Origin of the sequence: Pseudoalteromonas sp. SG45-5, from assembly GCF_014164085.1 — a bacterium.
Lineage (GTDB): Bacteria > Pseudomonadota > Gammaproteobacteria > Enterobacterales > Alteromonadaceae > Pseudoalteromonas > Pseudoalteromonas aliena.
The window spans coordinates 57,672-102,605 of sequence record NZ_JACJEM010000007.1; the positions used below are offsets into that span (position 1 = coordinate 57,672).

Consider the following 44,934-nt stretch of genomic DNA (forward strand, 5'->3'; position numbering starts at 1 on the left):
CGGAGCAAAGAAAAAATAAACTGGATGGAAGATAGGTTAACAACATTTGGTTTTACAAGCTTTTGGCCTTAATTAAACTGGATGGAGTGCTAAGGAATGCAAGAGCTTTTATATCTGCAATCATCACAGTTTGAATTATCTATCTGGACGAACGATATTTTTAAACGAAAACAGGTTTACCAAACGTGGCTTGGTAAACGCAATATCGCTTGTTCAGATCTTGAAACACTCGCCAAAGAATCGACTTATGCAATTAAGCTGTCCCCTTCTTTAGATGTTGATACGTTAGTAGTAGATAAAAAAGAGTATGAAGCGACTAATCACGCTAATAGCATAGGTATTGCCGAGCCTATTTTTTTTGAAAATACACAATATCAATTTGAATGGGAGTTTAGCTCTGAAGTTGAAAGTGCTTATTTAACCCACCGTAGCCAAAGCATTAATGATAGCTTTCGCTTTAAAAGAGCGAGCTTAACTTCTTCAGCACGATTAACAGGTACATTAAATACGGGGAATGATGTTGGTTGGATGCGTTTGCCGCTTGAGTTTATTGCAGGTGAAAAGGTATTTAAAAGTAATATTTCCTTTGAAGTACTGCCAACAAAAATGGATATGCATAGCGACTTACCTGCCATGTATAAAATGATTGATAAAGAATTTCCACTATGGCGCTTTAGCTTACTTGAAAAAACAGAACAGAATGCTTCTAAGGGGCAGCAAAGAGGTCACTTTCCTCTGCTGTGGCTTGCTAACTTTAATAATTTACGCAAACGGTTTGAAGATGGCCTTAAGGTTATTACTCAAGCTCCGCACAGTCGCTTACAGTCATATGTTTCATATTCAAAAGCGGATAGGTTGAAAGGGCGTTTACCTCAACGTTTAAGTGAAAAGGTTAAAGAAGATATAAAAAGTAAGCAGTTCGCTAAGCGGTATAAAGTTGAAAAAAGACAGCTTAGTGTAAATACACCTGAAAACCGTTTTATAAAAATGGTGGTTACAAATAGTAAAAAGTGTATTGCCAAATTTGAAAATAAACTAAGGGAAGCAAATAAAGCACCAGATAAGCAACGCCTTTCAAATAGCTTTTTAAATGAATTACAAGAGTGGCAAAAACCTTTACAAAAAACACTAAATCAGAGCTTTTTTAAAGAGGTAAGCACGTATACAGGGCTTAATAGCGAATCTTTAGTTTTGCAGCAAAAAACGGGCTATAGCGCTGTATATCGCGTGTGGCAAGAATTAAAATACTATTTGGATGTGTTTGAAGAACAATCAAGCGTATCAATGAAGTCTGTCGCTGAAATATATGAAGTGTGGTGCTTTTTAGAGATTCGAAATATTTTAATAAATGAACTGCGCTTTGAAGATAAAACAAAAAAGCTAAATAATTTACAGTTAAACGACTTTTTAGAGTATAAATTAGAAGGCGGCTTAGCAGGCGCGTTTGAATTTGAGCGTGAGGATGGTCTAAAAGCAAAACTATTGCACGAGCCATGGTTTAGTAAAAGTGGTAATCCTATTAAGTCATATTTAGTTAGCCAAAACCCAGACATTGTACTTGAAGTAACGTTACCCAAGCCCAACTCTAAGCGATTTATTTGGATATTTGATGCCAAGTACCGTATCAAAACGAAGCAAGGCCGCTATGATGAAGACAATATTGATACAACAGACTTTGTGCCTGATGATGCTATAAATCAGATGCACCGCTACAGGGATGCGTTAATTCATATAAATAAAGAAAGCCAATCAGACAGCATAAACAAGAGCAGACCCATATTTGGTGCGTTTGCTTTATATCCAGGTTACTTTAAACAAGAGACTAACCCACAAAGTAACCCTTATAACGAGGCTATTCATGAAATAGGTATAGGTGCATTTGCATTGTTGCCAAGTGCTGGTGGGAAAAGTGGTAGTTATTGGCTTGCTGAATTTTTACGTAAACAGTTGGGTGATGGGAATAAAGACTATGCTAAGAACTCTCAGGAGATAGAAGAGAGTTTATATGTTCAAGAAGCAGCCCGAATTCCATATGCAGGTATGAAGCAGATGCTATATCCTGATTTGGTTTTTACAGCTGCTTTAGGTGGGTTGGCAGGGCGAGATAAAAGCTATTTTGAACGCTTCGAAAATGGCTTAGCATCTTGGTATCACACCCCATTAGCTACTTTCAATTCAGCAACAAAAAAATCAAAACTCAATGTGTTAAAGGAAATTAGGTATTTAGCCATTGCCTCTACGAGTGCTATTAACTCTCGAACTAAATCTATAAAAAAAGTATGGCCAGTAATTGACTGCCAAATAGTAGCGCGAAGTAGTTTAACTATTGAGCAGGCGGGTAAATTGAATCCTAGTGCCGAAGAATGCGTTTTGTTTAAGCTTGGAAAACCCCTTACTCTTAGCTCTCTGGTTGAGTCTGTACCGCATCGGCCACTAGTTAAAACAATGAAGCTCACTACGTTGTCTAATCTTGAAAAGGCATCTGTATTTAAAGAGGTTGAGAAAGTTTATTCTCAAACGCTAAGCTGATTTTAGTGGCTTTGGTTTTTACTTAGTAGGCTGTCTAAAAAGAGCTTTAAACCAGCATAATTTTCACACTCAAAAGTGATTGCCCCATCACCAGCATAGATCTCTGGCTCTTCATTATTTCCTTCATTGATTGCTTCAACTATTACATATCTAGGCGTCTCTTCTTCTCTTTGCTCTATGTCAGCATAATCTACCCATAGTACATAATACTGTTCGTCTACTTTTAAGTAGAAGCTAGGGCATTGATCATTGTGCCAGCTTTTATCTATTAGATAAGGGTGATCTTTTAAGTCACAGCCGAGGCCAAAGTTTTGACCAAATTCTTGTTTATAAAGTGACATATTGTTTCCTTCTTAAAAACTAATTTAGCCAGTGTTACACGCACTGGCTCTATGCCGTACTTGCGTTATAAGGCGTTTAAATGCTCTATAGCCACCTTCCAAGGAAGCCTTCGGCCTGATAGCTTCATTTTTTCATAGGCTTTTAATGCAGTTTCTTTCGTTACTATTTGTTGCCTAACAAGCTGCGTTATTAATGAAATAGTACCTTGCACAACAATGCCTTCTTTTTCAGCAGCTTTTCTTAAAGCCATATCGCCAGTTACAAGAGGGCAGTTTTTTTGCTTAGCTAAACACAAAGCAAATATATCGTTACGGCTGGCGTTTAAATACAGCGGAATTAACTCCATTGCATGCATCATCGAATCAGGTGATAGCTCTTCTAAAGTTAAACCCATAGCAGGTAAATGTGCGTGTTCTTCTTCAAGTTCTTCAACAAATAAGATGTCAGGTATGGCGAATTGGTAAGGTAGCTGAAAAAGTTGGGTTAGTAGCTCCCCTTCTTCCATGTCTATTAATATATTGGCATCACTAATTAGTAGCTGCTGTATTAAGCACCTCTAACTTTCGTTCTTTGTGAAAGCTTGAAAGTGATACCCCTAATAGCTCTGCTGCTTTAGATATACCAATGTATTCTTCACTTAGCGCACGATATACTAGCTGCTTGTATAGGTAAGTAGCTTCATGCGGATAAGGTTCGCCAGGTTCCTGAGTACGCCAGCCCTGCTTACCAAACCAAATGAACATATTCTTTTGGGTTTGATATGAAATTACGCCAGACTGTGAAGCACGATACAAAGAGGCAAGCATGCTTATACCGTACTCATGCTTGAGCATATATAGCTCCTGTGCTTCTAGTTGTGTTCGGCTTTTACCTAAGTGTTGTATTAAGCTAGTGCTTGGTAATAAAAAAGCCCCTGCAAAGTGATTACACGCCTTTTCTTCGTCTAAGTTTTCAGAAAGTCGGTTATGTAATACTAAGTGACCTAATTCATGAGCAAGTGTAAACCGTTGGCGATCGCCACTTTGTGCCGTAGAGATAACAACAACAGGTAGCCCATTAATGTTACCCGCTAGACCATCAAACTTTTTACTGGTTTCTACATCAGTACAAATGATCATTACACCTTTCGATTCCAGCGTATCAATCATGTCATGAATAGGATTTAAGCCTAAACCCCATTCATTGCGCATTGTGGTGGCTACACCTTCTAGTTGCTCATATGAATCAATCACGTCAGGTAATGTACTTGGTAGTGAAAATGGCGTGATAGGTTTAATAGAATCTGGATAAAAGTTTAAAAGCTCTTGCCAGCGCTCAGCCTGATCTAAAATATCACCATTTATACGATCTAAAATCTTCTGTGGCGTGCTTGCACGCTTACGATATTCCACACCTCCTAATTTTACTTTTATAGGACGGAAAAAGTATTCAGTGCGCACTTCAAGTGCGCTTGCAAGCTTTAATAAATTAGAAGAAGAGGGCATAGCAGTACCATGCTCATATTTTTTTATAGCATTAGCAGATATACCAACTGCGGTAGCTAGCGCTTGCATTGATAGGCCTGAGGCTTTTCGGGCACGAGTAAATCGTTCAGCAAACATGTATATATACCTCTTGGTTTATAAAATTAAGTTATTTGTCGTAAATATAAACCATGGGTGTATTTTTGTCTATGAACATAAATTACACTTATATAGTTGCGATATACTACTGGTTTTATTTATACGAGAAGTTTAATGGCATTATGTAGTAAACTACTCACTATTAGTTGAGGTGATAAATCGAAATTATTCACCCAGTACCCCGCATAGCACTTAATTAGGTAAAGCATGGTGTTATGGGTTGAAATAAAAGGTTTATAAATCAAATGAGTAGAGCAGGAATACAGTGGTTCCCTGGGCATATGAATAAAGCCCGCAATGAAATTAAAGAAATAATGCCGCAAATGGATGTGATTATTGAAGTGCTTGATGCGCGCATTCCTTATAGTAGCGAAAACCCGATGGTGGCAACCTTGCGTGAAGGTAAGCCGGTCATCAAAATTTTGAACAAAGCTGATTTAGCTGATCCTAAAATGACGCAGATCTGGAAAGACTATTTTGAGCAAGAAAACGGTGTTAAAGCGATTTCTTTTGGTCATGATAAAGCAGCTGAAGTACATCGTATCAATGAGCTGTGTAAAAAGTTAGTGCCGCATAAAGTGGGTGCCGATAAACAGATTAAAGCCATGATAATGGGTATTCCTAACGTGGGTAAATCTACGTTAATTAATGTACTGGCTGGACGTATAGTTGCAAAAACAGGTAATGAACCTGCGGTAACTAAAGCGCAGCAACGTATTAAGCTTGAAGACGGTATTATGCTTTACGATACGCCAGGTATGCTTTGGCCAAAAGTAGAAAACGAAAACTCAGGTTATCGCTTAGGCGCTACAGGTGCCATTCGTGATACCGCACTTGAGTATGAAGAGGTAGCAAGTTATACCGCTGAATATTTATTACGTGCTTATCCTGAGCTTTTAAAAGCGCGCTATAAAATCGCTGAGCTTCCTGAGAATGATTGGGAATTTGTTGAAATGGCAGGCAAAAAGCGTGGTTGCATTCGTGGTGGAAACCAAATCGACACGTACAAAATGTCTGAAATCCTAATTAACGAACTGCGCGACGGTATTATTGGCCGTATTACTATGGAAACTCCGCAAATGCGTGAGGAAGAAGAGGTAATGGTTGCAGGTTTACGTGCGGCAGCAGAGGCTAAAAAACAAGCTAAAGAAGAAGAGAAACTCCAACGCCGAGCACGAGCGCGTAAAAATCGTCGTTAATTGATTTAGTTTAGGGTCTGTTGATCTTTGCGGATTAAAATTTGTTCAGACTAGGGGCTATTTAATCGCGGCGCGAGGTTTGTAACCTAGTGGGCTAAGTAAAAACCGAGCAACAAAGAGTAAATAGCCCCTAGGAAGAACCCTTTGGGCAGCGCCTGTTTGTCATTAATGCTACGTTATCGCCCATTTATGGGGAATAACCACACTACATAGGCTCTGCCTTGCCTAAATACCAAACAGACTGCTGCAAATTTAACCTTGAAAGATCAACAGACCCTAATTTAACCAACTAAATTACAGACATAAAAAAAGCCCGTAAGGGCTTTTTTAGTTTCATATCTACCGTCACCGATATGAGCAATGTAGCAAGTAAAATAGTAGGGCGGTTACTTATTATCAACATCAAGGGGCGTTGCGGTTCATAACAAGTAACCATAGCTGTTAACGTGCGCCACACGTTGTTTCAGGGTCGAGAAACAAATCAATTCATTCCGTTACAAGCCAGTATGTTTGCCGTCTTGTTGATAGTGATTATCAGTTAGATTCAATTAACTGTCAACACCTAAATGCAAATAATTCTTATTATCTATTTGTTTGTTTTATAAGCTGATGTTAAACATAAAAAAATTGCGACTATTTGGTTTTTCTTAGTGTTGGGTGACATAGGCTGTGATTAAATTGCTCTTAGTTTAAACAAGTATTAGTTTTCAAAGATTAGTAATTTCTGAGTATAGATTAAAATTTTAGCTGTTTAAGCTATGGTAGTGTGTTGTTACAAAATAACGAAATAACTTTATGTACCTAAAGTTAGGGCGACAAAAAATAGTGTTTTCATTATGTTACATGTGATTTTTAACTTAAAATGCAAAATAGATCTTGCGCATAAAAAAAATATCTTGAATTGATTGCATTTTAAGCGGCTTGCATGGTGATGTTCGCTTTAAGTGATGTTATACTCCTGCCGAATAATTTATCGACTTTATTAAGAGTAAAATTAATGGCAGATTTATCGAAGTACAGAAACATTGGTATTTTCGCGCACGTAGATGCGGGTAAAACCACGACTACTGAGCGTATCCTAAAGCTTACTGGTCAAATCCATAAAACAGGTGAGGTTCATGATGGTGAATCTACTACTGACTTCATGGAACAAGAAGCTGAGCGCGGTATTACTATCCAGTCTGCGGCAGTAAGCTGTTTCTGGAAAGATCACCGTTTTAACGTTATCGATACACCAGGACACGTTGACTTCACAGTTGAAGTTTACCGTTCACTTAAAGTACTTGATGGCGGTGTTGGTGTTTTCTGTGGTTCTGGTGGTGTTGAACCACAATCAGAAACTAACTGGCGTTATGCTAATGACTCAGAAGTTGCACGTATTATCTTCGTTAACAAATTAGACCGTATGGGTGCTGATTTTTACCGTGTAACTGAGCAAGTACGTAAAGTACTTGGTGCTGTACCACTAATCATGACTCTACCAATTGGTATTGAAGATGAGTTTATTGGTGTTGTAGACGTTTTAACTAAAAAAGCATATGTTTGGGATGACACTGGTCTTCCTGAAAACTACGAAATCACAGATGTTCCTGCAGACATGGTAGAAAAAACTGACGAGTATTATGAAATGCTTGTTGAAACTGCCCTTGAGCAAGACGATGAACTACTTGAAGCTTACATGGAAGGTGAAGCACCTTCTGTAGAAGATATCAAACGTTGTATCCGTAAAGGTACTCGTGACCTTGCTTTCTTCCCTACATACTGTGGTTCTGCGTTTAAGAACAAAGGTATGCAGCTTATTCTTGATGCTGTTATTGACTACTTACCGTCTCCTACAGAAGTTGATCCTCAACCTCTTATGGATGAAGAAGGTAACGAAAATGGCGAATTTGCAATCGTATCTGCAGATGAACCTTTCAAAGCGTTAGCATTCAAAATAATGGATGACCGTTTTGGTGCATTAACATTCGTACGTATTTACTCAGGTAAACTAAACAAGGGTGACACTATCCTTAACGCGTTTACTGGTAAAACTGAACGTGTTGGCCGTATGGTTGAGATGCAAGCAGATGACCGTAACGAATTAACTAGCGCACAAGCTGGTGACATCATTGCTATCGTAGGCATGAAAAACGTGCAAACTGGTCATACTTTATGTGATCCTAAGCACCCAGTAACACTTGAGCCAATGGTATTCCCAACTCCAGTAATCTCGATTGCTGTACAGCCTAAAGATAAAGGCGGTAATGAGAAAATGGGTGTTGCTATCGGTAAAATGGTTGCAGAAGATCCATCTTTCCAAGTTGAGACTGATGAAGATTCAGGCGAAACTATCCTTAAAGGTATGGGTGAGCTTCACTTAGATATCAAAGTAGATATCCTTAAGCGTACTTACGGCGTAGACCTTATTGTTGGTCAACCACAAGTTGCTTACCGTGAAACTATCACTCGTGAAATCGAAGATAGCTACACGCATAAGAAACAATCTGGTGGTTCTGGTCAGTTTGGTAAAATCGACTACCGCATCAAGCCAGGTGAAGTTGCTTCAGGCTTTACGTTTAAATCATCAGTTGTTGGTGGTAACGTACCTAAAGAATTCTGGCCTGCAGTTGAGAAAGGCTTTAAGTCAATGATGGGCGAAGGTGTTTTAGCTGGCTTCCCTGTACTTGACGTTGAAGTTGAACTTTTCGACGGTGGTTTCCATGCCGTGGATTCATCTGCAATCGCGTTCGAAATCGCTGCTAAAGGCGCTTTCCGTCAATCGATTCCTAAAGCGGGCGCACAACTTCTTGAACCAATCATGAAAGTTGACGTGTTCACTCCAGAAGATCACGTTGGTGATGTTATTGGTGACCTTAACCGTCGTCGTGGCATGATGAAAGACCAAGAAGCTGGTTTAACAGGCATCCGTATTAAAGCAGATGTTCCGTTATCAGAAATGTTCGGTTACATTGGTACACTACGTACAATGACATCGGGTCGTGGTCAGTTCTCTATGGAGTTCTCACACTACGCTGCATGTCCAGCTAACGTAGCTGAAACTGTAATCGCTGCAGAAAAAGAGAAGAAAGCTGCTAAGTAATTAGCACTTTAACTCTTTAAAAAACCCGCACATGTTGCGGGTTTTTTATTGCCTGCAATTAATAGTGATTTTATTAATACTAATTCACAATAATACTTAACCTGAACTCTGGTTAAGAGATTTACTGACACATTGAATTATGGTGATATTTAAATTTATTTTCTCTAGCCAGAGGTTTTCAGTGAAAACAAGGCGAATTTACGCGTCAATAGCTGCTCGAGATAGATTTATTATCCAGAGTTCAGGTTACTTAATCAATTTGAGGGATTAAATTTGGCGCTAACTGCGCTAAAAGTTTCTGCTATTGAGTCACTAAATAACGAAATGTTTTCCTTGTTATCGAGGCCATTTTTTTTACCTCAAAATAGCTCTCTTAATTAATCGAATTGGTGTTATTTTATCGTGCATTAAAAAAGGAGCAATACGTTGCCCCTTTTTTGTTTATTGGGTAGTGTTAGTTAAACTTTTTTATTACCTTTGCTTTTAGCGCTTTCATCTTTAGTTTACGCGGCTTGCTAAAGCACTGAATAGGCATTGTTACCAAGTGCTCTTTTGGCAGCACAGGCACAATTGCTGGGTATTGGCCTTCTTTCGGAACTGAGATTTCTTTCAGGTGTACCTTCAGCGCTGCTAGTGTTGAATCGTTATCTACTTCACTAGGGCAAATAAATATACCTATTTTTCTGAGGAATACGCCTAGTTTGATACTGCTTGAATAGCGCACAATCGGAGCCGCCAATACCAAGCCTAGTAAAATAGGTGAGAGCCACCAAAAGAATACGGGAGTGAAGTAATAAGCAGTGCTGCCCCATACTATAGCCACAATGGTTGAAAATAACGTATAACTAAACGCTTCTTTCCATGGAACCATTCGACCTTCGCGTGGCTGGGCATCCCACTTCACTTTTTTCCCTAAAAATACGCAAACAACAAAGTAGGCATGAAATACCATCATAAGCGGCGCAACGATAATTGCGAATATAGTTTCTATTAAAGAGCCTAATATAAGCTTAATAGAACCACCAAAACGCTTTTTCCTGTGTATAAGAGTTACGATCACACCCATTAGTTTAGGGAGTAACAATATGATAATGGTTAAATATAATAACGAATCTATTAAGTCGGTTTTTGCGATTTGCCACGTAGGAAATAATTGGTATGCGCGATTAAAATACACATCACTATTTAGCGCACGAGTGACTGCATCTATGGTGCTTAGCGCTAACATCGATAACCAAATTAATGATGAAATATAAGCGGTTGCGCCCAATAGAAAGTGAAATTTACTCATTAGCTTTAACTTTGGCGAAGACAATAAGCCAAGATGCTGAATATTGCCTTGTACCCAACGTCTGTCGCGTACAGCATAATCTAAAATGTTACTTGGAACTTCTTCATAACTTCCTTCAATGTCTGATAGGAGCAATACGTCCCAATTAGCACTGTGCAGCAAAGACGCTTCAACAAAATCATGGCTGAGTATTTCACCACCAAATGGGGCGTTACCTTTTAAAGTAGGTAAGCCACAGCAGGCAATAAATGCATCAACTCTAATTATTGCGTTATGGCCCCAGTAATTTGCTTTATCGGTTTGCCAAAACGCAGAGCCTGTCGCCAGCATTGGGCTGTAAAGCACGGAGGCAAATTGTAAAAATCGCCCAAAAAAGGTGTCTTGGCGAACGGGGATCGGAATTGTTTGAATAAGACCGACGTTAGGGTTGTTTAACATACTAGTAGTGAGCTCTAGCATGCATTTTCCGGTCATTACGCTATCAGCATCAAGTACAATCATATGGTCGTACTGGCTTCCCCAGCGCTCACAAAAGTCGGTTAGGTTACCAACTTTGCGGTGTTTGTTATTTTCGCGACGACGATAGAATACGTGTTTTGCTGTATCACCTACGCGTTCACACAATGCATGCCATGCACTTAGTTCGTTTTTAGCTATTTGTGGATCTTGCGTATCGCTTAGCAAATAAAAGTCAAAATGATTAAGTTGCCCCGTCTCCTTTAGCGATTGTAAGCTTACTTCAAAGCCAGCAATAACACGATGAGTATCCTCGTTATAAATTGGCATCACAACGGCTGTTCTTTGCTGCGCTAGCGCTTGGCTATTAGGCTCAATTGGCTTCACACGCCTAAGAGTGAGTGGATCAATGCGTAAAAGCTGTAATATAAAGCCAATTGTACCACTGCAAAATGCGGTTACAATCCACGCAAACGTAATTGAAAATAAAGCCAGTAGTGCATATTCGAGTAAAGTCATCCCGTTGGAATTTAAAATTTCAAACATGATTGACATACCGTAACCCGATATACCAATAGCAGCGATGGCAAATAACCATACGCGAAGTGTTTTAAAAGGCATTGATGTTCCTTGGTTTTGCTTACTTGATGTCATTTGGATACCAAACATAACTCCATACCTCACTAATTTCTTTATCACGTAGTTTTAGCGATAAACGCATATCTACTGGCTTACCGTCCTGTGGTGCAATTTTAAAAGCCACACGCCAGCCAAAAGTATCGGGTAGTTTTTGTACCGTTACATCGCTTACTTCGCCAGTTGTTAGTTGAATGTCGGCTATTACGTTTAGCTTTTCAGATAATTGATTAAGCTCGGATCCTGAAAAATCGACAGTGAATTGACGATGACTTTTTGGCGGTGGATTGTCTTCGCCTGGTAGTGCAGCACTACCAATTCGAGTACGAACGACGCGTGCTTTTTCATGCTGATTTAATTGAGCGTTAAACGTTGTCATTTTATAGCTGAGCTTTAATGAATCACCCGCCTTAAATGATTTTTCAGGCACCCAATAACTTACTATATTGTCGTTAGTTTCGGTATCTGTAGGTATTTCTACCAGCTCTACTCGGCCATTGCCCCATTCACCTTCAGGTTCAATCCAAAGGCTAGGGCGGTCGTGGTAATGGGCTTCGGTATCAAAATAGTTATTAAAGTCTCGATCGCGTTGGGCTAAACCAAAGCCTTTAGGGTTGTTGTATGAAAAAGAAGTCACACTGAGTTGGGCTGGGTTATTAAGAGGGCGCCATATCCATTTGTTATCTTGAGACTGTGTTAATAAGCCGTCAGAGTCGTGAACTTCAGGGCGGTAGTCATCAAAAAACTTAGTGCTGTTTTCACCGTGATAAAACATGCTTGTTAGAGGTGCTACACCCAGTTTTTTAACGTCTTTACGTGCAAATATTTGCATATCAACTTTTACAGCTGTGTTAGTGCTAGGGTCTATATCAAATCGATATGCGCCAGATACTGTTGGGCTATCAAGTAATGCAAACATAACAATATTTGTTTGCTGTGGTTTTGGCTTAACTAACCAAAACTCTTTAAACACAGGAAATTCTTCGCCTGAGGCTTCTGCGGTATCAATAGCTAAACCGCGAGCGGATAACCCGTAAACTTGATTGGGGCCGACAACACGAAAGTATGAAGCGCCCTGAAATACCATGACCTCATCTTTGTACTCATTGGTATTTAGAGGGTAATGGAGTCTAAAACCGGCATGGCCTAATTGCATGTTAGCGACGCTTTTATCTATTTCGTCTTTTAAAGGCGCTGCTGTTGAGTCGTACTGATAAAAATTAGTGCTAAAAGGTAAGCGGTTGCGCTTAGAATCACTATCAACGGTATTTATAGTTACAGGTGTTTTATATAAAAAGCCTGGGTGAAATAGCTGTACTTCATATAGACTTTCGTCTTTCCATACCGATTTATCTTTTTTAAAGCGAATAGATCGATAGTCTTGGTAATCAATATTATTGAGTGCATCAAGCTCAATATTTTTAGGCGCAATGTATTCTTCAGCGGCTAGCTTTTTTGCACGTGCGCTTATTACATCAAATAAACTGCTTTGTGGAATTGCAGCATCAACAGTTGCAGCAAATGCTTGATGAGTGTTTCCCAAAGTCGAAAACATAATAAGTAGACCCAAAAGTGGCTTTGAGCATAGTGGCCAGGTTGGTATTAAATGGGTTAATTGTTTCATTTTCGTTCCTTTATAAAAACAACTTATTTTTATGGTTAGGTTGATATTGATTTACCTGCTTTAAACTGACTAGATCTACAACTGAATGCAAAAACCTTCTATATCAATAGTTAATACCAAACTGCATAGATCTTTGAGCAATTTAACGAATTAAATTGCACTCTAACGTCGTTAAAATTTTTTATTTAGAACAACTAGATAAAAATTTTTTTGCCTAGTTCTAGCGTAATTTTCTTAACGTTAAATAGACCCCAGATATAAGCAGATTGGTATAACCTAATCTAGAATGAGTTAGGTATACCACTTGGATAAAATTAATTTGGTTTCGTGTAATGATTTATTGGTTAAGCAGATGATTGTGAAATCGTATGAGGATATTACGGGCTGTTTACTGAAGCTTGTCTGAATTACATTTGTATATGGATAGAAAAATAATTTATGGGGGGCGATATATAATATCAATCTATAGAAGTCGACTATGAGTAGTTCAAAGTATTTACTAATAAGTCTTAGTAAATACTTTGAACCGAGTGTCAGCTAGTCTGCGTATTTTGTTGCTTTGTAGCTTAATTTAACGTTCCAGAACGGTGCCAGTCCATTTATACGAACTTTCCACTTACCGCCTTTTGGATTGGTAAATGTGCAGCTTTCAGTGTTTCCTCTATTTATTGAAGCACAATCATTTCTAAAGTAAGTTGGCTTTTTATTGTGTCGCGCAAATAAGTTGGCGTCGCCCCAGCCACCGTTAAGGTTAATTGTAAGCTCGTCGTATCCTTCTGGGATTTCAACGGTATAGCTCTTCCACCAAAACCAGCCGCTAATATTATTAATTTCACCCGTTATTACCTCAGGCTCAGGAGTTGTAACAGAGGTAGAGCGAATATCAATAATTACAGGGTCATGATCTGACGCGCGATAAGCACTTTCTGAGTAAAGACTAGATTGTTGAGCATCACTTTTAAATTCAACATTATAATCAAGCGAAATTGGCTCATCAGCATTAATATGCCAGTCTTTAGCCGATACAACTTTACTAAGTAATGATGCACTTGCTACAGCATGGTCAAGGCTACCAGCACGACCAGAAAAGCTATAAGAATAGCCAAGCGTATTGCCATCTAATTCAGAAATAACATTTTTATAGCCTTTATCTGCAAACGCACGTATAGGGTCTTCCATCGCATAAGCATTCATGTCGCCGACTAAAATAATATCTTCGTCGTCAATACCAGTCGGTTTGCTGTTTAACCAATCAGCGTATGCATTAGCGCCTTGCGTACGTATTTCATTCCAACAAGCTTGGCCATCATTTTGATCTTCGTTAGCACCACTGGCACTGCCGCAACCACCTTTAGATTTTAAGTGTGCTACAGCCACTGTAAATACTTCGTCGGTTGCTAAAGATTTAAAGCTTTGCGCAATCGGAGCACGATTACTAAAATCAAATGGTGTATCAGTTGTAATAGCGGCGGTACCGACTTCTTCTACTTTATTGGTGCGGTAAATCAATGCGGTAGTAATTGCATCAGTGCCAATTTTATCAAGATTAAAGTTAACAAATGCGTATTGATTGGCCGTATCAGCGTCGTTCAACGCATTTACTAGGCTCGCAATAGCGCTAAATTCACCAAAGCCATCATTTTCTATTTCCATCAAGCCAACAACATCGGCCTGCATTGCACTAATCGCACTGACAATTTTAGCTTCTTGGCGAATAAATTCTGCTTCTGAATCTGCCCCGCGACTAGTAGGGAAGCCTTGGCCTTCACCGTCGCCATTAAAGTAATTAAGCACATTAAAGCTTGCTACACGTAGATCTGCTTCAGTGCTTAGCTCTGGTGCATCTTTACGCGCATTTGTTGCAATAAACTGAGGTGTTACAGTTGGATGAATACGATAAAGATTAAAGCTATAAGCCAGCGCACCGGTAATGGTATTTACCGTGTCACCAGTACGTAATGTATTTTCTGCCGATAAACCCGGCGCAGGGTAGGCGGTAGGATCTAGGTTTTGAGCCGTTGAACCGTCATCAATTAAGATTTTTTTAGTTAAATTTGCGGCTTCAATTGTATTGGCCGCTTCACCCGGTAATGCGATTTGCGTACCTTGGTATAAGCGCTCTGTTGCTACTTCTACTTCACCATATCGCCCAAGAGCATAGTTATTGGTAACCACCAATGGTTGTTCTAATGTAACTAGCATGCCTTCAAATGGTTCTAAATCATCTGTATTGGCTAAAGGTAAAGTGATTTTTGTCGCAGCTACAGTTAAACCAGTATCACAAACAGACACTTGGCTTACGCTGCCAATTTGTGTTGCATTGAAATACTCTTCAACAGTACCTTGCACGCGCACATGGTCTCCAACACTTACGTCAGTATTTGCAAAGTATACAAATACACCTTCGGAAGTTAGCGGGTTAGCATCTATATCATCAGCAAGTGAGCTTACAAAAAAGCCTTTCAATTGACCGTCACCTTGGAAGTCTGCGGTTACAACACCTTCTAGTTCAACAAGAGTACCCATAAGTGGACTTGCAGCACCATTGCCTTGAATGACATTAATTTGTGTTTTATCTGCCCCACACACTAATGGTTCAAGCGGTTCTGGCTCTGGATCTACAGGGGTTGTGCTACCAAAAATACCTAGGCCATCAAAGTCATCTTGGCTGAACTGAATCCATTCTTCACTTGGATCAAAGGTCGAATCGGGTAAGGTACGACCAATTAATATACTCTCTTTGCGACGAAGTGTTTTATTTTGTGTTTTTACTCCGCCTCCAGACCAAAATGAACCTGGATCAACACCGCGTTGACCAAAGCTATCAATAACAGTCGCGCCTTGAGTAAGTACTAATGCATCATCACCATTAAAATTAGCAACGGCACTACTAATGTTTGCTTTGTCTTTAAGTGCAGTTACAGAGGATGCATTGGCGATAACATAAGTGCTGTTAGCTGCAAGGTTGCCGGTTAAGCTGATTTTATTGCTTAGCGTTGTTTTACCATTTGAATATAAGCTGAGCGTATAATCATCAAGTGAAATTTCGCTTGATGATGTGTTATAAAGCTCTATTGCTTTGTTGTTACTGCTACCTTCAATGTACTCAGATATTATTAGATTAGCAGAGGCAGGTGCGCTTAGGCTTGCGATGACGAGTGCCAGCGGTGTTATTTTTGTTTTAAACATATTTAGTTTTTCCCGTGTATTAATATCCCAAATGGGACACCAGTCTAGGGAAAAAAAGTGACAGAAATAATACTTTAATGTTAATAAATGTAAACAAGGCGGTTTCCCGCCTTTTGATTATTTATTTTTTAGCTAGATACTGTGCAGCTTGCTTTGCAAAGTAAGTCAAAATACCGTCAGCTCCAGCACGTTTGAATGCAAGTAAAGACTCCATTATGGTTGCTTCTTCAGCGAGCCAGCCGTTATCAATCGCGGCTTTATGCATGGCATATTCTCCGCTCACTTGATATGCAAAAGTAGGCACACCAAACTCATCTTTAACGCGGCGTACAATATCTAAATAAGGCATACCTGGCTTAACCATAACCATGTCTGCACCTTCTTGTAAGTCTAGAGCTACTTCACGAATGGCTTCGTCGGAGTTTGCAGGATCCATTTGGTAGGTTTTTTTATCGGCTCCTTTAAGGTTACCTGCCGAGCCAACAGCATCTCTAAACGGCCCATAGTAGCTTGACGCGTATTTTGCTGAATAAGCCATAATACGAGTATGAATAAACCCGTCTGCTTCAAGTGCTTCGCGAATAGCTGCAATGCGACCGTCCATCATATCTGAAGGAGCAATAACATCGGCCCCAGCTTCGGCATGGGATAGTGCTTGTTTAACTAAAATCTCAGTGGTTACGTCATTCATTACGTAACCTGTGTCATCAATAATGCCGTCCTGACCATGTGTTGTAAATGGATCAAGCGCTACATCGGTGATCACACCTAACTCTGGGAACGCTTCTTTTAATGCGCGAACGGTGCGTTGTGCCAAACCATCATCGTTGTATGCTTCTTCGGCCATAAGCGATTTTTTATCTGCTGGCGTAACCGGAAAAATTGCAACCGCAGGTACGCCAAGCTCAACCAGCTCTTTAGCTTCTATTAGTAATAAATCAATAGATAAGCGTTCTATGCCTGGCATTGATTCAATTGCTTCACGACGATTTTTGCCCTCTAGCACAAATACCGGGTAAATAAGATCATTAACACTAAGTTGGTTTTCGGCCATTAGGCGGCGCGAAAAATCACTACGGCGCATTCTGCGCATGCGAGTGTACGGAAAAAGGTCGAGTCCTGATTGGGCCATATTAATATGCTCCTACTGTGGGATTGGAAAGGTAACTACTTGATCGCGGCCGTTTTGTTTAGCGTAATAAAGCGCTTTATCGGCGCATTCAGTAAAAATTTCAGGTTTGTTAATATCATCGGCAACACAGGTATAAATACCTGCGCTAATTGTAAATTTAATTTCAGTACTCGCAACCGTTACGGCACTTTTTGCGATTGCTTTGCGCATTTGCTCTGCAATATCAAATGCTCCATTTTGTGGTGTGTTTGGTAAAAGCACTACAAACTCTTCACCGCCATAACGTGCGACCTCATCAAGTGGGCGTTTTAAATTGTTCTTAATAATACCAGACACTGCTTTAATTACTTGATCGCCAGTTAAATGCCCGTATGTATCATTGACTAATTTAAAGTGATCGATATCAAGCATAATTATACTCAACGGGGTTTGTTCACGGCGAGAGCGACGCAATTCCATTATTAATTTTTTATCAAAGAATCGACGATTTTTTACACCGGTTAAAGCATCTTCAGTATTGAGTTGTTCAAGCTCTCTATTTTTTTCTTCAAGTTCTCTTAAGGTTACTTGTAGTTCAAAGGTGCGTTCATCAACTTGTGCTTCAAGTTCTTGGCTTGCTTCTTCTTGTAAGGCAAGGCGCTCTTTTAGTAACGCATCTTGAGCTGCACTCTCAGCAATTAAGGTTTGTTGCGTTACTACCTGTTTGTCGTGTTCTAAAATAGATTGTTTCATTGCGGCGTAACACAGGCTAAAAGCACAACCTAAAAAGCAAATAAAAACAAACGTAAGGCTACTTCGATTAAACGCATATAAGTCAAAAACAACAACGCTAAAGTACAGCATAACCACTAAAAATGAGCTGAGTGAAAATAGCAGTGCTTTACTTGGTTTAGAAGGGTTAGTTCGTATACATATTAGTGTAGTCAAAAGGTAAAGGCTCAATACAATAGGCGTAATAGCTAAACAAAGAAGCGTGGCCATTGAGCTTGGTAGCAACCAAATAAATAACAGTAAAATCGCAAATAAACTGCTTGTTATATTTTGTGTATGCAATAAAAAAGAGGATTTAAGTTGGCAAATTTGTTGCTGCAAAGGCAAAAACAATAATGTAATTATCATAATTAAAATAGGAATTATTATTTGCTGGATTGCGGGAAAGTTAGGATGAAAGTAGCGCACACCAAACCCACAAAAATATGAAAGCAGTAAGCCCAAGGTAAGCGTTATTATACTCACGTAAGCAAAGTAGGGCTTCTTTGAAAAACCATACAAAACAAGACAACTTAAGGCCAACGAAAAAACAAAACCAATAATCAAACCGTATATTAGATTAATTTTACTTTTATGGGCTAAGTAGGCATCTTGTTGCCATAAAGTAAGTGGTATACGCAATCCTCCATCGTTAGTCACTTTGAGTATAACAGTCGTTATGCTATTTGCGGGCAACGTTAACTTAACTAATAATGATTCACTTTTTATAGGGCGCTCGGCGAGTTTAAACGTATCACCAACTTGGCTATGGGAAAGTAGTTCTGAATTATTTAAGTGAAATACCTGAGCTTCATTTAATAGCGGATTATCAAGTGAGAGCAAAGGAGCTACATCGTAGTTTAATGTATTTTTCAATGTAAAATAAAGCCATACAGGTCGTTTTTCAAAGCCTAAGTTAAGTGGTTTATTTGTTATTTTTTGCCATTTTTTAAAATCGCTTTGTGTTGCGTTTAATAGCGATGTGGGGGCAAAAGAGTAGTGTAAACTATTGATGTTTTGTTGCTTGAAATCTTGGTTTATTATTATAGGGTTTGCAAAAGAAAAAAATGCGCAAAGTAACATTAATAGGCTAAATAATGTTTTTGCGTATGCCATTAACGTGTCTCTAGACTAAAAAGTTGATAGAAGTTTTCTGTAGTTTGCTTTGCTATTATCTTTTCATCTATTTGGTAAAGTTGAGCCAGTGTTTGGCAAATATAAGGTAGTAATGAAGGTTCATTTTTACGTGATTTGGGCTTAGGTTTAACTGTGCGTGGAATTAAAAATGGCGCATCAGTTTCAATTAATAAACGCTCTATTGGAATGCTTGGTATTAGCTTTTGCAGTTCTTTACCGCGCCTTTCGTCGCACACCCAGCCCGTAATGCCTATATAAAGTCCTAAATCTAAATAGCTTTGCAATGCATTAGCATCGCCGGTAAAACAGTGTAATATTCCTCGCACGTTAAACTCTTTGAGAATAGCAAGCATATCTTCAAAAGCATCACGCTCATGCAAATAAACAGGCAAGTTTAAACTTTCAGCAAGCGCAAGTTGGCGCCTAAAGACGCTGCGTTGAGTATCTCTAGGTGAAAAGTCACGGTTATAATCTAATCCACATTCACCAATCGCAATAACATGATTATGGCTTGCGAGGCTGGTTAGCTGATTTTCTAGTTCTTCGGTCGCTGATTTTGCATCGTGAGGGTGTATACCCGCTGTAGAATATTGTTGAAACTTTATAGCAAGTTCAAGCGATTGCTCGCTACTAGCTATATCACAGCCAATAATTAGCATATGACGAACACCAGCATCTTTTGCGCGATGCACAATATCGTAATGCTGATTATCAAATTGATGGTTGGTTAAATTAACCCCAGAATCAATTAAGGTATATAGCATTATTTAGTTCGTTTAACGCGAATAGAGCGGTTTTGACCATCTTTTTTTAATAAAAATGAGTTAAATACGCCACGACTGATTACGATAGTATCTGCTGTTTTTAAACGCATACTATCTGAACCAATTTGACGCCATTGTTGATCGTTATCTAGCGTAATAATCAGCTCGCCATAAGCCGCTTCTTCAATAGTTGCAACGATTGCTTTAATGGCTGTATCTTTTTCTTGATGGGTTTCTTTATGTTCTAAACCAAAATCGCTCATCTTTATTGTCGATGAAGCTTGCGCTGCTACTGACGTTTTTATTAATGGTTTGCCAGCAATTAAGTTGTCGTAGCAATTTAAGCGACTTAAATCATTTTTAATTACACTACACGCTTGCAGCGTCTGTTCATTTATGGCTGTTTCTGCTTGCGTTGTAAAAGTCGAAGCGCTTAATAGAATCAACAGTAAGAATAGGTGTTTTTTCATTTTATTCCTCAGATTCTTGTTGTGGTTTAACGGTATAAAATTTCGCTAGAATTAAACCTAGTTCAAACAAAATCAGCATGGGTATCGCTAATAAGGTTTGTGATAACACATCGGGCGGCGTTAAAAACATAGCCAATACAAAAACGCCTACAATAATATAAGGGCGCTTTTCTTTTAAGCTTTGCGTTGTTGTTGCGCCGCTCCAGCATAAAAGCATAATGGCTACCGGTATTTCAAAGGCAATGCCAAACGCAAAAAATAATTTCAATACAAAACTCAAGTAGCTACTTATATCGGGCGCAAGAGTCATCATCTCAGGGCCTGTACTTGTAAAAAAGCCTAAAATAATAGGTAACACTGCGAAGTAGCAAAATGCAATGCCACTATAAAATAAAATAATACTAGAGGCGAGTATGGGCATGAGCATACGTTTTTCGTGCTGGTATAAACCAGGTGCTATAAATCCCCAAATTTGATGCAGTATCCACGGAATAGATCCAAATAACGCCACAAATAATGTCAGTTTAAAGGGAGCAAAAAACGGTGCTGTTACATCGGTTGCAATCATAGTCGCGGTACTTGGTAAGTGCGAAACCAATGGTGCTGCGACAAATGTATAGATATCGTTTGAAAAATACGCAATGGCGATAAAAATAGCTAAAATACTTAATAGCGATTTAATGAGCCGATCGCGCAGCTCAATTAAATGAGCAACAAACCCTGATTTTACTTCCTCAGCCATTACTTTTTATACCATATAAATAAGTTGACCAAATTGAGAGTGGTTAGTTTCACTTTTTTTCATCAACTTGGTGGTTATTGGGTTTTTCTATGTGATCTTTTTTATAACTGTGGGTTACTGATTGTGCGGCCTGCTGTAGCTCACTTAACGAACTTTGTAGTTCAGGGCTTAGATCTTTTAAATTTTGTTGCTCAGCTTTTTTAAGATTTTCGTGTAATTCGTGCACACGCAATTCTTCACTTACTTCGGCTTTCACTGAGTTTGCTAAAGATTTAGCTGTTTTTATCCAGCGACTCACCGTTCTAATAGCGACAGGTAAACGCTCGGGGCCTAATACGACTAAGCCAACAATTAAAACAATAACAAGCTCCCACATACCCATGCTAATTAAGCCTTATTATTATCTTTGGTTTTGTCAGTGTTGGTAGGCTCAGTAGGTGTTGCGTTTTCTGATTTTTGAATTTGCTCAGCCATATCTTTATCTACGTCTTTATCATCAGATATAGCTTTTTTAAACCCTTTAACTGCACCGCCTAAATCACTACCCATGCCGCGTAATTTCTTTGTGCCAAAAAGTACAACGATTATCGCTAAAACAATCAGTAATTGCCAAATACCCATATTGCCCATGGTTTTCTCCAATATATAAAACGGTTAAATGTATATTTTAAATACTAATTATACGCCGACTAGCGTAAATAGCACTTAGTTTATTCGCTGCGCCATGCTGCTATAAAACCTACTATTGAGCAAGAAATTGCAATACTTGCAGCAACTAAATCATGCTGTAAATAACAAAGCGCCGACATGATCATCGTCGCACTCGCAAACAAACTTAACACTAACGGTTTATGGGATGCCTTTTGAATATGTATTTGAGCTTGAGGTGTTCGTTTTAAATTTTGATAAATTAAATCAGGTAATTCAGGCATTTTTTCTGCCCAAAAAGGTAAATTAGCATACATCTTTTTTAGTACTGATAACGGACCAACTTGCTGCTTTACCCAATCTTCTAAAAAGGGCTTAGCTGTTTTCCATAAGTCGAGTTGAGGGTAAAGCTGACGCCCTAATCCTTCAACGTATAATAAGGTTTTTTGTAGTAATACTAATTGCGGTTGTACCTGCATATTAAAACGGCGAGCAGTATTGAATAAATTAACAAGTACGTGACCAAACGAAATTTCGGCTAAAGGCTTATTAAATATAGGTTCGCAGACGGTACGAATCGCAAATTCAAATTCTTCAATGCTGGTGTCGGCTGGCACCCAGCCTGAATCGACATGCAGCTGTGCAACTTGGCGATAATCTCGATTAAAAAAGGCGATAAAGTTTTCAGCTAAATAGCGTTTGTCTTCTTTATTCAGTGTGCCAACAATGCCGCAGTCGATGCCAATATATTTTGGGTTTTCAGGATGCTCACGAGATACAAAAATATTGCCAGGATGCATGTCAGCGTGAAAAAAGCTGTCTCTAAATACTTGTGTAAAAAATACTTCTACGCCACGTTCAGCAAGTAATTTCATATTAGTGTTTTGTGCTAATAATGCATCGGTATCTGATACGGGAATACCGTAAATGCGCTCCATCACCAATATATTATGACGACTGTAATCACTATACACAGCAGGGATATAAAGCGAGTCAGAGTCTTCAAAGTTACGCTTAAGCTGAATACCATTAGCTCCTTCGCGCATTAAGTCGAGCTCATCGAGCAGCGTTTTCTTATATTCTTTAACAACCTCTACTGGGCGTAGACGTTTTGACTCATTGTGTACAGTGGCAAGTACCTTGGCGAGCTTTTCCATTAACGCTAAATCGGCATTAATTTGCTCATGAATATTAGGTCGGATAACTTTAATGACGACATCTTGTGCAATGCTTTGATCGTCAATTAATTTAGCTGTATGTACTTGTGCTATTGATGCTGAGGCCAGTGGTGTTTGCGAAAACTCACTAAATAACTCGCTAATATCATTTATACCAAGGGATTTTTCTATAATTTTTTGTGCAAGTTCACCTTCAAAAGGTTGTACTTGATCTTGTAAAAATGCGAGCTCTAGAGCGATATCGTGCGGTAGTAAATCGCGCCGAGTAGAAAGCATTTGACCAAATTTAATCCACACAGGCCCAAGTTCTTGTAATGCTAAGCGTAAACGCAAACCTGCTGGTTTTTCTTTATGTTGATTGCGCAACCAAAATAAGCTGCCTCGTGCAATTTTGGCAAACCAAGGCGTTTTATGTTTAGGAACTAACTCATCCAACCCGTAGCTAAGCAGTGTTTTAGTGATGTAATACAATCGTGCAGTCGACACAAAAAATCCTTAGCGAGTTTTAATGTTTAGGAGGGCGTTTATACGCTGTTCAACAACAGCAACTTGACTTTTAAGTACTCGGTTTTGTTGTTTAAATTGCTCAAGTTCTAATGGATGAATCGTAATAGCAAGCTCATCCTGACATAAACTAGTCAGTGTTGTGCTTAACTGTTTTTTTACTTTACTGCCTTGCTGCTTAAGCGAGGTTAATTGTAAATACAGTTGCTGAGCTGGCGCATCGCCAATATGCTTTGATAGCTGTTCTGGCCAATCAATATCTAAACTAGAGAATGCATTACTGTAGGTTTGAGCAATATGTAAATCGCCTTGCAAATCGAGTTTGTCTTGGCGTATAAGCTGCGTAAGCATCGCTGGATTTTTGAGTGCAATGAGCGTATCAATATCAGCGCTAATCATACAATCAGCATTGTCGCTGTTTTGCGCCGAATATAAATGCAGTTTATCATCAGCGAAAACAAGTTGAATTGTTTGTTGCCAATCTCTCACTTCAACAACTAAGCGCTGTTGCTTAACAGCGTTTAGTTTTGGCAAAAGCTGTGGGTCGAGTTTGAGTGCTTGATTCAGTACGCGCTCAATAAGCGAAAGTACAAAGTTTGGTAGCATAAAAAAAGTAGATGTATCAAGTGCATCATTATTTTTTTCAGTTGCTTGTTCAAGCACCATATCACTCTCTGCCTTAGTATTTAAAACCACGGTGAAGTGCAACAATACCACCTGTTAGGTTTTGATAAGTTGTTTGTTCAAAGCCAGCTTCATTCATCATTTCTTTTAATGTATCTTGATCTGGGTGCATACGAATCGATTCCGCTAAATATTTATAAGACTCGCTGTCATTAGCCACTATTTTGCCCATTGTTGGCAACAAATTGAATGAGTAAAAATCGTAAGCTTTACTGAGTATTTCATGCTCAGGTTTTGAAAACTCGAGGACCAACAAACGGCCGCCTGGCTTTAAAATTCGGTACATAGAACGAAGAGCTTTGTCTTTATCGGTTACATTACGTAAACCAAAAGCGATAGTGATCACATCAAAGCTATTATCTGGGAATGGCAGCATTTCAGCATTCATTTGCACGTAGTCGATATTACCTACTAAACCGAGGTTATGCAGTTTCTCACGACCAACTTTTAGCATAGAAGAGTTAATGTCGCCTAAAACAACTTGGCCTGTTTCACCTACTAGTTGGCTAAATTTAGCGGTTAAATCACCTGTGCCACCAGCTAAATCAAGAACATGGTGGCCTTTACGTACACCAGAGCTCGCAATGGTTTGGCGTTTCCATAAGCGATGCACACCAAAAGACATCAGATCGTTCATTACATCATATTTTGCTGCTACTGAGTGAAATACATCTGCAACCAATGATGCTTTATCGTCTTCAGCTACTGTTTTATAGCCAAAATGCGTGGTCTTTTCTGGTGTCTCGTTCATGATTAATCCTATCGTGGCAATAGAGCTTAGTGTACTTTATTGTGCTGTATGGGTGCAATTTGAATATGATCTACCAGGTGATTTAATGCCCAGCTGTAAAACAGCTTTGTCCAAGTGAACGGGCTTTAAAGGCTGCTTGAGATGCTTTTTTTGCAAGTTGATTAAAGTTGTCTACCAAGTCATGTTGTGCAATACCTAAAGATAAATTAATAGCTGGGAATTTAATGCCGCTTTTTGAGCTTACAAAACGTAATTTCTCTACCCCATTACGTACTTTCTCGGCAATTAGTGTCGCTGTTTCAGGATCGATATCAGTAAGTAATACGGTAAATTGATCTTTTGCTGTTCGCCCTGCTAAGCCACTTTGAAATACATATTTTTGCACTTGTTTAGCTACTTTATTTAAAATAACCTCACTGATCATGTCACCATAATTATCGGTAAAATGGTCAAGGTTATCTATTTGTATTGCAATGGCGCAAATAGATTTTTCTTGATTAGTCCATAGTTGCGTTTGCTGTGTTAAATAGTGGCGTTTATAAAGCCCTGTTTGACTATCAACAATATGCTCTTTGCGAAGTTGGGTAAGCTGTTTTTGGGTTTTATTATGTAACTGTTTAGCCTTACTCAATTCTTGTTGAAACTTTTTTTGCTGCTTAAGCAAAGCGTTTGTCTGCTCGCTGAGTGTTTTTAGTGCAAGGCGGCTTTGTTCTACATTATTTTCATCAAAACTATGTACGCATTCATTTACGTGGTCAGCAAAACGAACAATTTGCTTTTCTGTATTGTGTGCACTTAACGAGAGGGAATTTATTACAACATCAACATTTTGAATTATTGATGCTTGTTTTGTATGTCCTAAATTTAAAAATTCAAAGTATAAATGCTCGATTAAAATACTATCTATGCATTCATCTTCAGCAATCTTACGATCTACTTCATTATTCAGCGCACTATTTATTTGGCTAATATAGGTATAAACAACCTGAAAATTAAGTGGTGTAGGGGGTAGAGCATAACGCTCTAAAAACATACACACTTTAGTCATTTTTTCTTGTGCTACAGCCATGGAGTCATGGAACATCATTTGTAAATACCAACTAAGTACATGCAAGTGCCAATTAAAATAACTCAATCCTTGAGGTGGTTTTGCATCCAAGCTTTTATTCTTTTTTACTACAGTAATCGTTATGGTTACTATTTAAAAGTAAAAACGGATACTTAGGAACTTAAATATTCATTTTGGCAACTTGATAGCTGATTTTACCATCAACTTTAGCTTTTTTAAGCTAAAAATTAATCAGCCGAGGTTAATTGGCTAATAGGCATTAGTTACATTGTAATACTGAACTTGGTCTCATTTACTTGCTATTTATTTGACCTTCGATATTTTTGTAAAATATATTATATCCTGAAGTTAATTATAATGAGCCATTCTGTACTGCGACCACTACGCCAATCTCTTTTTTGTGGGGTGCTTTTATGCACGCTAAGTGCGTGTCAAATAACAACGTTCAATGCAGACCAACAGTTTACAAAAGTAGCGGAAAATATTGTTGATTACAGGCAAAGCATCAGCCCATACAGTAATTTAGAAGGGGTAGATGGTTACTTGTTGGCAAATTTGTCACCCGAGTTTTTAGCACGAGAATATAACAATAAAATACAGTTACTTGCTGAACTAGATGCCATAAACGTTGAAAAATTAAGTGATGAGAATCAAATAAATTTCAGTATTATTAGAGCGCAAATACAAAATAGCGTTGATGAATATGTATTTAATGCGCACTATATGCCGCTGACATCCGAGTATGGTTTTCATTCGGGCTTATCGTACATCGTAAATAGCTCGCAGTATAAAACACAGCAAAATTATCAAACTTATTTAGCACAACTAGCGCAAGTGCCTCGTTTTTTTGAACAAAATATCTATTGGATGAAAAAAGGTCTCGAGACGGGTCTTACTCAGCCCCAAGCTGTATTAAAAGGTTATGAAGAGTCAATTAGCGCCTACATAGTCGATGATGTGACGACGTCTGAGTTTTATAAACCCTTTTTAACGAATACAGCAGGTTTAAGCGACAGTGAATTTAAAGCGCTACAGAAAAAAGCTGAAGTCATTATAAAAGAAAAAGTTATACAGTCTTATAAACACTATTTAGCATTTTTTACGCAGCAGTACCGACCAGGCGCACGCACAAGTATTGGTATATCAGAAACACCCAACGGGGAAGCTTTTTATAAAAATAGAGCTAAGCACTACACTACGACTCAAATGACACCTAAAGAGATTCATGAGCTAGGCCTAAAAGAGGTCGCTCGTATTCGTAGTGAAATGGAAGATGTCATAAAAGAAGTGGGTTTTAAAGGCACGTTTGCCGAATTTATTCACTTTTTACGTACGGATCCACAGTTTTATGCCACCACAGCAGAGCAGCTTTTAAAAGAGGCCGCTTACATTGCAAAAAAAATGGATGCTCAGCTTCCTAAGTTATTCAATACTTTGCCACGTAAACCTTATGGGGTAGCGCCAGTACCAGCAAACATTGCGCCTAAATACACAACAGGTCGCTATTCTGGTTCCAATCGAGACGATGAGGCTGGTTATTATTGGGTTAACACTTATGCACTCGACAAGCGGCCTTTGTATGTTTTAGAAGCGCTTACTTTACATGAGGCGGTACCTGGGCATCATTTACAAATTTCACTCAATGCAGAACTAGAAAACTTACCGAGCTATCGTCGCGATGCTTATTTATCAGCATTTGGTGAGGGTTGGGGGCTTTACTCTGAATATTTAGGGATCGAAGCTGGCTTTTATCAAAATCCCTATAGTCAATTTGGGCGCTTAACGTATGAAATGTGGCGAGCCGCGCGTCTAGTCGTTGATACGGGAATGCATATGTATGGCTGGAGCAAAGAGCGAGCAATGAATTTTATGAGCGAAAACACTGCGCTTTCGCTGCATAATGTAGAAACCGAAACAGACCGGTATATTTCGTGGCCTGCGCAAGCGCTATCATATAAAATTGGTGAATTAACAATTAAGGGTTTACGGGCTGAGGCAGAACAAGCACTAGGGAAAAACTTTGACATACGTGAGTTTCATAATCAAGTTTTACGCCATGGTTCAGTGCCATTATCAGTACTGGAGACACAGGTGCGTTTGTATATAAAAGCTGAGTTGGCAAAGCAGCAGAGTTAACCACAAAACGGTTAAAGTCTTGAACAAATAAAAGTGTTATGTCATTTTGGTGGGCATAGCACTTTTTTATTTTAGAAACAGCCATCAAGGGGCCTTCGATGAGCAATTTTATAATGTTTAGTATTGATGTATTTGCGAGTATGTTTATTGTTTTTTTAGGGTTATTAGTGTTAACAGTCATTATTTTTTATATTCGTGATGTGACACAAACTAAGCATGCGATCAGGCGTAATTACCCTGTAATTGGTCGCTTTCGATATTTTTTTGAGCGCCAAGGTGAGTTTTTTAGACAGTATTTTTTTGCTCAAGACCGAGAAGAAATGCCATTTAACCGTGCAGAACGCAGTTGGGTTTATCGTGCTGCAAAAGATGTTGATCGCACCGCTGCATTTGGCTCTACACAAAGCTTAGAAGTAACAGGCACCGTCATGTTTATGAACTGTGCATTCCCCACGCTTGACGAAGAAGCGCTTGATCCTAGTAATGTGACTTTAGGGCCTTATTGCAAGAAGCCTTACACCACAAATTCACTCTTTAATGTTTCGGGTATGAGCTTTGGTGCACTTTCAAAACCTGCTGTACGTGCTTTATCAAAAGGGGCAAAGTTAGCAGGTTGTTGGATGAACACAGGCGAAGGCGGCTTGAGCCCTTATCATTTAGAAGGTGGGGCTGATTTAGTCTTTCAAATTGGTACCGCTAAATACGGTGTGCGCGATGAACACGGAAATTTAAGTACTGAAAAACTCAAAGAAGTAGCCGCTCATGAACAAGTAAAAATGTTTGAGTTAAAAATGAGTCAAGGGGCTAAACCAGGAAAAGGCGGTATGTTACCTGGGAGAAAAGTTAACGCCGAAATAGCAAATATCAGAGGTATACCAGAAGGGCAAGACTCTATCAGTCCTAACGGTCATCCCGAAATTAAAAACCCAGGCGATATTCTCGATATGATTGCTATGGTGCGTAACGCGACTGGAAAGCCAACAGGTTTTAAAGCGGTCATTGGTGCTTACGGGTGGTTAGAAACTTTGTTTGCTGAAATTAATCACCGAGGTATAGAGTCAGCACCTGACTTTATTACCATTGATAGTGCTGATGGAGGGACTGGCGCAGCTCCGCAACCTCTTATGGATTCGGTGGGTTTACCACTGCGTGAAAGTTTACCGTTAGTTGTCAGTATGCTTAAAAAACACGGGCTTCGAGATCGTATTAAAATTATTACTTCAGGCAAACTAATAGTCCCTTCAAAGGTTGCTTGGGCGCTAGCACTTGGCGCTGATTTTGTAGTATCAGCACGGGGTCATATGTTTGCTCTTGGCTGTATTCAGGCTATGCAGTGTAATAAAGATACCTGTCCTACGGGGATCACTACACATAATGAGCGGTTACAACGAGGTTTAAATGTGGCAGATAAAGCGCAGCGAGTAGCTAACTATAATAAGTATGTTCATTATGGTGCAGGACTCATTGCACACTCTTGTGGTGTTAGTAGTGCTCGCGAATTAAAGCGTGAGCATGTACGTATAGTGCAAGAAAGCGGCCTTTCAGAACCGCTAGATAAAATGTACGAAAACTATAAGTGAACAGTAAAATATAAAAGGCGTTGTAGTACTTTTTTGCCTTTTTATTTATTGAAAGTAAGATGTTTTAGTACGCTATAGTTTCAATAGAGTGGTATTGCTTGCAAAATAAACGCCTATGATCTTTCAGCCTGTGGGGAAGCCGCTTGTGTTCTACCATTGTTTATATAGGCAATGGCAGAACGCTAAACATTTTACATTAGAGGCTAAAAAAAGATACAGGTCGTTCGATTTCAGGCATATCTTTTGCTGCTTCTTTATAAAGCTCAATGTAGTTTTTATTTTGTGCTGTTAAAACTGAGATATGTAGAGTGTTGTCTTGAATGTTACTACCAAGTATAAGGCTCATTACTTTATTTGAGGGGGTAAATACAGTTTCAACCTTTGTAAGCTTATCGAGAGGTGCTCTGTAAATATCAGTTTCGGTAGTAAAGTATAAGAATCCGCTATCGTAGTTGAGTTGCCGTAATGATTGTTTTATTTTTTGTAGCTCTTTCGATAGAGATAGCTTTTTTAATTGATGGCTTACCATGTCATATTGGATGAGTTGTTGGGTTCTATTGTTTACTATGAGTTCAGTGCTGTTGATCCAGTCAAATGAAAATGGCATTAAGATATTAACTTTATCCCATGTAGATTGTTGACGGTCGTAAATATTCAATGTGCTATTCATCTGCTTGTCGGTGCTTAATAGGGCGATGTATTGGCCGTTAATTTTTGCAGTTGTTATGCTTCCTCTAGCTGGCCATTGTTCGATGACAGAAAAGTCATTCGTGTTTAAAAGTGTTAGTAATAATTTTTCTTTATTGTATATAAGTAATGCATTCTGGCTTAAATCAGCATCCAATACCCTATTATTTTTACCAATAATAGAGGTAATGTCTTTATATTGACTATTATGTTTTAGCCAATGGCTAACCCCATGAAAGTTTCTTACTTGAAAATAAGTGTTTTGCTTTTCTAATTTGAAGCCATTCGCTTCATTTTTAGCTGGATTAGCAATTTCTGTTTGAGTATTTTTATCTAAATCCAAAATTAATAAATCATGATCATGTAGATCTGTACTATTTAAAATACTATTTTTGCTTAGCGAAAAAGCGTAGTTAGATCTTGCTATAGGGGCATGTATAGCTGGCAACATTTGCATTTCGTCTAAAGAATATGATTCTATCGTGCTTGTATGGCGGTCATACCATAGTAGTTCATTATTTTTTCTATCATAAGTTATAACCCATATTCTATATGGCTGAACGATAAGCTTTATAGGAGAGCTTCCATCTAAGTTAGACATATATATTTCAGAGTGGGTAATTTGATGGCGTTCATATATAATTCGGCTTGGATTTGGTATGACGGCTAATAATAAATCTCCGGTACCATTAATATTGGGGTTGGTAATTCGAATTTCTTCTTTAGTGTCTAAATCTAATGAATACAGGGCTGTTAAATGAGCAATATTACGATAATTATTGCGTGAAAATATGGCCGTGTTGTCTATTTCAGTGTAATCAAATATATATTTTAGATTTGCATCTAAAAGTGGGTTATTTAGATGTTGAAGTTTGGGCTGCGCACTCAATAAATCGCTTGCTTGAATTATCTCACATTCTGCCTTGGTAGAGTTTTTACATTGGGTATAAAATAGTCTTTCACTGTCATGAGACCAGCCATTAACCACAAGGTAGCCTGAGTCGATCAATAGCTCTTTCCCCGTTTCTAAATTAATTATGTAAAGTGTGGTTTTAGTATTTTTGTCCATACTATCAACTAAAAAAGCAAGCTTATCTTTATGTGGGGACAGTCTGAGATTGTAATGCGTACCTTTGTGCCATGATATTGTTTGTGCGGAGAGCTTTAGCTCTTTAGGTGTAGGCGCTGAATGTGTTTGCTGGTTTTTTGGTTTTTGCTCGGTGGATAGAATTGTAATAGCTACGAATGCTCCGAGTAATAAAATAAGTAAAGATAAAATGAGCTTTCGCGAACGCTTAATTGTGAAATTGGTATTATTAGAGGTAGTAGTGTTTGTTTGAACCGAGGCTACGTTTTGAATAGTTTCAACAGATTCAGTAGAAGCTATTATTGGAGTCGCTTCTGGCATTATTACCGGAATGAATAAACTGTAGCCAGTGCGGTAATGAGTTTTAATGCTTTGGCCTGGCTGCTTTGCTGATTTAAGGGCTTTTCTTAACTCTGAAATAGCACGATTTATAGCATTATCATCTACATAACTTTGTAGCCAAATCTTTTCAGCGAGTTCTTGACGAGGAATTATCCGCCCATTATGCTCAATAAAATGGCATAATAATTTGAATAATAAAGGCTCTAACTCTCTGGTATTATCGCCGTCGCTAATACTTTGCTGATCAATGTTAAGTTGCCACTCACCAATTACGACAATATTTCCTTTAGTGAGAAAACTAGCTAACCTCATGCCTAATCCTTTAATTATTTATACTTTTATCACCACGGAATAATAACAGATGTTGTTTGTTATTAGGGTATTTTTGTTTACTGTATGTAAACTAGAATTAGTTATTATCAATATATGCAATAAAGGTCTTCTATCACCATGTCAAATTTAACGTTAGTACTACTACAAAGCTCGCTACACTGGCTTGACAAAGATGCTAACTTAGCCATGTTTGATAAACAACTCGACGCTATTACTAAACGGCCAGATCTCATTTTATTACCCGAAACATTTTCGACTGGCTTTGCTATAAACCTAGACTGTGCAGAACCCGAAAATGGCAAAGTACTTATGTGGCTAAAAGCGCAAGCACATAAGCATAATGCGGTTGTGGCAGGGTCGGTATTGGTTGTGCAAGGTGATAAAAAAGCGAATCGATTTTATTGGGTTAAACCCAGTGGAGATGTAAGTTATTACGATAAACGCCATTTATTTCGCCTAGGTAATGAAGGCGATTTTGTTGTCGCTGGGCAAGCGCGTAAAGTTTTTGAAATCAACGGTTTTAAATTATTGCCTCAGGTGTGTTACGACTTACGCTTTCCGGTATTTCAACGTAATAACAACGACTACGATGTAATGATAAACGTAGCAAATTGGCCTGCTGTGCGTCGCCATATTTGGGATACGTTACTCATGGCGCGTGCAATAGAGAACTTGTGCTACGTAGTGGGCGTGAATCGCGTGGGTGAAGACGGTAACGGTATTGCACATAACGGTGGTACAGCGGTATACGATTTTAAAGGCGATGCACTCGCAAAAGCGCAAGATAACACCGAGCAGCTAGTTACTATCACGCTTGAAAAAACGCCACTGGATGAGTTTAAGGCAGCGTTTCCTGCCTATTTAGACGCAGACCCTTTTACATTAATGTAGGGCGCGTTAATTTAGCGTCGAGCCAATAAAGTGTTAAAATAGTTGCTGATATTTTCTGTTGGCGGCAAATTTCCGTATGAATACTTTAATCACTCCTGTAATTTTAGCTGGTGGCATAGGCTCTCGCTTATGGCCGCTTTCTCGCCAAGCAATGCCTAAGCAGTTTTTACCGCTGCTTAGTGAAAATACGTCATTACTGCAAAGCACGCTTGCACGTGTTTCTGGTAATCAGTTTAGTAACGCTATTTTAGTGTGCAACGAGCAGCACCGGTTTATTGCCGCTGAACAAAGTGAGCAAGCAAGGCCACAAGCAATATTGTTAGAGCCACAAGGTAAAAATACTGCGCCGGCGATTGCTCTTGCAGCGTATTACGCACTGCAAAATGGTATCACAGGACCGATGTTAGTGATGCCGGCCGATCATCATATTGAAGATTTTAATAAACTAATAAAGCAATTAAAGAGTGCTGCAGAACTGGCTATTCAAGGTAAAATTGTGACATTTGCAATTACGCCAACAGGGCCTCACACAGGTTATGGTTATATAAAACAGGGGGCAGCCATTACAAATACAGGTTGCTTCGATGTTGCCCAATTTAAAGAAAAACCTAACTTAGACACAGCAACTCGCTATTTAGCTCAAGGTGGTTATAGCTGGAATAGCGGCATGTTTTTATTTACCCCAACAGTCTATTTGAAAGAGTTAGCACGTTTTGCGCCAAAAATAGCAACTAGCGTGGAGCAAGCAGCCAAATTTACTAAAGATTTAGGTTTTACACGGCCACATAAAAGTGCGCTTGAAAGCTGCCCTAGTAACTCTATCGATTACGCTATTTTAGAGCGTAGTAACAATGTGGTCGTCATGCCTGTTGATTTAAAGTGGAGTGATGTTGGTAGCTTTTCATCCCTTGACAGACTTACAAAAAAGGATGAAAACGGTAATAGTTTGAATGCTAATTACATGGCTCAAAAAAGTACTAATAACTTAGTTATTAATGAGGCTGAGCACACAATAGCTACGCTTGGGGTAAGTGATTTAGCGATTATTCATACTCATGATGCCACGTTAATCGCAAGCCAACATGAGCTGGACTCTCTGCCTTTGTTACTTAAGCAAATTGCTACAACACAGGCTGATAAACTTAACCATCATCAAGTGGTTTTTCGCCCATGGGGGAATTACCGTACTTTGGTTGAAGGCACTGGCTTTAAAGTTAAAAAAATTACTGTTAATAGTGGAGCTAAACTGTCGACGCAGCGCCATCAGTATCGGGCTGAACATTGGGTTGTGGTTTCGGGTATTGCAGATGTATGTATTAACAAGCAAGCCTATACATTAACGCATGACCAGTCGTGTTATATCGCTGCACAGCAAATCCATAGCTTGGCTAATAATCAAAAAGAGCTGTTAATTGTCATAGAAGTGCAAACGGGTACAGTGCTTGATGAAAACGATATAGAGCGATTTGATGACAAATATGGCAGAGATTAAAAAACCAAAGTTATGTCAAAAAGGGCGCTTTGATATCTATGAGTAAAGTAATTTATAAAATCACGCCAGATGTTAATCATTACAGAGTCATTTTTCCTGATAGCGAAGCCTTGTGTGAATCTGAGTTATGGAAACCTGATGGTTCATCAAAAGAGTCGACATTAATAAATTTTAGTGCCCATTATAATCAAGAAAAAAAGACTCCTTTAGGTGATTTTACTGCAATTAATTTACAAGGCCTTGCTATAAGGGATTATGTTGCAAATGAATTGGCAGAGATTTTTGAAGATTCTGGTGAGCTACTGCCTTTCTATATAGGTGATGACAACTGGTACTTTTACAACATCACTCGAAAAGTAGAGGGTATGCTGAATGTTGGAATGAGTACTTTTATGCTACCCAGTTTAAATATTGGGTTACAAAAAGCGGTATTCAAAAATGAAAAGTTACCGAAGCATAGCTGTATATTTAAAATGCCAGAGGATCGCTTTGAAGGTACATATGTTTTTGATTCTCGTATAAATGATAAAGATATTTCTTTAAACCTCTTTTGTGCCTTACGAGCACATGGTTTCACCGGTCTTAACTTTGAAGAGATAGCGAGATTTGATTAACTCGAAATGCAATGTAAAAAAATCTTAACGCTTTTTAATTTCACTCTAACTGCCCGCGTACAAACTTTAAATATTCCTCTAAGCTTTTTTGCCATAGTTCTAGCGCTTCGTTAAGTGAATTGTTGAGAGGTTTTTTATCGAGTAAACGGCGCTCTATTTTCTTAAGCTCAATGCCATAGCGATTAAAACCAAGTTGCAGAGCGGTACTTGCTTGGCGATGTAAAAGTTTAATGCATTGCTCTGGTTGCTGAGCGATCAAATTTTGGCAGCGAATAAGTTTATTACGTGCCGAAAGCACAAATTCATTATAAATCGACGACACCTCATCTTCACTAAATGAACTTGTTAGTGTTTCGGCGGCTGTTTTGTCGTATAGCGTATCTATTAATTCAACGGTAATGTTAGCTGTTTGATTTGATTGGGAGTCACTAAGTGCTTGGCGAAGCTTCTGATGCTTAATTGGTTTGCCGACTATATCTTTTATTCCTAATTCTAAATACTCTTTAACTTCGTCAGGACTAAGGCTGGCAGTAAAAGCAAGTACTGGGGTTCGCTGATTTTTGTGATCAATGCGTTTTAGGCGTTTTAGTACTTCTTGACCGGTTAAGTCAGGTAAGTTCATATCAAGTAGTACTACGTCAAAGTGATGAGCTTGCATAAGCTCTATTGCGCTTTTCCCGTCTTTTGCTAGCTTAATTTTATGTTCGTCGTCGGCCATAAATTCTATAGCAATTTTTTGGTTTAAATCTAAATCTTCTACAAGCAATATATCAAGGCCTGTTAAGTAATCTTTAGTTTGATGACGCTGCTCTACTAAACTCAGTTCGCCCAAAGTAAACGTTACGGTAAAGCTAAATACACTGCCTGTACCGAGCTGGCTATCAATTTCTAATCGGCTGCTTAGTTTTTCAAGTAAGCGACTGGTTATTGCTAAGCCAAGACCGGTGCCGCCTTTTTCTTTTCCGGCGCTGCTTTGCACATAAGGTTCAGTTAAGTAGGCTATTTCTTCGCTTTCAATACCAGGCCCAGAGTCTTTCACGCTAATTTTTAGTGTGTGCTCAAGCTGTTTTTCTAAAACTAAATCAACTTGAATTTTGACGCATCCGTGGTCAGTAAATTTAATGGCATTACCGACTAAATTAATAATAATTTGCCTAAGTTTTTGCTGATCGCAATAGTAGCAGGCTTGTTCGGGAATATTACATGTCAATTCAAATGTAAGCTGTTTTTGTTCGGCAAGAGGACTCAGTAATAAACACAGATTGTTAAGCCAAGTTTTAAATTCTATGTCTTCTTCGTAAAGGGCTTCGTCACTTTGATCTAAGCTTGCATAATCAAGCACTTTGTCGACTAGTAGGTTAAGTGACTCGGCAGAATTTATAATCGCCTCGCAATAGGCTTTATTGCGGGTATCGCTGGTTTGGTTCATGACCAGCTGGGCACTGCCTAAAATACCGTTAAGGGGAGTGCGTATTTCGTGACTTATGGTCGATAAAAAGAGTCCGCGTATTTCTAGATCTTTTTGTGCTTTATCGGCTAATTTATTGAGGTGCTGCTCTCGACGTTCGTTACATAATAGCGCCATTCCTGCAGCATAAAACATAGGCGCAATAACACCATTTAAAAATAGCAACGAACTAAACCAGCCGCTTGTGAGTAAGCTTTGTTCTTCAATGCTGTCCATAAATAATGACCGCCCAATAAAGCCAAATGCAACAAGGCTTAAAATGATAATGTATAAAATACTGCCGTTAGGGTAGGGTTTACGGGCAAACTTAATAAAAATAAACAGTAAGAATCCGGCTTCTGCTATGTGCTGAATGTCTGATGCAACGACTCGCTCATGCAAAGATGGATCAATAAAGGTGTAATAGCCCAGTATTAACATACTAAAAGCGGTAACAGAGCAAAATAGCTTGAAACCAATTCCTTGGTAGTTCAAAAATTGGCTCAGTGATAAGCAATGTACAATTGAGGCTGCGAACATCATGCTACTGGAAATGCTAATAATCGCTAGATTGTGCGTGTTGCCTATTATAGTAAAACCAATAATAGAGCTTAATAATAAAACAGGGTAAAAAATATAGAGTAATGTGCCAGGAATTTGCTTATTTGTGCGCCAAGTTAAAAAGTTGAGCAAGGTCATTACAATCATAATAGCTATGCTGGCAAAATAAAGAGTAAAAGAGTCGAGCATCAAAGTTCCAGCAGATTGGTATAATTTTAAATGTTATCAGCACATACAAAAACAGACACTTAAGGTGTCTGTTTTTAATAAAACGAAATGTTTTTAACGAATTTCGTCTGGTATGTTTTGCTGTGCCCAAGATAACAACTCAATACGGTTACGGCATTTTGTTTTTCTAAATGCGCTGTATAAGTGTGTTTTTACTGTGTGTGGGCTAATGCTAAGCTCTTCAGCAATTTCTTTATTTTTAGAACCATTACTCATTAACGAAATAATTGCTTTTTCTCGCTTAGTGAGTTTAACAGGCTCTATATCACCTTCGGTAAGCTTATGAAGCGCGTCTTTATTAAACTGCAACATACGGTTTAATGCATTACACATTATGTCGCGACGATACCAAAGCTGATCTTCCATTAGTAGGCGAATACCTTTCATTAATACATCCGCGTTATCGGTCGTATAAAATACGCCGCGAATACCACTTAATAAGGCGCGGTTCGCTAGCTCTGGGTTTTCATCTAAGTTAAATAATATGATATCGCATTTGATACGTAGGTTGACTAGCTGTTCTTTTAACTTCCCCCATGCATCTTTGCTTGATGTTTCAATAAACAGTAATCGAGTTCCTTCAGGTATATCTAAAATATTAGTACCTGTGGTTACGTCAAGGCCTTGTGTTTTTAACAAAGGTTCTAAAACGTTAATGCCAATAGTGTTAATTGGCTCTTTATCTAATAGCAAAAAGGCAGAGCTGCTCATGTTTTTTATACTCTTATATGAAGCTGACTGATTAAGTTTATCACGATTCCCACACCTTTAGTATTAGAAATATGGTGTTTTACTTAAAAACAAGTACGATTTTACGGTTATTTAAACACAAAATGTTGCAAATAAGTAATTTTTATTCACTTTGTGACAGCGATTTTTATAACACTTGTAATTTCATTCTGAATAAAATACCAAATATGCTTATTTTATATAATCACTTTTTTAGTATCTTGGTATGGAGGCCAGCCCATTTCTTTGCCTGCGAGCATGTGTAAATGTATGTGGTATACAGTTTGCCCACCATGTTCATTGCAATTCATAACAACGCGGTAGCCGTCGTCAGCAAAGTTGTTTTGCTTGGCTAGTTTTGCGGCAACAGTGTACAAATTACCAACTAAGTGTGAGTTTTCATTATTTATATCATTTATAGTGGCAATTTCTTGCTTGGGAATAATTAATACATGAAATGGCGCTTGAGGATTAATATCTTTAAACGCAAGTGTGTCATCGTCTTCGTAAATGATATCAGCAGGAATTTCACGATTTATTATTTTAGTGAAAATAGTCTCTTGGCTCATATTTGTTCCTAATTAAGTGTTGCGAAGTTTAAACTCACTAATGACAAACTTTCAAAGCAGTGTCAAACTGAAATTAAATAAAGGAGCTAATATGCGTAAATTAATGTTTTTAAGCAGTGCAGTTGCATTGTTGTTTAGTGTATCGAGTGTGGCAGAGAATATTCATTTTCCTGAAGAGTTTGTGCCATTACAAGTAGGTGAGCGCATTATTGAAAGCTCATTATTTAGCCGTGTTGATGATTTAGAGCTTGCGCCAGGAACCTATCAGTTAAGGCTAAAATACACTGATTTATATGAGGATGATTACGATACGCACGAAGTTGTTGAGTCGGAGCCATTTTGGGTTGATGTGACGATAGAGGCAGGTAAAAATTATACGTTAGTATTTAATCGTGCTAGCAATGCGATATCAGCAAAAGCATTTGCACAAGCACCAGAGGTAAGCCTAAAAACAAAAGATAACCCACTAGCGGTACCGCTTGAGACAATCTCTAACAGTGAGTTGGCGAGTGCGATGCCAGCTAAGTTGGCTGCTGCGCATCAAACCAGCCGATTAAAACCTCAAGTGATTAAGCCAATAGCGCCGATTAACGGAAAAGGCATGCCAAGTGCGGCCGATATGCTTGATTTTTGGTGGCAACAAGCAACACCAGCTCAGCAAAAAGCATTTTTAGAAAAAGTAACAAAATAAAGTTATTAAAAAAGGGCCAAATTGGCCCTTTTTAGTTTATTGGTAATACCAATTACATTAATTAGTGATCTATTATAGTGATAAGAAAACAGCTCAATAACAAGGCTAAAATTATGATACATAGTTGTTCTATATAAATAATTTTTAACGTCGTTAGTGAGTTATTTAATACGCTAGAATGATCATGTTTTTAATAAAATTGGTATAACACTATTATTTATTCAAATAATGCGTCAATGGTGCCTTGTGCAAGCGGGTGATAACCCGGACGTGCTTTTAAGTACACGCTTTGCGCCCAATCTTTTTTACCGTTAGTGATCAGTGATTTATACAAAGGTACAATTAACTTGCGACGGCCTATGCCAGATAAGTGCGCATCAAGTGCAGGGTAAATTGGTTGATAGCCATTACCTACAGCAAGCATAAACCATGCAAATGCACGCTCAGCATTGGTTGATTGCGTTAAGTTAAACGCATTATCTAGCTCTTCCATATGCTTTTGGCTTAAATCGCGTGGTAAGTTATTTAAAAAGTGTAGCCATTCATGAACAGACCAATCAGTAGTTGGTAATTGAGCAGCCGTTGTGTCGCCTTTTAACCATGCTGCTGTTGCAGCGTCTACTTTATCAAATGCATCAGAAGTAGGATTTGGCGCATCATTTGGTAAGCCTGGTTCAAAAATCCACTCATTTACTTTGTCCATGCTTACAACGCCCGGATACTTTTCAATTAAGTTAGCTTTTATATAAGTTACAAATTGCGCAGTTGTCAGTGATTTAAACGAAAACTCTTTAAAATATGCTTTTACAAATGGGTCAAACTTGTCACGACCATATTTGTTTTCTAGGTAGATTAAAAATAACTGACCTTTAGTGTAAGGCACTGAGCTAAACGCATCGTCTGGATCGCGGCCATTAAGTTTTAAGTTAAGGCGGGTGTCTGGCGCATCAATGGTTTTAAGCTGAGCGCGAAGACCTGCAGAATCTAATGCTTGTTCCATAACAGCGCGGTCACGGCCAAACACTTCTTCCATAATGCGGTTTTCAACGTATGAGGTAAAACCTTCGTTTAACCATAAATCTTCCCATGTTGCGTTAGTTACTAAGTTTCCAGACCAAGAATGAGCAAGCTCATGCGCAATTAAGTTAACTAAGCTTTTGTCGCCTGCCACTACGGTAGGTGTAATAAACGATAAACGTGGGTTTTCCATGCCACCAAACGGAAAGCTAGGCGGTAGCATAAGTAAGTCGTAACGGCCCCAAGCATATTCGCCGTACATCGCATTGGTTTTGTCTATCATCGCTTGAGTGTCGTCAAACTCAGCAACTGAGGCTTCTAAAATGGTAGGCTCTGCAAAAATACCAGTTTGATGTGACATGGCTTTAAATTCTAAGTTACCTGCGCCAATAGCAATTAGATAAGGTGAAATAGCTTGCGGCATAGCAAAGTGGTAATCGCCATCTTTATAAAGTGCGTCTTTATTGTCGGCACTCATTACAGCGCGAATGTCTTTTGGTGTATGAATACGGGCAGAGTAAGTTACACGCATTGCTGGCGTATCTTGTACAGGGATCCAACTACGTGCATGAATCGCTTGCGATTGGCTATACATAAATGGGTGCGTTTTACTCGCCGTTTGCTCTGGTGTTAACCATTGCAGACCAGATGCTTCTGGGCGGCTGTTATAGTAAATACGGGCTATTTTAGCTTGGCTTTTGAACTTAATAGTAAGTTTTGAGCCTTTCACACCGTCACGTTTAGCTAAATCGAATTTAGCTTTGTGCCAATTACCGCTTTGGTCTTGGTACATTACTTTATCAATGTCTAAGTCACGGGTATCAAGTACGAGTGTTTTGCTGTTGCTGTTGTTCCACTGAAGAGTGTGCTCAACAAAACCTTCTAACTGCTTGTCAGCAAAATCGACATCTAAATCAAGGCTTAAGTGAGTAGTAATAACGTCATCAAGATTGGCGTATGAGTTTTGATCAATCGCATTAGCCATTGCTTGCGAACACATACCCGCCATAGCGAGGCTTAAAAAAAGAGGTTTAATTTTCATAATTACCCTGAACACAAATAAAAAGTGCTGGTTTTATATCATGATTGAGTAAGAGGGTTGAGCAATTTTTACATTCTGATGCGCAATTTGCGACGATGGGGTAAACTATCACGATTAGTTACCGGTATATTTAGAGAGCTTTGTGGCACACGCATTACAACATTTACATACATTTGCATTAAAGAATCAATGCCAAAAATTTGTTGAAATAACTCATCTTGATCAACTAAAAACACAAAGCTTTACGCTACCTTTTTGCTTATTAGGTGAAGGCAGTAATACTGTATTTTTGAACGATTATCTTGGTAGCGTTATTAAAATGGCGACCAAAGGCATTAAAATTAATGAACGCGAGAACGATTATTTAATTTGTGTTGCAGCAGGCGAAAATTGGCACCAATTAGTGAGTCATTTATTAGATAAAAACATCCCAGGGCTTGAAAACTTAGCACTTATTCCTGGTACTGTTGGTGCATCACCAGTACAGAATATTGGTGCATATGGTGTAGAGCTCGCCAAGTTTATAGAATCAGTTGAGTATTTTGATATAGCTAATAAAGCGATGATGACGTTAACTAACGAGCAGTGTCAATTTGGCTATCGCGATTCTATTTTTAAACATGCGTTAAAAAATAAAGCGGTTATTACACAGGTGTATTTTGCCATACCTAAAAAATGGCAACCAGTTTTAAGTTATGGCCCGTTACAGCAACTAGCTACTATTACGCCTCGTGCAGTGTTCGATCAAGTAATACAAACGCGCAATAGCAAATTGCCAAACCCTTACATTTTACCGAATGCAGGCAGCTTTTTTAAAAATCCTATAATAACCAACCAACAGCTGGCTGATCTATTAAAGTCGTTTGCAGATTTACCTCATTACAAATACGGGCAAAACCATCATAAGGTAGCGGCAGGTTGGTTAATTGACCAGGTCGGTTTAAAAGGGCATAGAGTAGCGGGTATTGAGGTGCATAAGCAGCAGGCCTTGGTACTAGTTAATCATGGAAATAGTGAAGGAAGCGACCTCATAACGATGATTAGACATATTCAACATACCGTGTTTGCTAAATATAACATAGTGCTAGAGCACGAAGTGCGCTTAATTAATAAAGATAGCGAATGCCAAATATATGGAGAGCCTGCACAGTGAAAGTACCTGATGGTAATAAACTCGCCATTTTAAATGCCTTAAATCAAGGTGGCTTCGTATCTGGCCAAGGACTGGGTGAACAGTTAGGTATCAGTCGTGCAGCAATAAGTAAGCATGTGCAAAGTTTACAAGATATGGGGTTAGATATTTTTAAAGTAACAGGTAAAGGGTATCGCTTAAATAACTACGCAGGACTTTTAAACCAATCAAAAATACAACAACATTACACGGCATTAGGTGCACAAACAGCGAGTGTAGAAGTGCACCCTATAATTGACTCAACTAATAGTGAGTTAATGCGCCGCATACAAAGTAAAACAGAGCTTGAATCAGGTACTGTAATTGTTGCTGAAATGCAGCAAGCAGGACGAGGGCGTCGTGGACGTGTATGGCAATCGCCATTTGGTGCCAATTTGTATTATAGTTATTTTTGGCGATTAGATGATGGTATTCAAGCTGCAATGGGCGTATCTATTGCTGTTGGCTTAGCTGTATATGATGCTATTAAAGCGCTTTATAGTATTGAAGTAGAACTGAAGTGGCCAAATGATATTTACTTGAATAAGCAAAAGTTAGCTGGCGTATTGGTTGAACTTGATGGGCAGCCACAAGGGCCGTGTCAGCTCGTAATAGGTATAGGTATAAACCTACAAATGCCACAGAGCTTTAGCCAACATATAGATCAAGCATGGACTGATTTAAGTCAACATGCTCAACAGCTCGATAAAAACCAGCTGGTGGCATCGCTTACCTACTATTTAGAGCAGCGCTTGGTTCAATACCGTCAAACTGGCTTACATGCTATGTATGAGCAATGGAATTCGCTTAATGCATTTGCAGGAGAGTGCGTTGAGCTAAATACAGGTCATAGAAGCTGGCGTGGAATATGTGAGGGAATCGATCCACAAGGAGGCATACGGATTCGACAAGATGGCGAAGTGAAAAGCTATTACGGGGGCGAAGTCTCCCTTAGAAAGGCACAAATATGAAATTACTGATAGATGTGGGTAATACATCGTTAAAAGCTGTACTTTGGCATAACGAACAATCACAGCCAGCAGATATAAATAACCTACCTTGGTTAAAAATCACCGAAGTGATTTATGCCCGTGTAGGGCGCAGTGATTTACTAAACGATATTCTCACGCAAGCGGCAAGTAATAATATTACTTGCTTTGAAGCCAAGGTAAGCAAAACACTTGGAGATCTTATATGCGCTTACGAGCATGTGGGTAATTTAGGTATAGATAGATGGCTGGCATTAATCGCTGGATTTAAACTATACCCTAACAAAGCATTTATAGTTGTTGATGCGGGCACCGCAACCACAATTGATGTACTCAATTGTGAAGGGCTGCATTTGGGTGGTTGGATTTTACCCGGGCTTGATTTAATGACCTCATCGCTTACACAAAACACCCAGGGTGTTTTTGATGATGGTAAAACTCCATTTACCAATGAACTGGGTAAAAATACGCCTAATGGTTTAAAAAATGGTGCTTTAGTCGCAACCATAGGGGCAATTGAACAAGCCAAGTTACATTTAAATGCCCAAAAAGCAGACCAAGCAGTGCAGATTATTTTTGCTGGGGGCTATGGTTCTCTATTACAACAGCAATTTGAAGGAAGTATTTTTGATTCATTGCTCGTAATGAAGGGATTAAATTATTGGCGCGAACTAAGCAAAACAGCATAAAAAAGCACAAAAAATGTGTTTTCGCATGAATATTGAGCATTTAAACTAAAAAATTACACTTTTTTTGATTTTATAGTTGCATCCCAATAAACCTTACTCTAATATCTCGCCCCGTACTAAAGCAGTGCCGACTTAGCTCAGCTGGTAGAGCAACTGACTTGTAATCAGTAGGTCAACCGTTCGACTCGGTTAGTCGGCACCACTTTCCTTTTACCGGAAGTGAATTAGTAGAGAATTATCGTGGAGGGGTTCCCGAGCGGCCAAAGGGATCAGACTGTAAATCTGACGGCTCAGCCTTCGCTGGTTCGAATCCAGCTCCCTCCACCACTTTATTCTTGACGGTTAGAGGTAGTTTAAGAACAGATTTTTATGCGGGCATCGTATAATGGCTATTACCTCAGCCTTCCAAGCTGATGATGCGGGTTCGATTCCCGCTGCCCGCTCCAGTTCTTGTGTTGCTGATATAGCTCAGTTGGTAGAGCGCACCCTTGGTAAGGGTGAGGTCGGCAGTTCGACTCTGCCTATCAGCACCAGTCCTAAGAATCTCCTTGATTACTTCCTTTATCTGTCAGAAAATACTATTTGAAAAAATTAACTTAATCTACCTCTGGTGGATTATTTTCATATGTAATTTAGATACACAAAACTGATAGGTTCCGTCATGGCAAAAGAAAAGTTTGAACGCGTAAAACCGCACGTAAACGTTGGTACAATCGGCCACGTTGACCACGGTAAAACTACACTAACTGCAGCAATCACTAACGTACTTGCAAAAGTATACGGCGGTGTTGCTAAAGATTTCGCATCAATCGATAACGCTCCAGAAGAGCGCGAACGTGG

The 44,934-nt window shown here is 38.8% G+C and carries 36 protein-coding genes and 4 tRNA genes (1 of these 40 cut by a window edge); 18 read left to right on the forward strand and 22 right to left on the reverse strand.

Features of this window, described 5'->3' with window-relative positions:
• A protein-coding gene (locus tag H5119_RS03330) for an McrB family protein (protein WP_217896157.1) crosses the window boundary here: on the forward strand, positions 1 to 72 show its 3' end. 1,599 nt of this gene lie to the left of the window's left edge; 72 of the gene's 1,671 nt are visible here — the last part of the coding sequence; its start codon lies beyond the left edge, outside the window; the stop codon is at positions 70 to 72.
• A 24-nt stretch (positions 73 to 96) separates the two neighbouring features.
• Entirely contained in the window at positions 97 to 2,529 is a 2,433-nt protein-coding gene (locus H5119_RS03335) for a restriction endonuclease-like protein (RefSeq protein WP_182701208.1), read from the forward strand.
• A 2-nt stretch (positions 2,530 to 2,531) separates the two neighbouring features.
• Here H5119_RS03335 and H5119_RS03340 read toward each other — a convergent pair whose 3' ends face one another.
• The 3 genes from H5119_RS03340 to H5119_RS03350 form a co-directional block, all read right to left on the reverse strand.
• Entirely contained in the window at positions 2,532 to 2,870 is a 339-nt protein-coding gene (locus H5119_RS03340) for a hypothetical protein (RefSeq protein ID WP_182701209.1), read from the reverse strand.
• 65 nt (positions 2,871 to 2,935) lie between these two features.
• Positions 2,936 to 3,418, reverse strand: a complete 483-nt coding sequence (locus tag H5119_RS03345) for a PIN domain-containing protein (RefSeq protein WP_008127170.1) — start codon at positions 3,416 to 3,418, stop codon at positions 2,936 to 2,938.
• Entirely contained in the window at positions 3,399 to 4,472 is a 1,074-nt protein-coding gene (locus H5119_RS03350) for an ImmA/IrrE family metallo-endopeptidase (RefSeq protein ID WP_182701210.1), read from the reverse strand. The genes H5119_RS03345 and H5119_RS03350 overlap by 20 nt, the downstream gene beginning before the upstream one ends.
• Before the next feature lie 266 nt (positions 4,473 to 4,738).
• Between H5119_RS03350 and ylqF the strand changes: the two genes are divergently transcribed.
• Entirely contained in the window at positions 4,739 to 5,692 is a 954-nt protein-coding gene (gene ylqF, locus H5119_RS03355; protein ID WP_077536439.1) for a ribosome biogenesis GTPase YlqF, read from the forward strand.
• A gap of 997 nt (positions 5,693 to 6,689) precedes the next feature.
• Positions 6,690 to 8,774, forward strand: a complete 2,085-nt coding sequence (gene fusA / locus H5119_RS03360) for an elongation factor G (RefSeq protein ID WP_182701211.1) — start codon at positions 6,690 to 6,692, stop codon at positions 8,772 to 8,774.
• A gap of 454 nt (positions 8,775 to 9,228) precedes the next feature.
• On the opposite strand, the gene mdoH is transcribed toward fusA, so the two are convergent.
• From mdoH to H5119_RS03430, 14 genes are all read right to left on the reverse strand, one after another.
• Entirely contained in the window at positions 9,229 to 11,190 is a 1,962-nt protein-coding gene (gene mdoH / locus H5119_RS03365; RefSeq protein ID WP_182701212.1) for a glucans biosynthesis glucosyltransferase MdoH, read from the reverse strand.
• Positions 11,162 to 12,781 carry a glucan biosynthesis protein G gene (locus tag H5119_RS03370; protein WP_182701213.1) on the reverse strand — a complete coding sequence of 540 codons (1,620 nt, stop codon included), beginning with the start codon at positions 12,779 to 12,781 and terminating at the stop codon, positions 11,162 to 11,164. Before H5119_RS03370 ends, mdoH begins: the two co-directional genes overlap by 29 nt.
• A 537-nt stretch (positions 12,782 to 13,318) precedes the next feature.
• Entirely contained in the window at positions 13,319 to 15,970 is a 2,652-nt protein-coding gene (locus H5119_RS03375) for an ExeM/NucH family extracellular endonuclease (RefSeq protein WP_182701214.1), read from the reverse strand.
• Positions 15,971 to 16,091: 121 nt separating this feature from the next.
• Positions 16,092 to 17,102, reverse strand: coding sequence for a porphobilinogen synthase (gene hemB / locus H5119_RS03380; RefSeq protein WP_182701215.1), 1,011 nt, complete (start codon positions 17,100 to 17,102; stop codon positions 16,092 to 16,094).
• A gap of 12 nt (positions 17,103 to 17,114) precedes the next feature.
• Positions 17,115 to 18,968 (reverse strand): diguanylate cyclase, encoded by a 1,854-nt coding sequence (locus H5119_RS03385; RefSeq protein ID WP_182701216.1) that lies wholly within the window; start codon positions 18,966 to 18,968, stop codon positions 17,115 to 17,117.
• On the reverse strand, positions 18,968 to 19,753 hold the full coding sequence (locus tag H5119_RS03390; protein ID WP_182701217.1) for a TatD family hydrolase: 786 nt from the start codon (positions 19,751 to 19,753) through the stop codon (positions 18,968 to 18,970). Before H5119_RS03390 ends, H5119_RS03385 begins: the two co-directional genes overlap by 1 nt.
• On the reverse strand, positions 19,753 to 20,223 hold the full coding sequence (locus H5119_RS03395; RefSeq protein ID WP_182701218.1) for a hypothetical protein: 471 nt from the start codon (positions 20,221 to 20,223) through the stop codon (positions 19,753 to 19,755). Before H5119_RS03395 ends, H5119_RS03390 begins: the two co-directional genes overlap by 1 nt.
• Before the next feature lies 1 nt (position 20,224).
• Complete coding sequence (gene tatC / locus H5119_RS03400) at positions 20,225 to 20,965, reverse strand: twin-arginine translocase subunit TatC (RefSeq protein ID WP_077536431.1); 741 nt, start codon at positions 20,963 to 20,965, stop codon at positions 20,225 to 20,227.
• 49 nt (positions 20,966 to 21,014) lie between these two features.
• Positions 21,015 to 21,347 (reverse strand): Sec-independent protein translocase protein TatB, encoded by a 333-nt coding sequence (tatB, locus tag H5119_RS03405; RefSeq protein ID WP_182701219.1) that lies wholly within the window; start codon positions 21,345 to 21,347, stop codon positions 21,015 to 21,017.
• Between the two features lie 5 nt (positions 21,348 to 21,352).
• Complete coding sequence (gene tatA, locus H5119_RS03410; protein WP_182701220.1) at positions 21,353 to 21,595, reverse strand: twin-arginine translocase TatA/TatE family subunit; 243 nt, start codon at positions 21,593 to 21,595, stop codon at positions 21,353 to 21,355.
• An 80-nt stretch (positions 21,596 to 21,675) separates the two neighbouring features.
• A complete protein-coding gene (ubiB, locus tag H5119_RS03415) occupies positions 21,676 to 23,277 on the reverse strand; it encodes a ubiquinone biosynthesis regulatory protein kinase UbiB (RefSeq protein ID WP_182701221.1) in 1,602 nt (533 codons plus the stop codon).
• Positions 23,278 to 23,286: 9 nt separating this feature from the next.
• Positions 23,287 to 23,961: an SCP2 domain-containing protein gene (locus H5119_RS03420; RefSeq protein WP_182701222.1), complete on the reverse strand. Its 675-nt coding sequence runs from the start codon at positions 23,959 to 23,961 to the stop codon at positions 23,287 to 23,289.
• A 13-nt stretch (positions 23,962 to 23,974) separates the two neighbouring features.
• On the reverse strand, positions 23,975 to 24,730 hold the full coding sequence (gene ubiE, locus H5119_RS03425; RefSeq protein ID WP_182701223.1) for a bifunctional demethylmenaquinone methyltransferase/2-methoxy-6-polyprenyl-1,4-benzoquinol methylase UbiE: 756 nt from the start codon (positions 24,728 to 24,730) through the stop codon (positions 23,975 to 23,977).
• An 82-nt stretch (positions 24,731 to 24,812) separates the two neighbouring features.
• Positions 24,813 to 25,799 carry a GGDEF domain-containing protein gene (locus H5119_RS03430; RefSeq protein WP_182701239.1) on the reverse strand — a complete coding sequence of 329 codons (987 nt, stop codon included), beginning with the start codon at positions 25,797 to 25,799 and terminating at the stop codon, positions 24,813 to 24,815.
• Between the two features lie 357 nt (positions 25,800 to 26,156).
• Here H5119_RS03430 and H5119_RS03435 point away from each other — a divergent pair, with 357 nt between their 5' ends.
• Both H5119_RS03435 and H5119_RS03440 read left to right on the forward strand, forming a co-directional pair.
• Positions 26,157 to 27,935 carry a DUF885 family protein gene (locus tag H5119_RS03435; protein WP_182701224.1) on the forward strand — a complete coding sequence of 593 codons (1,779 nt, stop codon included), beginning with the start codon at positions 26,157 to 26,159 and terminating at the stop codon, positions 27,933 to 27,935.
• 98 nt (positions 27,936 to 28,033) lie between these two features.
• Complete coding sequence (locus H5119_RS03440; protein WP_182701225.1) at positions 28,034 to 29,515, forward strand: FMN-binding glutamate synthase family protein; 1,482 nt, start codon at positions 28,034 to 28,036, stop codon at positions 29,513 to 29,515.
• Between the two features lie 196 nt (positions 29,516 to 29,711).
• On the opposite strand, the gene H5119_RS03445 is transcribed toward H5119_RS03440, so the two are convergent.
• Positions 29,712 to 31,943, reverse strand: a complete 2,232-nt coding sequence (locus H5119_RS03445) for a winged helix-turn-helix domain-containing protein (RefSeq protein ID WP_182701226.1) — start codon at positions 31,941 to 31,943, stop codon at positions 29,712 to 29,714.
• 138 nt (positions 31,944 to 32,081) lie between these two features.
• Between H5119_RS03445 and H5119_RS03450 the strand changes: the two genes are divergently transcribed.
• The 3 genes from H5119_RS03450 to H5119_RS03460 all read left to right on the forward strand — a co-directional run bounded on the left by H5119_RS03450 (position 32,082) and on the right by H5119_RS03460 (position 34,961).
• Positions 32,082 to 32,855: an amidohydrolase gene (locus H5119_RS03450; RefSeq protein WP_182701227.1), complete on the forward strand. Its 774-nt coding sequence runs from the start codon at positions 32,082 to 32,084 to the stop codon at positions 32,853 to 32,855.
• Between the two features lie 76 nt (positions 32,856 to 32,931).
• Complete coding sequence (locus H5119_RS03455; RefSeq protein WP_182701228.1) at positions 32,932 to 34,347, forward strand: mannose-1-phosphate guanylyltransferase/mannose-6-phosphate isomerase; 1,416 nt, start codon at positions 32,932 to 32,934, stop codon at positions 34,345 to 34,347.
• 38 nt (positions 34,348 to 34,385) lie between these two features.
• A complete protein-coding gene (locus H5119_RS03460; RefSeq protein WP_182701229.1) occupies positions 34,386 to 34,961 on the forward strand; it encodes a hypothetical protein in 576 nt (191 codons plus the stop codon).
• Positions 34,962 to 35,001: 40 nt separating this feature from the next.
• Here the strand turns inward: H5119_RS03460 and H5119_RS03465 are convergent, their stop codons facing one another.
• The 3 genes from H5119_RS03465 to H5119_RS03475 all read right to left on the reverse strand — a co-directional run bounded on the left by H5119_RS03465 (position 35,002) and on the right by H5119_RS03475 (position 38,495).
• Entirely contained in the window at positions 35,002 to 37,158 is a 2,157-nt protein-coding gene (locus tag H5119_RS03465; RefSeq protein WP_182701230.1) for a response regulator, read from the reverse strand.
• A 93-nt stretch (positions 37,159 to 37,251) separates the two neighbouring features.
• Positions 37,252 to 37,908 (reverse strand): response regulator transcription factor, encoded by a 657-nt coding sequence (locus H5119_RS03470; RefSeq protein WP_077536419.1) that lies wholly within the window; start codon positions 37,906 to 37,908, stop codon positions 37,252 to 37,254.
• A 215-nt stretch (positions 37,909 to 38,123) separates the two neighbouring features.
• Positions 38,124 to 38,495, reverse strand: coding sequence for a histidine triad nucleotide-binding protein (locus H5119_RS03475; protein WP_182701231.1), 372 nt, complete (start codon positions 38,493 to 38,495; stop codon positions 38,124 to 38,126).
• 91 nt (positions 38,496 to 38,586) lie between these two features.
• On the opposite strand from H5119_RS03475, the gene H5119_RS03480 reads away from it, so the two are divergent.
• Positions 38,587 to 39,186 carry a DUF2057 domain-containing protein gene (locus H5119_RS03480; RefSeq protein ID WP_182701232.1) on the forward strand — a complete coding sequence of 200 codons (600 nt, stop codon included), beginning with the start codon at positions 38,587 to 38,589 and terminating at the stop codon, positions 39,184 to 39,186.
• 217 nt (positions 39,187 to 39,403) lie between these two features.
• Here the strand turns inward: H5119_RS03480 and H5119_RS03485 are convergent, their stop codons facing one another.
• Positions 39,404 to 41,245 carry a M1 family metallopeptidase gene (locus H5119_RS03485; protein ID WP_182701233.1) on the reverse strand — a complete coding sequence of 614 codons (1,842 nt, stop codon included), beginning with the start codon at positions 41,243 to 41,245 and terminating at the stop codon, positions 39,404 to 39,406.
• A 142-nt stretch (positions 41,246 to 41,387) separates the two neighbouring features.
• Between H5119_RS03485 and murB the strand changes: the two genes are divergently transcribed.
• The 8 genes from murB to H5119_RS03525 all read left to right on the forward strand — a co-directional run.
• Positions 41,388 to 42,398: a UDP-N-acetylmuramate dehydrogenase gene (gene murB, locus H5119_RS03490; protein WP_182701234.1), complete on the forward strand. Its 1,011-nt coding sequence runs from the start codon at positions 41,388 to 41,390 to the stop codon at positions 42,396 to 42,398.
• Entirely contained in the window at positions 42,395 to 43,387 is a 993-nt protein-coding gene (gene birA / locus H5119_RS03495; protein WP_182701240.1) for a bifunctional biotin--[acetyl-CoA-carboxylase] ligase/biotin operon repressor BirA, read from the forward strand. Before murB ends, birA begins: the two co-directional genes overlap by 4 nt.
• Entirely contained in the window at positions 43,384 to 44,094 is a 711-nt protein-coding gene (locus tag H5119_RS03500; RefSeq protein WP_182701235.1) for a type III pantothenate kinase, read from the forward strand. Before birA ends, H5119_RS03500 begins: the two co-directional genes overlap by 4 nt.
• A gap of 126 nt (positions 44,095 to 44,220) precedes the next feature.
• Positions 44,221 to 44,296 (forward strand) — tRNA-Thr (locus H5119_RS03505).
• Positions 44,297 to 44,336: 40 nt separating this feature from the next.
• Positions 44,337 to 44,421 (forward strand) — tRNA-Tyr (locus H5119_RS03510).
• A gap of 44 nt (positions 44,422 to 44,465) precedes the next feature.
• Positions 44,466 to 44,540: transfer RNA gene (locus H5119_RS03515), tRNA-Gly, on the forward strand.
• 11 nt (positions 44,541 to 44,551) lie between these two features.
• Positions 44,552 to 44,627, forward strand: a tRNA-Thr gene (locus H5119_RS03520).
• 128 nt (positions 44,628 to 44,755) lie between these two features.
• Positions 44,756 to 44,934 (forward strand): GTP-binding protein (locus tag H5119_RS03525; protein WP_259398941.1); only part of this gene is annotated, 179 nt, incomplete at its 3' end.

Excerpts from the sequence above, each read along its gene's own strand:
- H5119_RS03335 (WP_182701208.1), top strand. The coding sequence starts at position 97 with ATGCAAGAGCTTTTATATCTGCAATCATCACAGTTTGAATTATCTATC.
- H5119_RS03340 (WP_182701209.1), bottom strand. The coding sequence starts at position 2,870 with ATGTCACTTTATAAACAAGAATTTGGTCAAAACTTTGGCCTCGGCTGT.
- H5119_RS03350 (WP_182701210.1), bottom strand. The coding sequence starts at position 4,472 with ATGTTTGCTGAACGATTTACTCGTGCCCGAAAAGCCTCAGGCCTATCA.
- ylqF (WP_077536439.1), top strand. The coding sequence starts at position 4,739 with ATGAGTAGAGCAGGAATACAGTGGTTCCCTGGGCATATGAATAAAGCC.
- fusA (WP_182701211.1), top strand. The coding sequence starts at position 6,690 with ATGGCAGATTTATCGAAGTACAGAAACATTGGTATTTTCGCGCACGTA.
- mdoH (WP_182701212.1), bottom strand. The coding sequence starts at position 11,190 with ATGTTTGGTATCCAAATGACATCAAGTAAGCAAAACCAAGGAACATCA.
- H5119_RS03370 (WP_182701213.1), bottom strand. The coding sequence starts at position 12,781 with ATGAAACAATTAACCCATTTAATACCAACCTGGCCACTATGCTCAAAG.
- H5119_RS03375 (WP_182701214.1), bottom strand. The coding sequence starts at position 15,970 with ATGTTTAAAACAAAAATAACACCGCTGGCACTCGTCATCGCAAGCCTA.
- hemB (WP_182701215.1), bottom strand. The coding sequence starts at position 17,102 with ATGGCCCAATCAGGACTCGACCTTTTTCCGTACACTCGCATGCGCAGA.
- H5119_RS03385 (WP_182701216.1), bottom strand. The coding sequence starts at position 18,968 with ATGGCATACGCAAAAACATTATTTAGCCTATTAATGTTACTTTGCGCA.
- H5119_RS03390 (WP_182701217.1), bottom strand. The coding sequence starts at position 19,753 with ATGCTATATACCTTAATTGATTCTGGGGTTAATTTAACCAACCATCAA.
- H5119_RS03395 (WP_182701218.1), bottom strand. The coding sequence starts at position 20,223 with ATGAAAAAACACCTATTCTTACTGTTGATTCTATTAAGCGCTTCGACT.
- tatC (WP_077536431.1), bottom strand. The coding sequence starts at position 20,965 with ATGGCTGAGGAAGTAAAATCAGGGTTTGTTGCTCATTTAATTGAGCTG.
- tatB (WP_182701219.1), bottom strand. The coding sequence starts at position 21,347 with ATGGGTATGTGGGAGCTTGTTATTGTTTTAATTGTTGGCTTAGTCGTA.
- tatA (WP_182701220.1), bottom strand. The coding sequence starts at position 21,595 with ATGGGCAATATGGGTATTTGGCAATTACTGATTGTTTTAGCGATAATC.
- H5119_RS03420 (WP_182701222.1), bottom strand. The coding sequence starts at position 23,961 with ATGGTGCTTGAACAAGCAACTGAAAAAAATAATGATGCACTTGATACA.
- ubiE (WP_182701223.1), bottom strand. The coding sequence starts at position 24,730 with ATGAACGAGACACCAGAAAAGACCACGCATTTTGGCTATAAAACAGTA.
- H5119_RS03430 (WP_182701239.1), bottom strand. The coding sequence starts at position 25,799 with ATGGCTGTAGCACAAGAAAAAATGACTAAAGTGTGTATGTTTTTAGAG.
- H5119_RS03435 (WP_182701224.1), top strand. The coding sequence starts at position 26,157 with ATGAGCCATTCTGTACTGCGACCACTACGCCAATCTCTTTTTTGTGGG.
- H5119_RS03440 (WP_182701225.1), top strand. The coding sequence starts at position 28,034 with ATGAGCAATTTTATAATGTTTAGTATTGATGTATTTGCGAGTATGTTT.
- H5119_RS03445 (WP_182701226.1), bottom strand. The coding sequence starts at position 31,943 with ATGAGGTTAGCTAGTTTTCTCACTAAAGGAAATATTGTCGTAATTGGT.
- H5119_RS03450 (WP_182701227.1), top strand. The coding sequence starts at position 32,082 with ATGTCAAATTTAACGTTAGTACTACTACAAAGCTCGCTACACTGGCTT.
- H5119_RS03455 (WP_182701228.1), top strand. The coding sequence starts at position 32,932 with ATGAATACTTTAATCACTCCTGTAATTTTAGCTGGTGGCATAGGCTCT.
- H5119_RS03460 (WP_182701229.1), top strand. The coding sequence starts at position 34,386 with ATGAGTAAAGTAATTTATAAAATCACGCCAGATGTTAATCATTACAGA.
- H5119_RS03465 (WP_182701230.1), bottom strand. The coding sequence starts at position 37,158 with ATGCTCGACTCTTTTACTCTTTATTTTGCCAGCATAGCTATTATGATT.
- H5119_RS03470 (WP_077536419.1), bottom strand. The coding sequence starts at position 37,908 with ATGAGCAGCTCTGCCTTTTTGCTATTAGATAAAGAGCCAATTAACACT.
- H5119_RS03475 (WP_182701231.1), bottom strand. The coding sequence starts at position 38,495 with ATGAGCCAAGAGACTATTTTCACTAAAATAATAAATCGTGAAATTCCT.
- H5119_RS03480 (WP_182701232.1), top strand. The coding sequence starts at position 38,587 with ATGCGTAAATTAATGTTTTTAAGCAGTGCAGTTGCATTGTTGTTTAGT.
- H5119_RS03485 (WP_182701233.1), bottom strand. The coding sequence starts at position 41,245 with ATGAAAATTAAACCTCTTTTTTTAAGCCTCGCTATGGCGGGTATGTGT.
- H5119_RS03500 (WP_182701235.1), top strand. The coding sequence starts at position 43,384 with ATGAAATTACTGATAGATGTGGGTAATACATCGTTAAAAGCTGTACTT.